The following is a 41,586-nucleotide window of genomic DNA, read 5'->3' as shown; positions in this document are numbered from 1 at the left end:
AGAAGGCGTTCTCTGGGGAGATACAGCAGTTCACTGGGGTCAGCGACCCCTACGAGCCGCCGGTTGCTCCGGAGCTGCACATAAGGACGGATGAGGAAGAGCCGGCCGGTTCCGCCCGGCGGGTGATCGAGAAGCTGGAGGAGCTCGGGTATCTCAAGCCGGCAAAGAGGCACGCGCGAAGATGACGCCGGAGATCCTGCCCCCGCTCTTCGGGCTGCTGACCGGATTCCTGGTCGGCCTCACCGGGGTAGGCGGCGGCTCGCTCATGACTCCTTTTCTGATGCTCGGGGCCGGGGTGCCCGCCCCGACCGCCATAGGGACGGACATGGTCTACGCCACGGTCACGAAGCTGACCGGCTCGTTCCAGCACTACCGGCAGAGTTCGGTGAATCTGGAGGTGGCGGGTTTTTTGGCTCTCGGGAGCATCCCGGCCAGCCTCTTCGGGGTGCAGACCCTGGAGTGGATCAAGGGTGCTTTCAACCCGGAAGCGGTGCGATCCATCATGATCACCGTGATCGCCGCGACCCTCGTCCTGGTCGGAGCTTCGCTTATCTTCCGCATCTTCATGCCGGAGAGATGGGTGGGTAGCAAGCAGACGGGTTGGGACGGCAAGACCGCCATGAGCCGCCGCCGGCGGCTGTTTACCATCGTCTTCGGGGCCTTCGGGGGGTACCTGGTGGGTCTCACCTCCATAGGCAGCGGGAGCGTGATGGCCGTCATACTGCTCCTGCTCTACCCTATAAGCCCGGGGGTGGTCGTGGGAACCGACATAGCCCACGCCACGGTCCTCTCGCTGGTGACCGGCATCGCGCACATGACCCACGGCAACGTGGACTTCGGCCTCGCCGCGACGCTGCTGATGGGCGGCGTTCCGGGAGTCCTCATCGGGAGCAAGCTGAGCTACGTGCTGCCGGGCCGACCGCTCAAGATAGCGCTCGCCGCCATGCTGGTCTTCGTCGGCTCCCGGTTGTTAATAGGCTAGGATGGGCAGAATAGGCCGGGTGGCGGATGTGCTGCACCAGGCGCTTAAGGATACTGGGTAGAGAATGATCCGTACAGAAGCGAAGCTCAACGGCCTCTCCACACCGGCCGGACGGAACGAAACCGGGCTCCTGCTCTGCTGCGCCAGGACCGCCAAAGATCCCGGAACGGCCGGACGCATCGCCGCCCTGCTCCGGGCAGACATCGACTGGGAATACCTGCTGCGCCTGGCGAACCGGCACGGGATGGTCCCGCTCCTGCACTGGCATCTGAACGGAGACCGCCCGGAGGCCGTACCGGACGAGGTTCTGGGCCGGCTCCGGAGTCACTTCAACGCCACCCACCTGCGAAACCTCTACCTGACCGGAGAGCTGCTCAAGCTCTTGCGGGAACTGGAAGCTCGCGGCATCCCCGCAATCCCCTACAAAGGCCCGGTACTGGCGGCCACCGCCTACGGGAACCTCGCGCTCCGTCAGTTCGGGGACCTGGACGTCCTGGTGCGCGAGCGGGACGTCCTGGAAGCCGGAGAGGCACTGGCCTCTTTAGGTTACCGGGCACAACACGGCCTCTCCCCCGGCCGGGAAGCTGCTTTCCTTCCGTACGCGCGCCAGTACCTCTTCAGGCGGGACGACGGGAGCGCCGTAGAACTGCACTGGAAGATCACCTCCAGGCACACCTCTTTCCCGCTTACACCGGAGTATCTTCTGGAGCACGCCGAAAGAGTGCCGCTCGGTGGCAGCTCGATTCCGGCCTTCCCGCGGGAGGACTTGATCCTGACGCTCTGTGTCCACGGTTCCCTGCACCGCTGGGAGCGGCTGAAGTGGATCTGCGACGTCGGCGAGCTGGTCCGCGCCTCCGGAAGTGTAGACTGGGACCGGATCGTGCGACGCGCCGGCGAATTGCGCAGCAATCGGATGCTCTTCCTCGGCCTCGCGCTGGTCAACGATCTGCTGGATACCGAACTCCCCGAAGACATAATGCGCGAAGTGAGATCCGACCCGGTTGTAGAGGAGCTCGCCGCGGAGGTGAGCGAGCAACTATTCTCCGGGAGCCTCGCAGACCGGGAAGGGATAGTCGAGCAGCTGCCCTACTGGCGCTTCCAGTTCCGGCTGCAGGAACGCCCGCGGGATAGATTCCGGTACTGTATCCACCGGGCAATGACCCCGGCCTTGCCGGACCGGCAGGCCATGCCGCTGCCGGGCGCGCTCTTCCCCCTCTACCGCCTTATCCGGCCGCTCCGGCTCGGCGGGAGGCTCTTACGGGAGCTAGCGGCTCGTCTCCCGCCGGTGAGAGCAACCGATACTCTGAGAAAGAAGACCGTCAGCAATGGTGAAGCTCGACTGCGAGCGGGAGGGAGTACACGATGACCGGCACGTTATCTTTGCGCTCGACCGTGGTAGCCGGTGAAGGGCAGGTCTCCAGCGACATCGGCGGAGAGGTGGCCATCCTCGACCTTAAGGCCGGCACGTACTACGGTCTGGAGGGGATCGGGGCCCGGGTGTGGGAGTTGATCCAGCAGCCGAGAAGGGTGTGCGAGATCCGGGACGCTCTGCTGGAAGAGTACGAGGTCGAACCCGGCCGCTGCGAACGAGACTTGCTCGCGCTGTTCCGGCGGATGTCCGACGAGGGACTCGTTGAGATCCGCAACTAAACGCCTGCGCAGGTTACTGCGCCGCCCGGCCGCCGAACGGCGGCTCCTCCTCAAGGCCGCGCTCCTGCTCACGGCTACCAGGCTCGGGCTCTGGCTGCTGCCGTTCCAGACCCTGCGGGACTGGCTGGCCCGGCTGGCGGAGACACCCTTCCGGAAGCGGGACGACCGGCTCTCCAGAGAGAGCGTCGTGTGGGCGGTAGAGACGGCCGGCCGCTACATATCTCCGGCAAATACCTGCCTCACACAGGCTCTGGCGACGCAGGTTCTGCTCGCCCGGCGAGGCTATCCGGCCTTGCTGCACATCGGGGTCGTCAGGGGCGAGGGAGGCCGGCTGGAGGCCCATGCCTGGGTGGAGAGCGAGGGGAGCGTGGTAATCGGCGGCTTCGAGCTCGAACGCTACACGCCGCTGGCAACCCTGGAAAGGGGAAATAGCTTGGGTTGCCGGTAAGGAGCAATATGTCTCGCAGGTACAGACTGCCGCTACCCTGCGTTGGTCTGGCACTGGCGGTTATCGTGGCGCTGGGAGTGGGCACGGCAGCCGCTCTCATGTGGCAGAGGGCCGACCGGTCCGGTGAAGCCGGCTCCGAAAGCGCTTCTGCCACCTCTACCGACGATGACGTGGGGTATCGGGACTTCTCTTTCAGCGCCGACGGCGTGACCCCGGCCGGCTACGGCCCGACCGGCGCCAAGCCCCAGAGCAAGCTCTGGTTCAACGATGGAGTCTGGTGGAGCGTCCTGTTCAACCGCGCCGCCGAGGAGTACCGCATCTACCGCTACAACAAGTATACCCGGACCTGGAGAGACACGGGAACGGTAGTAGACAGACGCAACCGGTCTATGGCGGACACGCTCTGGGATGGTGTGTATCTCTACGTGGTCAGCGCCACGCCGGACGTCGATGCCGGCTATGGAAGCGCGGAATTCTCGCGCTACAGTTACGATCGGTCATCCAGGAGCTACTCGCTCGATGCAGGCTTTCCGGTAACCATAACCGGCGGCGGCATGGAAGCGATAGTGCTCGCCAAAGACACAACCGGAAAAGTATGGGCTACCTACACCCGGCATGGTGAGGTCTACGTCACCCACACTCTGAACAGCGACCTGAGTTGGGCTAAACCGTTCGTCTTGCCGGTGGAGGGCTCCACCGCCGACCCCGAGGATATCTCGGCGATAATTGCCTTCGACGGCCGGATCGGGGTGATGTGGAGCAACCAGCTAGACGACGCCTTCTACTTCGCTATCCACAAGGATGGAGAGCCCGAAGACGCCTGGGAGGCGAGCACCGCCCTGCAAGGTCCGGGCATGGCCAACGACCACATCAACCTCAAAGCCGACTCCGACGGCCGGGTCTATGCCGCCGTCAAGACCCGGCGCGACCGTGTGGACCGCGCACCCGACGCGCCGGAGACCCTGCTGCTGGTACGGGACCCGGGCGGCGACTGGACCGGCCACACCTTCGGCCGGGTAAGCGACGACCATACGCGCCCCATCGTGCTCCTCGACGAGGAGCACCACTCCCTCTACGTATTCGCCACCGCCCCGAGGGTGACCAATGGCAAGCACGGCGGAAAAATCTTTTACAAAGTCACGAGCATGGACGGCATCTCCTTCGAAGAGGGGCCGGGGACCCCCTTCATCCGGAGATCCACCGACCCGAACGTCAACGACGCCACCTCCACCAAACAGAACCTCAGCGGCACGACGGGACTTATGGTGGCGGCCTCCGATAACGTCAGCGGCTACTACTTCCACAACTTCATGGATCTGAAGCCGGTGCCAGACGCGAGCGCAAACGGCAAATAGGCCGGGTGGCAGATGTATGGCCTCCGGCAAGATACTAGGGTAACTATCATGGGCAACCACCGCTGCGAGCGGTCCGAACTGTACGGGAAAGGGGGTGATAGACACTCGTAACAGGACAGCGAGCGCCTGGCGGTTCCTCTGGCTCACAAAACCCGAACCGCAGCATCAGGCTACAGTACGGGCCGCCGGCGTCTACAACGGAACACGTTTTTGTGCCGGCGGGCCTTTCTCCTTCAAACCCTCCGCGTTGCTACACCGCCACTCCGACGGCGTTCCCGTAGCCGGCGGTGTCGTAATGAACGAGATCAAACCCGCCTTCGGAGAGCTCGGAGGCGACTTCGTCGCGCGTGAGGTAGTGGACGTAGTTTGGGACCAGCCAGTCACCGACCTCGACGGGCTCCCGCCGGAGTGCGCGCCGGAACACGTTGGCCGTAAACGCGCACAGCTCGTAGACTCGGGACTTCTCGCCCGGACGCGCGAAGAAGGAGATTAGGACGGGTCCGCCCGGCCGGATCTGGGCTCTCAACCGCCGGAGCAGAGCGATCCGGTGCCTCCTCCCCTGCACCAGCATATAGGCTCCCCAGCCGATGATGATCCCGTCGTAAGTGTCCCCGGTGTCCGGAGCGGTGTCGCGGGGGAGCAAGCGCACGGTGGCCGGCTCTCCTTCCTCCCTCAGCAGTTCGTTTGCTGCGGCCACCAGATCTGGATGGCTCTCGAAGCCGTCCACCCGGAAGCCCCGTTTCTGCAGCGCCAGGATCTCTCTTCCCCCGCCCGCAGCGAGCACGAGCAACCGCCTGCAGCCCGAGAAATGATCGGCTAACGCCCGCTTCTCAAACTCCCACAGCCCCCGCCGGTTGTACTCTTTGCTGTGAAAGTTGGGCTCGCCGGGTATACCCTCTTTGCTCTTGGTGTAGTACGCCTCGTCGATGGCGTGAATATCTTCTCTTGTAAGCACGCCCAGCCAGAAGCCCACAAAGCACACCCTCGCCGCCGTGAGCGCCTTGTCGAGCGCGCTATGTACGAGAGAGAATGCCTGGAAGGCGAGCAGGTAGATACGGACTATGGACGGCACATCTTGCTCCTCTAGAGTAATAGACTGCTGGAAGATCCGGCCTGCAGGCTCCGGCGTGTCCAGCCGCCGGCCGGATATCGCGGTAACCTCTGAAGATCGGCGAAATGGCACACACCGGAAATATATCGCAACCCTGAGCCCGGCGGGCCGGCATCTTGCGCTCCCGCGCCGGCTGTGGGGCATCCGGACGGCATCGAGGGCTCCGGCAGCGGTCGTTGCATAAGCCAGCAACTGCCGCATCCACCGGTGTGGTAGAGTTGTAAAGCGATTCCACGCCGGCGAACCTGGAAGGAGCGGAACGATAAGCGCCATAGCCGGCCTCGTCTATTTCGACGGCCGCCCCGCAGAGCACCGGGCGCTGAAGCGGATGTTGGACAGGGTCGTCCACCGGGGTCCCGACGGGACCGGAGCGTGGAGCGAGGGCGGTGCCGGTCTGGGACACCGCATGCTCTTCACGACACCGGAATCACTGAACGAGAAGCTCCCCCTGGTGCACAGGAGCGGGAAGCTCATGCTCACAGCCGACGCCAGGATCGACAACCGGGAAGAGCTCATAGTGCAGCTGGGGCTCGCCGACCGCAAGGAGGTAAGCGACAGCGAGCTTATCCTCGCGGCTTACGAGAAGTGGGGCGAGCGTTGTCCGGAGAAGCTTGTGGGAGACTTCGCCTTCGCCATCTGGGACCGGAGCGAGCAGAAACTCTTCTGCGCCAGAGACCACATAGGGGTCAAGCCCTTCTACTACTATTACGGCTCCGGCCGCGCCTTCGTTTTCGGATCGGAGATAAAATCCCTCCTCTGCCTGCCGGAGGTGCCGAAGCGGCTCAACGAGGTGAGGGTGGCGGAGAACCTGGTGCCGGTCGTCGAAGACAAGACCATCACCTTCTACAAGGACATCCTGCGGCTGCCGCCGGGACACAGCATGACCGTGGACCGCAGAGGAGCCTCGACACGCCGCTACTGGGCTCTGGACCCTTACCGCGAGCTGCGCTACAGCTCGGATGAGGAGTACGCAGAAGCCTTCCGGGAGCACTTCACCGAAGCCGTTCGCTGCCGCCTGCGCAGCGCCTTCCCGGCGGGCTCCCTGCTCAGCGGCGGTCTGGACTCGTCTTCCATCGTCTGCGTGGCCCGAGAGCTCCTTGCCGGAAGCGGTGAGAGGCTGCACACGTTCTCGGCCTTATTTGACGGCTACAACTACCTGCCAGGGGCTGACGAGAGCTTCTACAGGAGAGCAGTCCTCGCCGGAGGCGGGACCGAGCCGCACGAGGTGCGGGCCGACCTTATCCGGCCCCTGGGAGATATAGACCGCATACTGTGGCACGAGGACGAGCCTTTCTGCAACACGCTCCACGACGCCTACGGCCTGTACGGCGCCGCCCGGCAGAACGGGGTCCGCGTGCTCTTGGACGGCCTGGACGGCGACGCTGTGGTGGGCCACGGCCTGCTCCACCTGTACGAGCTCGCGCGCGACCGGCGGTGGATTAAGCTCGCCTCGGAGATCAACGCGGTATCAAAGCGCTTCGGCCGGAGCCGCCGCCGGGTCCTCCGCACGCGGGTGATCAACCCCTGGCTCGCAGAGCTGAAGTACTCGGCCCCCGGGCCTCTGCGCCGTGCCTGGGAAGCTCTGCGCTTCCGGGGACAATCCGGCCCAGCGTTGGGCAAGATAATAAACCCCGGATTCGCCCGGGAGGTGGGTCTGGAGGACCGCCTGCAAGGATTGAGAGAAGAAACGGTCCTGTACGAACCGGCGCGTTTGTCGCGGCAGGCTCAGTGGCAGGGGCTGAATACGGGCGTGTACCCGTACACGATCGAGCTGCTCGACAGGATCGGTGCGGCGTTCGCCGTCGAGCCGCGCTACCCCTTCTTCGACCGGCGGTTGATGGAGTTCTGCCTGGCCCTGCCCCCCGGGCAGAAGCTCAAACAGGGGTGGACGCGAGCGATACTGCGCCACGCAATGGCCGGCATCCTACCCGAAGAGGTGCGCTGGAGAATGGACAAGGGCAACCTCAGCCAGCCCTTCGCCCGGACCATGCTCCTGTATCACCGCCCGGCCCTGGAGGAGGTGATCTTTAAAGATCCCCAGGTCCTCAAGCCGTACGTGAACATGGCCGCCCTGCGCCGGACGTACTACCGGTTTTTGGCCTACAGCACGCTAGATGACACCACCGCCGTCTACATAGCGGTGGTGCTGGCTCTGTGGCTGCGCCGGACGAACCTGAGCCCTTAAACCTCCGGACCTCCGCACAAATATGCCATCCGGCACAATACTCCCCCACACCGCGCTGATAGGCTTCACGATGAGTCAGAGCTGGCGGGTTGCGTCGCTCTCGCCAGGGGTGTAGCTGAACAAGCACGCGTAACCAAAGGAGGTGAGTCACAGTGAAGAAGGCCTACTCGTCGCCAGAGCTCAAGGTGCACGGCTCCGTGGAAGCAATAACGCTGCAAGGCCAGGGCGGCCCGCCAGGTGGCTTTAATGGGGTAGGAAACCCGCCCGTACAGTGTCCTCCCCCGGGCTCGTCGAAGCTCGTTTCGGGACCGGACTTCTGTAACCTCATGAGCCCGCCGGACGGCGCCATCTCGTAGGTAAGGCAGTCAGATAGACACTGTCAGCTACTTGCGGCAGGAAGCGGCTCTCCGGGTCGGGAGAGCCGCTTCTAACTGCCTCGCTTACGGTCTGGTCATCAGGTCTGCCATTCCTCTGCCGGAGCTCGCGTCCGCGGAGGGAGAGGCGGACGTGGAGATCCATTCGGGCAGAGTCGAGCTGCCGCCGGAGGCGGAGTCCGGGCCGGGCTGCGTATACGCCACGGCAGAGGAAGCGTACCTCTCCTTCGGACCGGCAGGCAGGTTCCTGATCCGGGGCGGGAGAGAGATCGTCGCAGACCCGGTCCCGGGCGCGGACGAGAGGGTACTCCGCACCGTCATCCTCGGCCCGGCCCTGGGGGCGCTACTCTACCAGCGAGGCCGGCTGCCGCTGCACGCCAGCGCGGTGGCCCTCCCCGGCGGTGTTGCGGCCTTCGTGGGAGAGAAGGGCGAGGGGAAATCCACCATGGCGGCGGCCATGTACAGCCGGGGGTATCCGCTGGTGGCGGACGACGTAACGGCCCTCGATCTCGACGGTGCGGGCCGTCCCACGGTATTCCCCGCCTACCCGCAACTCAGGCTGTGGCCGGGAGCGGCCGTCTCGCTGGGCGACGACCTCGCCCGGCTGCCCCGGCTAGACTCTCTCTCGGACAAACGGGGCCGGCAGGCTCTGCGCGAGTTCTCGCCGGTCCCCCGGCCGCTGCGGCGGGTGTACGTGCTCTGCAGAGGCGAGCACCCGGAGATAGAGCATCTCCGGCCGCAGGAGGCCCTCGTGGAGCTGGTACGCTACACCTACGGCCGGCGTCTGCTGCAGATGGTGAACAGTCCCCGGCACTTCCTCAAGTGCGCGGGCGTAGTCAACGGCGCGAGCGTGTGCAGGCTGCGGAGGCCTCATTCCTTCGCAACCCTGTCTGAGGTGGTGCGGCTGGTAGAGGAGGACTGCGCCGATGGACACGGGTAGAGATATCCGGAAGAGGCTGGCTGCGGCTCTCGCCCCTATAAACGACGGAACGGCCCGGACGTTTATAGCAACCATGGTCTCCATCACGTCGTGGAGATCTGCGGTAGCCCTGGTGCTGACGCTCTTCCGGAGCCTGACGCAGGGTGCACAACTGCTGTTGCTGGTGCCGCTGATGCAGATCATAGGCCTGGACGTCCAGCAGGGCTCTGTAGGGTGGCTCTCCGGGCTTGTCTCATCCGCATTCGCGGCCGTGGGCCTGCGGCCGACCTTGTCCGCCGTACTCGGAGCCTTCGTGGTCCTGGCTACCCTGCTTTCGGCAATAACCTGGTGGCAGACGATCTTCAACCTCCGGCTCGAACAGGAGTTCGTAGCCACCCTGCGGCGGCGGTTCTACCGGGCGGTGGCCGGGACCGAGTGGCTCGTGTTCTCGAAGATCCGGTCCTCCGACCTGACCCACGCGCTCACCACCGAGCTCAATCGAGTCGGCGGCGCTGCAAGCGTCCTTCTGAGCCTGGTCACCAACGCCGTCCTGCTCTCCGTCTACGTAGCGCTCGCGCTGAAGCTCTCGGCAACGATGACCGCCGTCGTCTTCCTCTCCGGCGCGGCTCTGCTGCTGGCGCTCGGGAAGAGGACGCGGGCGGCGCGCTGGACCGGCCAGGAGACCTCGCTCGCGACCAACGGCCTCTACTCGGCGGCCATAGAGCACCTCGGCGGCATGAAGACCACGAAGAGCTACGGCGCGGAGGACCGCACCACGCGCATCTTCTCAGACTTCACCGACAGGGTAGCGCAGATGTTCGTTAGGACGACGCGCGTCTACGCCGGGACGGCGTTCTGGTTCAGCACGGGCTCGGTGGCGATCCTGTGCGCCATCCTGTACGTCTCGATCGAGGTCCTGAACATGGCTTCGGCCGGCATTATCCTGCTGCTCTTCCTCTTCAACCGGATGATGCCGCTCTTCAGCAGTCTCCAGAACAACTGCCAGGCGTTCGCGAACGCGATGCCGGCGTTCGCCGGGGTGCTGAGCCTGCTGGAGCGCTGCGAAGCGGCGAGCGAGAAGAAAGGCGGCCGGCCGGGCAGGGAGATTGAGCTGCACCGGCATGTGCGCCTCGAAGAGGTCTCGTTCTCCTACGGAGCGGAAGAGAAGGCCCCTGCGATCCACGATCTGAGCCTGGAGATCGAGGCCGGAAAGACCACGGCCATCGTCGGCTCCTCGGGCGCGGGCAAGAGTACGGTCGCGGATTTGGTCATGGGCCTGATCAAGCCTACCGGCGGCAGGGTGCTGGTAGACGAAAGACCGCTGACGCCCGAATACATGGACTCCTGGCGGGACCGGATCGGCTACGTGACGCAGGACACCTTCCTCTTTAATGACACCATCCGGGCCAACCTCCTGTGGGCATCTCCCGCAGCGAGCGACGAGGAGATGGAGCGGGCGCTTAAGATGGCCGCCGCCACGGACTTCGTTTCCAGGCTTCCCCACGGAATAGAGACGGTGCTCGGAGACCGCGGCGTGCGGCTCTCCGGCGGCGAGAAGCAGCGCCTGGCGCTGGCGCGGGCCCTCCTGCGCCGACCCTCCCTGCTGATCCTGGACGAAGCCACGAGCGCCCTTGATTCGGAGAACGAGCGGCGCATCCAGAGGGCCATAGAAGAGCTCCGCGGGCGTATGACCATCCTGGTAATAACCCACCGGCTCTCCACCATCCAGAGCGCGGACGTCATCCACGTGCTGGAACACGGCCGCCTGGTCGAGTCCGGCGACTGGGAAGCCCTCGTTAGCCGGATGAACGGCCGGTTCAAAACCCTCTCGCAGGCACAGGGCTACGGAGAAGCGGACAACGGCAGGCGTCCTTCTCATGATCCCCGACCGGCACCGGAGGCAAACCTCTTAAGCGAGTGAGAGACACCCCTCCGGGTCTCTTCGAGCTCACCCGTTCGCCCGGCACCGGACCACCGGGGCCCGGCAGCCTTTTAGAGCGTCGCCGTTTAAAAAGTTGTCGCGGAAGGTTATGTTCTTAAGCTCGCCCCGGTGGTCCGAGACCGCCTCGAACCCGTACTTCACGTTACCGCCGAACCTGTTGTTGCGAGCGAGGAGATTCTCGGAAGCGACCACCAGGAGCCCGGTGTGCCTGTTCGCCCTCTCCCACCAGCCGTTGCGTTGGATAGTGTTGTTTACGACTATCGCGGGACCGCTGGAGATCTCGTAGTGGATGCCCGCCTTGCCGTTATCGGTTATGGTAGAGCCCCGGACCACGAACTGCGCGGTGCCGCTGGCTCCGCCGTCGCCGCACTCGATATCGCACCACACTCCGACCCACAGGTTGTTGTCTATCCGGCTGTTTATGACCTTGAACGAGTTGACCGACTTCACACCGGCCGCGCTCACCGCACCACCTTCAACTCGTGTGAAGGGCGGAGAGCCGTTGTGGTCCAGCCGGGAGTTCCGGATTACCAGACCCGGCCCCGCGCCGCCGACGCCCTGGTTGGCGTTCCCCGTGGCCCGCACGTTTATGATGTGCAGGTCTCTGCCGCCGCCGCCGATGCCGCGGCCGCAATCGGGCTTGCAGTAGTGCCCCCCAACCGCGCCCTTGACCGTAAGGTTCCTCACGGTAACGCCGTTCGCTCCCCGAGTGTAGATGATGTATTCGGCGCTGTCGGTCCTGATGATAGGACGCGTCGAGTCGGAGTAGACGCCCCAGAAGGTGTCCCCGGACTTCGCCTTTATCGGCTCTACGATATCGTAGCGTCCATCGTGGATGCAGTAGGTCGTCCCGGCAGGCATAGATGCGGCTATAGCCGCCAAATCCTGCCCCGGATACACATCCCTGCCCACGCACCCGGCAGCATTGGCCTTTTCCCTCGCACCGGCATCCCCGGAAGAGAATGCAGCCACACAGACAGCCACCACCGCAACCAGCACGCTGACAAACCCGCCCGACGAACGGGTAAGCGGACGTCTCATCGTCATCGTTTCCTTTCGGTGGCCAGATCGACTCCCATGCCCCCCTCCCGCGCGCTTCGCGGCAGGCCGGTCTTCTCATGTCAGAGGGATTATCGGGCCCCAGAAGTGGAAAACTTTAGCGGGGTGGCGAATGAAGGAACGACGCCCGGCCGAACTTGCGCAGCGGGCGGGCTTCAAGGAGCTCCGATCTCAGCCCGTTGGTTCGGGCTCCGGGCATAGCCGGAACGATAAATATGCCATGTGACAGATGTACGGGCACCCACTCGACCATACCATCGGAAGTATCAAACCCATACTTTGGAGAGGAAAACCACATATGAGCAATGACGATCCCGCGAGAGCAGCATCCGCAGCAGAGGCAGGGATGAGACAGAGCGGTTTTTCAAGGCCCGGTATCCTGATGGTCATCGGAATCCTCTTCACGAGCGCGTTCGGGCTCATTCTTGCCGCCGCTGCCGGAGCTCAGGCTCCCGGCACCACTTCCGCCGAGTTCCAGTACCCCGAGATCGCGGCCCCTTCAGGTCCCGCAGCCGGGCTGCCGTGCATAGAGATAGAGAGTGGCGGCAACGATCTCAAGGCGGGCGACACGCTTGTGTTTCCCGGGACTTTCTCCATCGCTTCCGGCGCTTCGGTGGTTCTAGAGGACGCCGATGGGACCCAGGGCACGATGATCGACGGGGAGAACGCCCGGATCACCGAGGGCGAAGGCGGCACCATACAGATACTCCTGACCGGAGCCCCGATGAACGTGATCGGCGGTGATGAGGTTCTGAGCAACGAAGTGTGCGAGTCGATAGTAGCCACTACGGGTATCTCCGGCCGGCCGGAGACCGGCAGCGGCGTGACGCCCGGCATCCTGCCCGACACGGGCGGCGTAGTAACCCTCCTGTATCTGGGGGCGCTCGTTCTGGCCGGGGCCGGGATCGCAGCTCTGCGCCGGCGCGCCGGCCGGCAGGACCGAACACGGTAGTCCGGCCGTTGTAGTATCGGTAGCGGGAGGCACCCTTGGGAGAATACCTGTCGAAGCGCTCCACGAAATGGCTCTCGGGTGACGGCGAGAGGTTCTTCCCCACTCTGGCCCTGATCTGCGTCGTACTTCTCGCCACCTGGATGGGCAGTGCGAACGGCGGCTACTTCACGGGCGAGTGGGCGCCGGCTGCTCTCATACTGGCCGTCCTCGTATCGTTCGTGTCGGTCGTGGGCTTCTTCGTGAGCGCCAGGCTCGGCTGGAGTATGCTCGCCCTCGGCCTGCTCGCCGCGTACACAGCGTGGACCTTCGCCTCCATACTGTGGTCTCCGAACCGGGGAGATGCGTGGCTCGGAGCAGGACAGACGCTCCTCTACCTGCTCGTTTTCTGGTCGGCGGTGGCGCTGGTGGCGCTGGGAGCTTCGCGCCGGTGGGCGCTGGCCGCCTCGGCACTGGGGCCCGCAGGAATAGCGGCGTTGACCTTGCAGAACCTCGGCCCGCAGATCGAGCACCTGTTCGAGGACAACCGGCTTGTAGGGACCGTCGGCTACTACAATGGGGAGGCCGCCTTTCTGCTGGTCTCCTTCTGGGTCGCCATCTACCTGGGCGGCTCGCGCAGGCTCAACCCGGTTCTCCGGGCCGCGGTGCTCGCGGGAGCCGTTCTGAGCGCCAACCTCGCCGTCCTGACCCAGTCGCGGGGAGCGATGGTGGCGCTTGCCGTCTCGCTGCCGGTGTTCTTCCTGCTCTCCGGCCAGCGGCTCCGGGGAATGATGGCTCTGACGCCGGTAGCCCTCGCGCTGGTCGCCGCCTTCCCCCACCTCAATGCGGTCTACCTGGAGTTCCTCAACGAAGGGAACCCGGAGGCGGCCCTGGATCTGGCCCTGCCGGCCGTGTGGCTCGGCGCATTGGGAGCGGGGATTTACGGGTTGGCCTGGGGGCTTATAGACCAGCAGTGGCAGCCGCCGAAGATCCTCGCACGCGCCGTCGGGACCCTTGCACTCGCCGGTGTGCTGGTCATCCTGGCCGCCGGCACCGCTACCTTGAACGAGCGCACCGGCGGGCTGGAGACCTTCGCCCAGCAGAAGTGGGAAGACTTCAAGGCCGGCGGCACCTCCGGGCAGGAACAGAGCCGCTACCTGAGCGCCTCCGGCACGGGCCGCTACGTGCTCTGGCAGGTGGCCTGGCAGAACTTCGCCGCGCATCCCGTGGCGGGAACGGGCACGCACAACTACGAGGCGAAGTACTACCAGTTGCGCGAGCGGCCCACCGGGACCGTCCGCCAGCCGCACATGCTGCAGCTCGAGATACTGAGCGAGCGCGGCATTATCGGGGGAGCGCTCTTCTTCGGGTTTCTGGCGGTCTGTCTGAGTGCGGGTTTCCGGGACAGGTTCAGGAGCCTCCAGACCGAAGGCAAGGCTCAAGTGGGCGCGCTGGCCGCCGCGGTAGCCTACTGGTTCGTCCATTCCGGCGCGGAGTGGTTCTGGCAGATGCCGGCCGTGACACTGCCCGCCTTCGTCTACCTGGCCCTGCTGGCCTCGACCTGGCGCAGGCACAGGATCTCACCGGAGTCCTTCCGGTGGCCGCTGTGCGCCGGGGGTCTCGCCGTGGCGGCGCTGGCGCTGACAGCCACAGTACCGCTCTACGCGGCCGACCGCTATCTTATGCAGAGCTATACGACAACAGATCCGGAGGCGGCGCTGGCCTTCGCAGAGCGGGCTCAGGAGTTCAACCCCTTCGATCCCCGGCTGGCTCAGCGGGAGGCCGAGCTGGCTATGGAGAGCGGGGACTGGAAGCGCGCGGAGAGCGCCTACATGCGGGCGATCCGGCTGAACCCCGAGCACTACGAGCCGCGCATGCTGCTGGCCGCGTTCTACGAGCGGCGGGGAGATCCGGAACTAGCCCTGCGCTACTACCGGCAGGCGGCGGCCCTCAACCCGCTCGATAGAGAGCTCCCGCAGAGGGTGGCCTACCTCCAAGGCGCGGTCAAGCAGCTGGACGGGATCACCGGAGCGGCCGAAAATATGCCGGGTGGCTGATGCACCCGGATTACCCTCCGCCTACCATCCCGGAAGACACAAACAGAGGCGCGGTCCGAACGAGAGCATTTTCAAACAGGTCCGAGAAACGAGGCGGATTCTCACGGCGGAGCGGATCTCGCCGTTAGGACGAGAGGTTTTGATGTGAGCAACCTGAGACTTAATGGCAGAAGGCTCGATGCCCGGTTTGATCCCCGAGCGGTCCCCTACGAGCTGCCCGAGGAGCCTTACGGTGAGCAGCCCGCTTTCTACCAAGGCTACGATCCCGTACAGATAATCCGGCGCCGGTTCTGGATCATCGTGCTGGTCCCCCTCTTGGTGGCCGGGCTCGCCGCCGCCTTCAGTTACACCCAAACACCGGTATACGAAGCTTCTATAAAGCTGCTAATCGAGCAGGGACCGGCAAGCGACGGTGCCGCCGCGCCCAGCAACCTCAGAGACGGAGTGCAGGGCGTCCAGGAGTTTACGGCGACCATGGCGGAGGCGATTAACACCCGCCCCGTGGCGGAAGGCGTAGTCCGGGAGCTGAATTTGCCGTGGCCTCCCGAGGCCGTTCAGGCCGGCCTGAGCGTACAACCCGTCGAAGGCACCCAGTTCATCCTCCTCTCTTACCGGGACTCCGATCCCGAGCGAGCTCAGCGGATAGCCAACGCTTACGGCGAGGTGTTCTCGGAGCAGATCTCCTCCGAGCTGAGCCCGGGCATCTACCCGGTGGTCGCCACGGTCTGGGAGCGGGCGGTTATGCCGTACTCGCCAATAAGCCCCAACATACCGCGCAATGTTCTTCTTGGGCTGGCAATGGGCCTGATGCTCGGCGTGGGTCTGGCATTCCTGCTGGACTACCTGGACGACGACTGGAAGTCGCGGGAAGAGGTGGAGCAGGTCTCCGGAGTCGCCGTTTTCGGCGCTATACCACCGTTCAAGATCCCCAGGGGAAGAAGGAAGAGGAAGGATGGCTGAAGTGGCGCACCCTCAGACCGAAATGCAGGACAAGGGAGAGGGAACGAATCTCGAAAACCTCTCGGGAGAGCTGGTAACCGTCTTCGAGCCCGACGGCGCCGCATCGGAGGCCTACCGCACCGTGCGCACCAACCTCCTCTACACCTTCGTGGACAGTCCCCCGAGGGTGGTCGTGGTTACCAGCCCCGGCTCGGCAGAGGGCAAGAGCACGACCTGCGCCAACCTCGGCGTGGCGCTGGCCCAGGCGGGCAAGAGAACCCTCATCATAGACTGCGACCTGCGCCGGCCCGTGATGCACAAGATCTTCGGGCTGAGCGGCAAGAAAGGGATAGTGAGCCTCCTGGCCGGCGAAAGCAGTCTGCACGAAGTCTGCCAGGAACCGCTACCGGGCTTGAAGGTACTGAGCGCCGGCACCAGGCCACCGAACCCGGCAGAGCTTCTGGGATCTCAGCGGCTGGCAGACTTTCTGGCCGGCGCTCAGGAAGAGTTCGACTATGTGCTGATCGACTCGCCGCCGGTGCGGCTGGTCTCGGACTCCATCGTCCTAGCCTCGCAGGGAGACGGCGTGCTGCTGGTTCTGGACGCTCAGAAGACCCGCAAAGGCGACCTGCGGCGTACCGTGCGCAGCCTGAAGGCGGTCGGAGCCGTCATCCTCGGCACGGTTATGAACAACGTCAAGGACAGCGGGGATAACCTGTATTAAGGCCCCCTGTGCGGGTAAATCAGAAGGTAGAGGGGACATGGGAGAGAGGACTCTTGAGGAGTTAAGCCCTTGCGTTCACGATAGCCACAGGGTCAAAGTTCTGTATATCGCCGGGTGGGGCAGGAGCGGCAGCACTATTCTGGGCAGGATCCTGGGACAGGTTGAAGGCTTCTCCCCGGTCGGCGAGCTGCGGTACATCTGGGAAAGAGGCGTTATCGAGGACCGGCTCTGCAGTTGCGGTGCGCTTTTTAGCGGCTGTCCCGTGTGGCAGGAGATCCTGGCCCGAACCTTCGGGAGCACCGGCAACGTCGACGCAGAGAGGCTCGCCGCAACCGCCGAGCGCGGACTCCGCACCCGGCACCTGGTTCTCTGGCCCGGCCAGAGACCGCTTCAAGCCAGGTTAGCCCGCCTGGGAGAGTACCTGAAGACCTTGGGGAGGCTGTACAGGAGCGTGCAGGAGGTGACCGGAAGCCGGGTGATCGTCGATACCTCGAAGTTCCCTTCGTACGCCTACCTGCTCCAGCACACGCCGGGCATCGAGCTCTACGTCCTCCACCTCGTGAGAGATCCCCGCGCGGTAGCTTACTCTTGGGAGACCCGGCGGAAGCACCGCGGAGAAGGTAGTGACGGCTTCATGACCCCCCACGGCTCCGTTGAGAGCTCGCTGGTGTGGAGCGAGTGGAACCTGGCCATAGAAAGCGTCTGGAAGCGCCGCCGGAAACGCTACATGCTGCTGCGCTACGAGGACTTCGTCGAGGCTCCGCAGAGCTCCTTGAGGGACATCCTGCGTTTTGCGGGCGAAGGGACCGCAGAGCTCTTCTTCGAAGACGAACGGAGGGCGTCGCTGGAGACGTCCCACATCTTCTCCGGGAACCCCGACCGCTTTCTGAGCGGCACCGTAACCATTAAACGCGACGACGGCTGGAAGCGGGATATGAAGGCTGCCAAACAGGCTATGGTCACCTCTCTCACCTGGCCCGGTCTGATCCATTACGGTTACTCGCTCCGGCCGCAACGCGACCTGTTGCGGCGATGACGCTCCCGAAGAATTACAGAGACTCTCTCACCACAACCGGAAAGCGGTGAAGCCATTAAAAGACGCTGGCTGAAAAAAGGGCTCTGGGCCGGGATGGACCAGGGGTTCTTCGCCGCCTCCAACTTCGCCGTGAACATTCTCCTGGCCCGCTGGCTCACGCCTTACGAGTACGGCGCGTTCGGTTTGGCCTTCGCCATCTTCCTGTTCGTCGGATGCGTACACCAGGCGACTCTTCTGGAACCGATGCTGGTCTTCGGTCCGGGGAAGTACAAGGAGCGCCTGCCGGAGTACCTAGGGGCTCTGGTCTACGGCCACTTCGCCCTTGTCGCTCTGGGGAGCATCGCCCTGCTGCTGGCCGGGCTGGGCTTTGCGCTGTGGGGCTCGACGGTGCTCTCCGCAACCCTGCTGGCTCTGGCGCTCACCGAGCCCTTCATCCTCCTCCTCTGGCTCATGCGCCGGGCGTGCTACGCGCGCTTCGAACCGCATCTAGCGGCCTCGGGCAGCGCCTGGTACATGGCGCTGATGCTCGCGGGCGCCTACGCTCTGTACCGGAGCGGCTGGCTCTCGGCGGTCTCCGCCCTCGGCGTGATGGGGATCAGCAGCCTGGCGGTCAGCATCTGGCTCGCTGTGCGCCTGCGCGTGAAGCTCCCGCCCCTGCGGGGCGGCGATCTGCTCCGCAGCTCCCTTCGGGAGCACTGGAGCTACGGCAGGTGGTCGGTGCCGAATAATGCCCTCAACTGGGTTCCCCAGAACATATTTTACGTAGTCCTTCCCCTCTATGGCGGGCTTGCGGCCGGCGCCTCCTTCAGGGCGCTGATGAACCTGATCCGGCCCGTGCTGCAGTTCGGCTGGGCTCTCTCGAACCTTCTCCTGCCGGCCCTCGTCCGGGCCAGAGACAGGGGTCACGACGCGTTCGGCTCCCGGGTACGCTCGGCCCTGATTCTCTACACGCTCGGGCTGTCGTCTTACTGGCTGCTGCTGGGAGCCTTCCACGAACCGCTGGTCACCTGGCTGTACGCAGGGCGGTACACGGAGTATGCCGGCCTGCTCTGGCTGCTGGGACTCTCCGTAGTGTTCGCCGGGGTAAAGCTGGTCGTAGGCTACTCCGTCAGGGCTCTGGAACGCCCCGACTGGCTGCTTCTCTCCTACGCGATCCCCGCGATAGCGGCGGCAACCCTGGGGACGGGCCTAATCTTCCTCTGGGGCGTCGCCGGTGCGGCGATAGGGCTCCTGGCATCCCAGATTCTCACGGCCGTGCTGGTGGCCGTCTTCTACCGGCGGCTGCGGTCCTCCCGGAAGCTGAGCGTCTCGCCGGAGCCGGGCCGGTGAGCATGGATTGGTCCTCCTTCTTCCCGCCCGGGACGCCGGTGCTGGCGCTGCCCGACTGGAGAAACCCGCGGCTGTATCTGCCCGCGCAGCGCCCCCTCCAGCGCTGGGAACAGAGCTCGCTCTACCCTGCCTCCCGGCCGGAGGCCCGGCTCTACCGGCTCCTGCTCCGGCTCGGGGCTGCCGCGAGGTTAAAAGAGGTGCGCACGGCCGCTGCGAGCGGCTGGCCGCTGGGAGAGTTCGTCCGGGGAACGCTGCCCCGACCGGCCTCCGTGGTCGTTCTGATGGGTACGCCCGGTCCGGCTCAGAAGATCACAGCGCAATTGCGTGACGGAAAAGGCCGGGTGCTGGGCTACCTGAAGTACGCCGGGACGGAGGCCGCTCGCAGGCGGTTGAGGCAGGAATGGCGCGTGCTATCCAACCTTCCCGGGGATATCGGGCCGGAACCGGTGAAGCTCGGTCCGCTGGGAGATGGTCTGGCCCTGCTGCAAAGCGCCGTGGGGGGCAGAGCCCTGCCCGCCGCTCTGCCCCCGCCGGAAGGCTCGACCCGCCTGCTGGACTCGCTCGTCCTCTCCCCTCCCATGCCTCTGGACGAACACCCGTGGGTATGTCGCATGCGCGGGTCCGGGCCGACCGAACCGGAGCCCTGGCTCCGAACCCTGGCCGAAAGGGAGTGGCCGGTCGTCATCCAGCACGGTGACTTCGCCCCGTGGAACCTGCTCAGGGGCACCGGCGGCGCGCTGCGGGCGATCGACTGGGAGTATGGCGCGCTGGAGGGGTTCCCATACCTGGATCTGGCCTTCTACATCCTCCAGACCTCGGCTCTCATCTACCGCCGGGCCCCTCTGGATGCGGCGCGCTACGCGGTAGAGCACCTCTCCGGGCAGCCGGATCTCGCGCTGAGCAGATCAGAGGCCCTGGCCCTGACCCGCCTCGCGGCTTATGACGCCTACCTGAAATCCGCAGAGGACGGACACGCTCCCGACACCAGGCTGCAAGCCTGGCGGCGGTCTGTCTGGAGGGGTTAGAGGTCGGTTCTGGACCTGAAAATAGGCTGCCTGGCCGATGTGCCGGGTGCTCCCGCTTCCTAAGATCACTCCGTAGAAACAACGCGGAAGCCGGCGTACCGGAAGGACACAAACATTGCTCTCGAACCTGACCGACGACATCGTGACCCTGGCTCTGCTGGTGTCGATGGTCCTGCTCTTCGGGCTGCCCGGCATCTTCCTGGTCGTGTGGAGGGCCACCCGCCCGCCGTTCGGGATCGCGTCCTTCCGTTGGCTGTACGTGGCGTGGGCCTGCCTGCTGGTGGCCGCCTCGGTGTGGAGTATCTCCCGGGTTCCGCGCTATTCGGTGGACCAGATGGGAACGGATAACCTGGTGCGCCTGGCCTTCCTGGCTCTCGGCGTATTCCTGATCCTGGCTCTCAGCTCCAGATACAGGTTCGCCCTGTCCTCGGAGCTGGGGGCGGGCGCACTGGGGGTGTTCTTCCTCTTCTCTCTCTGGGCAACGGCCACGACCTTATGGTCGGTATCGCCCGCCGGCACGCTCTACAAATCGGTCGAATACGGCGCGATGCTGGTGCTCATCGCTCTGGCAGCGTCGCTGATAAACCTGTCGCTGGAAGACCCGCACAAACGCTCAATGGCATTGAAGAAACTCTTCGACTTCAACTGGCTCCTCTTGTTCTTGCTGACAGCCAGCGTCTATCTGGGCATCCTCCTCTGGCCCGAGTACGCAATCATGCGAGACTACAGGAGCACGACGGGAATCCTGGGCTTCTCGATCCAGGGCGTCCTCCCGGGGATATCGGCGAACGGAGTGGGTCAGCTCGGGGCCCTCATGGGAGTCGTGGCGTTTGCGAGGCTCCTGCTCGGGTCGGGCTCCAGGCTGCTCTACGTACCGATCTTCGTCCTGTCCCTGATCACGATGGTGATCACCCAGAGCCGCTCGCCGATACTGGCCTTCGCAGTGGGCGTCATGGCCGTTCTCATCGTGAGCCGCCGGTTCGCGCTTCTGGCCGCGGCGGGCGCCCTGCTGGGCGCGGTCATGGCCACGCAGTACAGTGAGCTGGCGTACGAGTTCATGAGAAGGGGACAGAGCGACGAAAGCATCACCAACCTCACGGGGAGAGCCACGTACTGGGAGGTGAGCCTTCAGGCCGTGCAGGAGAGGCTGCTGGAGGGATATGGAGCTTATGCAGGAGGGAGGTACGTTCTAGCTTCGGCCTTGGGAGACAGCGTCTCCACCGTGCACAGCCTCTGGATAGAGATCCTGCTGGACACGGGGCTGGTAGGCCTCACTCTCTTCTCCACAGCTCTGGCCGTAACGTGGTTCTGGCTGTTTAAGCTCCGTTCACATGCCATGAGGACCCCGACCAACCGCCTGCTCTGGTTCGAGTGCCTGGGCGTGATGGCCGTGCTGAGCGTGCGCTCCGTGTTCTCCGTGTCCACGTTCGCATGGTCCTGGTACGTTGTCTTCTTCGGTGTAGTCCTTGTCTTTATCGGCGTTATGAGGAGGCAAATTGTCAAGCCGGAGTACGCCGGTGCTCTTCTTGCACAACCATTACCGGCAGCCCGGCGGCGAGGACCAGGTATTCGCCGCTGAGGGCGAGCTTCTGGAGGCGCGCGGCCACCGCGTGTCGCGATACGTCATGCACAACGACCGGGCAGCTAAGATGAGCCGGGCCGGCCTGCTCCGGACTACGATCTGGAACGGAGCGGTCTACCGGGAGCTGCGGGCTTTGATCCGCCGCGAACGGCCCCAGGTGGCCCACTTCCACAACACCTTCCCGCTCATCTCTCCCGCGGCTTACTACGCCGCGCGGGCGGAGGGGGTGCCGGTCGTCCAGACCCTGCACAATTACCGCCTGCTCTGCACCAACGCCCTCTTCTTTCGCGAGGGAAGAGTGTGTGAGGACTGCCTGGGCCGCAAGGCTACCTGGCCGGGGGTAGCGCATGCCTGCTACCGGGAGAGCAGGGCGTCGAGCGCAGCGGTCGCCGCAATGCTGGCCTCCCACCGCGCCGCAGGCACGTGGTCCCGGGCGGTAGATATGTACGTTGCCCTTACCGGGTTCGCCCGGCAGAAGTTCGTCCAGGGAGGGCTGCCGGCGGAGAAGATCGCGACCAAGCCCAACTTCATCGAACCCGACCCCGGAACGGGAGACGGGAGAGGTGGGTACGCCCTCTTCGTCGGCCGCCTCTCGCGGGAGAAGGGCGTGGAGACGATGCTCGCGGCCTGGGAGCGGCTCCGGACGAGGGTGCCCCTCAAGATCGTAGGAGACGGGCCGCTGGCAGCCCGTGTAGCGGAAGTCGCCGGACGGTTTCGGGAGGTAGCGTGGCTGGGCAGGCAGCCCAAAGACCGGGTGCTCGATCTGATGAAAGAGGCCCGGGCCCTGATCTTCCCCTCGGTGTGGTACGAGGGGTTCCCCATGGTAATCGCGGAGGCTTACGCCGTCGGGCTCCCGGTTGTCGCCAGCGACCTGGGCAGCATGTCCTCGCTGATCGACCACGGCCGAACCGGCCTCCGCTTCAGGCCCGGCGACCCGGAAGACCTGGCCGTTCAGATAGAGCGCATCTCGAAGCGTCCGGAGGAACTGGCCCGGATGCGCCGGGAGGCCAGGGCCGAGTTCGAAGCCAACTACACCGCAGAGCGTAACTACGAGATGCTGCTGGAGATCTACCAGGCGGCCGCCGGCCAGGCAGAAGCGCGAACCTGAAATGTGCCGGTTGGCCGATGTGTCCTTCCCGCCGCCTTTCTAACATCCGACTGAGAGCGTGATGTTATCCCCGGGCTTGCTGGGAGCAGTCTATGGCGGAACGGATACTGGAAAACGGGAAGGGTGATCTTGCCGAACGCACCCCGGCGGGTTCTAAAGGCGAGAGCGAGGCCTTAGCTTCGCGAAGCGTGCTCGGGATGCGCGTGGATGCCACCTCTTACGAGGATGCCTCCCGCCGGGTGGTAAGGTGGGCGAAGGAGGGAAGGTCCGCTTACGTGTGCGTCTCGACCGTGCACATGTGCATGGAGACGTTCGACTGCGCGGAGTTCCGGAAGACGGTAAACGGCGCGGATCTGGTCACCCCGGACGGGCAGCCCCTGGTCTGGGCGCTGCGGAGCCTGGGGGTGGGCGACGCAACCCAGGTGCGGGGGGCCGACCTGATCACCTGCGTAATAGAGCGGGCAGAGCGCGAGCGCGTGCCGATCGGCCTGTACGGCGGAACACCGGAGCTGCTGGACACCTTCGACCGCAAGCTGCGGTCGCGCTACCCTCGCCTCCGGGTGGCCTGCCGGATCGCGCCGCCGTTCCGGCCGCTGACTCCCGGAGAAGACGAAGCGGTGACCCGGGAGATCGCGGCCTCGGGAGCGCGCATCCTGTTCGTGGGCATAGGATGCCCCAAGCAGGAGCGGTGGATGGCCGCCCACAAGGGACGCATCCCCGCGGTCATGCTCGGGGTCGGAGCGGCCTTCGACTTTCACACGGGCCGGGTGCGCCAGGCGCCGCGCTGGATGCAGCGGGCGGGTCTGGAGTGGGCGTTCAGGCTGGCGATGGACCCCCGGCGGCTGTGGAAGCGCTATGCCAAACACAACCCAAGGTTCGTAGCCCTGTTCCTGCTCCAGTTGCTGGGCCTGCGACACCCGGTTGCTCATCCGCCACAGACCGGGTGTCCGAACGGAGCGGCCCGATGACGCTGCCCAACTTCTTCATAATCGGGGCGCAGAAGGCCGGGACTACCTCCCTCTATCACTATCTGGCGCAGCACCCGGACATCTACATGAGCCCCGTCAAAGAGCCGGGCTTCTTCAATTACGAGATTACCCCCGGCGGCGAGGTCATCCCCGGGGAGTTCGGCGACCCGCATCACCGCAGAGCTCCGAGATTCTCCAACCTCGATGAGTACCGGGCTCTCTTTCGGGGAGCCACCGGCGAGGCGGCCATAGGCGAGGCATCTCCCCTGTACATCTACGTCCCCGGAACCGCCCGGCGCATAAAGAGGTACGTGCCGGAGGCGAAGATAGTAGCTCTTTTGCGCAATCCGGCCGACAGGGCCTACTCGGCCTTCCTGAACGCCGTCCGGTACGGAGGAGAGCCGCTCACCGACTTCGCCCGGGCGCTCCGGGAAGAGGAGGAGCGGATACGGAACGACTGGCACTACGTCTTCCACTACCGCAGCCGGGGGTTCTACCACGCCCAGCTCGAACGCTATTACGAGCTATTCGGCCGGGAGAGGGTGGGCGTCTGGCTCTACGAGGAGCTGAGAAGCGACCCCGTCGGCGTAACCCGGAGCGTACTCCGCTTTCTCGGGGTGGGCGACTCGTTCGTGCCGGATACCTCTCTAAAGCACAATCCGTCCGCCCTGCCCGGTGGCAGGGTCTCCCGCGCCGCGATCAGAGCGATGGACAGGATGGCCTCAACCTTCCTGGAGAACTTCACGGCGAACTCCAGAGTCTATCCCCTCGCCTCCAGGATGCGCCAGCGCATCCAGAGCCGGCTCCTCGCCCGGCCGCCGCGCCTCGATCCGGCGATCCGCAGCGAACTGCTTGAGGGGTACCGGGAGGAGATCCTGAGGCTTCAAAACCTCATAGGACGAGATCTCTCGGTCTGGCTGGAGGACGAGTCCCGGCCGGATACCGCGCATCAAGCCGCCTACAAGGGAGTTTGAATGACCAAGAGAGCGCTCATCACGGGCATAACAGGCCAGGACGGCTCTTATCTGGCGGAGCTGCTTCTGAGCAAGGGCTATGAGGTGCATGGCATAGTCCGCCGGGCCTCGGTGTTCAACACAGACAGGATAGACCACCTCTACCGGGACCCCCACGACCCCGAGGCTCGCATGTTCCTTCACTACGGAGATCTCGCCGACGGCGCGGGTCTCCGGCGGGTTCTGCAGCGGGTAATGCCCGAAGAGGTATATAACCTGGGCGCCCAGTCGCACGTGAAGGTCTCCTTCGAGCAGCCCGAGTACACGGCCGACGCCGACGCCCTGGGAACGCTCAGGCTCCTTGAGGCTATCCGGGACACGCAAGAGGCCTCGGGCCAGACCATAAAGTTCTACCAGGCCGGAACCTCGGAGATGTTCGGAGCCGCCCCGCCTCCCCAGTCGGAATCAACACCCTTCTACCCGAGGAGCCCCTATGCCGCAGCCAAGGTATATGCCTACTGGGCAACCGTGAACTACCGGGAAGCCTACGGCCTTTTCGCCGCCAACGGGATACTCTTCAACCACGAGTCCGAGAGGCGCGGCGAAACGTTCGTCACGCGCAAGATCACCCGCGCAGCGACCCGCATAAAGCTAGGCCTCCAGGAGAAGCTCTACCTCGGCAACCTCGATGCCCGGCGCGACTGGGGACACGCCGAAGACTACGTCGAGGCCATGTGGCTGATGCTTCAGAGAGACGAGCCGGAAGACTTCGTCATAGCCACGGGCAAGAGCTACACCGTCCGGGAGTTCGCGGAGAAGGTCTTCTCTTACCTGGACCTCGAATGGGAACGGCACGTCGAGATAGACCCCCGCTACTTCCGCCCCACGGAGGTCGAGGCGCTGCAGGGCGACTCCCTCAAGGCCAGAGAGAAGCTGGGCTGGGAGCCGCGGGTAGACATCGACGAGCTGGTCAGGAGGATGGTGGAGTGCGACCTCGAGCTGGCGCGCCAGGAGAAGACCCTGACCGAGGCCGGACACATAGTCGCGTTCAGAGGTGCGGCGGCGCTGTGAACCGGGGGAGCAGGATCTACGTCGCCGGACACCGGGGCCTCGTCGGCTCGGCGATCTTGCGGCGGCTGCGCGCGGCAGGTTACGAGAACCTTGTGACCCGTAGCCGGGATGAACTCGACCTCACGGACGCCCGGGAGGTGGACGGGTTCTTCGCGTCGGAGAGACCCGAGTACGTCTTTCTCGCGGCGGCCAGAGTCGGAGGCATTCTGGCCAACAGCACCTATCCGGCGGATTTCCTGCGGGACAACCTGGCCATAGAGCTCAACACGATAGAAGCCGCATACCGGCACGGCGCGAGGAAGCTCCTGTTCCTGGGCAGCTCCTGCATCTACCCCAAGTTCGCACCCCAGCCCATAAAGGAAGAATACCTCCTCACCGGCCCCCTGGAACCCACGAACGAACCATACGCCGTGGCCAAGATAGCCGGGATCAAGCTCTGCCAGGCCTACCGCCGGCAGCACGGCGCGGACTTCATAAGCGCCATGCCGACCAACCTCTACGGCCCGGGGGACGACTTCGACCTTGAGACCAGCCACGTGCTGCCGGCCCTGATCCGAAAGTTCCACGAGGCAAAGGTGCGGGATGCACCGAGCGTAACCGTCTGGGGGACCGGCACTCCTCGCCGGGAGTTCCTGCACGTTGACGACCTGGCAGACGCCTGCGTCTACCTGATGGAGGTCTACTCCGGCAACGAGCCCGTGAACGTCGGGGTCGGCAAAGACATAAGCATCCGGGAGCTCGCGGAGCTGGTCTGTGAGGTGGTCGGTTACGAAGGCGAGATCGCCTACGATACCACCAGACCCGACGGGACCCCGCGCAAGCTGCTGGACGTGAGCAAGCTCCGCAGCCTGGGATGGGAGGCGAGCATCCCCCTGAGGGAAGGCCTGGAGCGTACCTACGCCTGGTTCCTCGAGACGAAACCGGCGGGCTCCCCGCCGCTCCGGACGAACCAGGCCACCCGGCGGATGCGCAGGAGCATCCCGGACGCTAGCCTCAGGATAAACCCGACCAATAGAAGGAACAGGAAATGAGCCATAGCACGAGCGACAGACGGGCCGCGACCGTCGGCACCCCGGTAAAGACACCCAACTTCCTCGTCATAGGCGCAGCGAAGTGCGGAACGACCTCGCTCTACCACTACCTGAACCAGCACCCGGAAATCTACATGAGTCCCAGGAAGCACACGCGGTTCTTCGCCTTCGAGGTTGAAGAGCCGGGCTTCCGCGGGCCGGGTCCCAGAAAACCGGCCGTCCCCTACGCCATCACCGACACCGGAGCCTACCACGCGCTGTTCGGGGGAGCCACGAACGAAACGGCCGTCGGGGAAGCTTCTCACTCCTACCTCTACCAGGCGCGGGCCGCCCGGCGCATAAAGGAGTATGCGCCGGACATGAAGCTTATCGCCATACTCCGCAACCCGGCCGACAGAGCCTACTCGCACTACAGGCAGATGATCCGGGACGGCCGCGAGCCGATCCCCGACTTCTCGCGGGCGCTCGAAGCGGAAGGGGAGCGTATCCGCGAGAACTGGTGGCCGGACTTCCACTACGTGCAGATAGGACTCTACCACGCTCAGCTGAAAAGGTACTTCGACCTGTTCGAGCGGGACCAGATCCGGGTGTACCTCTACGAAGAGCTCAACTCCGATCCTTCCGGCGTGCTGCAGGACACCTTTCGATTCCTGGGCGTAGATGACACGTTCGTTCCGGAAGCAACCGTGAGGTACAACGCATCCGGGGTGCCAAAGAGCAGGAGCCTGCACCTGCTCCTTCAAGAGTTGAGGCGGCTGCGGCCCGTCGTCGAACGGCATCTCTCCCGGACCTGGTATCAGCAGCTGCTGCGCCTCGGCAGCGCGCTTCACAACCGGAACCTCACCAGGCCCGGCCTCGCGCCGGAGATGCGCCGCCGGGTGATAGATGTGTATTTCCGCGAAGACATTCTGAACCTTCAAGAACTCCTGAGGCGAGATCTCTCGGCCTGGCTGCGGTGACGGCCGGCTAACATGTGCCATCCGGCCCATGCACCGAGATCTTCCGGAGGCTAAGGTCTCCCTGAAGCTACCGAAAGGTTTTCGATGAGCGGAATTTATAAGGCGCGGATACTCCGCCACACTCTGGAGCACAACCTCACCACCTTCCTGCGGATTACGGCGTTTCTGGCAATAGCAGCGGCAGCACTCCTTGCTCTGGCATCTCCGGCCGCGGCTCAGGTGAGCGACGTGCCGGACAAGACGCCCCAGACCAACGGCATAGTCTGGGCCGTGCTGCCGCTCGGGAACCGCATCTACATAGGCGGCGAATTCACAGCCGTAGACGGCGTCCCCCGCAACAACCTCGCCGCCATAGACCGCACGACCGGCGCCCTTACCTCCTGGAACCCCGGAGCGAACAGGCGGGTTGCGGCTCTGGCCGCCTCTCCGGACGGCAGCCGCATCTACGCCGGAGGGGACTTCACCGAGATCGGAGGGATCACCCGCAACCGCCTGGCCGCCCTCGACCCGCTCACCGGAGCGGTTCACACGCAGTGGCGGTCGGGAACCGGTTCCACCGTACGTGCCATCGCCGTTTCGGGCAACGGCGTCTACATCGGGGGCAACTTCCAGCGAGTTCAAGGACAAGAGCGCCTGCGGCTGGCGCTGCTCGACGGTACCACGGGTGAGCTGGACCCCGACTGGAGACCTGCCGCCAACAACCAGGTGTGGACCATGCAGTTCTCTCCGGACGGGAGTCGTCTCTACGTGGGAGGCACCTTCACCTCCATCTCCGGGCAGACGAGGAGCCGGCTCGCGGCGTTGAACCCTCTCACCGGCGCCGTGGACCCCTGGCGCACCGCCGTCAACACAAACGGCCGTGTTATGGAGCTCTGGGTGACGACTTCGCGCGTCTGCACCGCCGAGGGCGGGCCCGGAGGGGAAGCGCGGGCCTACGACACTACGACCGGCAACCGTGTCTGGAGGCTCAGGGGCGACGGCGACGCCCAGGCCATCACCGTCCTGGACGGCATAACCTACATCGGCGGGCACTACATCAATCTGGCCGGTCAGCCCCGCCGCTTCTTCGCCGCCGCCGACGCCTCGACGGGGGCGTTGAACCAGAACTGGGCCCCCAGCGGGGGCGGGGGTACACTCACGGACGCCTACGCCACCGGCGTCTGGACGCTGAAGCCGGACAGCTCGTTCACGAGAATCTACGCGGGGACCAACTTCCGCACGGTAAACGGACAGCCGCAGGCCGGGTTCGTCCAGTTCTCCGACCGCAACATCACCGTAGAGGACATCGACTCCACGCCCCCCCGGGTCGACAGCACATCCCCCGTCGCCGGAGAGCAGAATGTGCGGCTCGACACCAGAGTAGAAGCCGACTTCACGGAGGCGCTAGACGCAGACACCCTCAACGAAAACACCTTTATCCTCACGCGGGAGGGTGACTCAGCCCCGATCGCTTCTACCGTCAGCTACGATCCGACCGCCAACAGGGCTACCCTGACCCCGAACTCGAATCTCGAGGCGGGCAGGACCTATACGGCCAGGCTTACGACCGGCGTCAAGGACATCGCGGGCAACTCGCTGGCTGCGGATACGACGTGGTCCTTTACGACCACTCCGTGGACCGATACCGCGGCACCTACCATCGACCAGCTACCCGAAGGAAGTTTCGTGCCGAACTCCCAGCTGGCAACTTCCGGTATCCCCGTGGACATAACCTGGGCAGGCACCGACGACGACAGCGGAATATCCGGCTACGAGCTGCAGCGCAGCATCAACGGCGGAGCCTATACCAACGTAAGACTTTCGTCTTCCACGGCAACCAGCAAGAGACTTCGGCTCTCCCCCGGCAACGACTACCAGTTCCGGGTGAGGGCCACCGATGCGGCGGGCAACCAGAGCGAGTGGGTCGCCGGCCCCCGCTTTACCGTCGATGGGCATCAGGAGACTAGCCCTGCCATCGCTTACGCCGGCACCTGGACCCAGCAGAGCTTGAGCACCGCCTACGGTGGCACGCTCAGATATGCTGAAGGTGCAGCAGGAGAGCGCGCCGCCTTCACCTTCACGGGCAGCGAGGTGGCCTGGATCGCGCCCAAGGGACCGGATCGTGGCCGGGCCGAGGTATACATCGACGGTGTGAGGGTAGGCACCGTCGATCTGTACAGAAACTCCGACACCAGACCCCAGATGGCAGTCTTCACAGCGGCGGTCGAACCGGGTGTTCACACCCTGGAGATCCGGGTTTTAGGCACCAAGAGGTCAGCCTCCGGCGGCACCCGGGTAGATGTGGACGCCTTCTTCGTCCTGCGCTAGGGCTTGGCGGGCTACTGTGGCGGCGCACTTTTGATACGCCGCCACAGTAATTTCCAGTCTCCGGAGCGGGCACCGGAGAAGACGGCCGACCGGCCAAGCAGGTGGCCATCCCGATGAAGTTTCTTCAGAGATTCCTGAGCATTTCGGTCGTCTGCTCCCTTCTGGCAGCGGGCTGCCAGGAAGGCTCCCCAACACCTGAAGAGAAACCCTCCAAGAGGATCTCTTTATCCGGGCAAACTTCCGCGGGAGAAACCTGCACCGAATCTCTGCAGGCCAGAATAGATGCTGCTGCGCCGGGAGACACCGTGCAGGCCAAACCCTGCATCTACCGCGAGCAGGTAGTTATCGATAAGCCGCTTACGCTCCGGGGCCGGCCGGGCTCCGAGATACGAGGTTCCGAAGTGTGGATCGATTGGGAAGAACGCAGCAATCTCTGGCGAAGCGAAGAGAGGCTTCCCGAGTTTCCGCAGACGGCCGTTGAGTGTATGCCGGGCACCGACCGCTGCCTGTGGCCGGAACAGGTATTCTTCGATGGCGAGCCGCTGCTCCAGGTAGCGCATAACCCAGGACCCGAAGAGTTCGCCGTGGATGACGACCGGAGGGTCGTTCTCGGCCAGGACCCAGGTGGGCATCTCGTAGAAGTCACCGTGCGCCGGCATTGGGTTCTGGGCGCGGCGGAGGGCGTAACCATCACCGGATTTACGATGCGGCACGCGGCCAACGAGGGCAGGAGCGGAGCCATCATGAACCGCATGAAGCGGCTGGATGGCGGGTATGCCAACTGGACTGTGCAGAACAACCGGCTCTCGGACGCGCATGGGGGCGTGATCAGCCTCAGCAACGCCCCGGGGCTCAGGATACTGAACAACGAGATCTACCGGGGTGGACAACTCGGCATCAAGAGCACGGGGTGCGGGCAAATAGTTCGGGGCAACAGGATCCACCACAACAACACGGAAGATTTTAACTGGCGGTGGGAGGCCGGTGGGCTGAAGACCTCCCACGCCGAAGGAGTGCGGGTAGACTCCAACGAGTTCTACGCGAACCGGGGCAACGCTATCTGGTTTGACATAGACAGCTCCAATAACACCATCTCCAACAACCGCATTCACCACAACTCCCGCCGCGGCATCCATTACGAGATATCTGAGTACGGCAAGATTTTTGACAACGTGCTGTGGGAGAACGGGTGGGGGACTCCCGAACGGGGGCTCGGCGCCGCCATATCCCTGGGAAACTCGAGGAACACGGAGATCCACGGCAACGTAATGGCCTGGAACGCCGGCGGCATCTCGGTGATCGGCATAGACCGTGAAGGAACCTACTGGGACAGCGTCCACGGCATCCACGTCCACGACAACGTCATCCTGGCCGAAGACTACCCGGAGGATCCGGTCGAACACTTCGCCCTGGCCTGGCTTCAAGGGTGGTCCACCCAAATGTTCGACCCGGCAAACGACAACCGGGGCGAGAACAACGCCTACTGGTATCCCACCCCCGAAGGGGATGCGACTCGTTACGAGTGGGCAAAGACCGCCTACAGCAGACTGGCGGACTTCAATGCCACTCCGGGAGAAGAGAACGGGCGCTACCTCACACGAGACGAAAAGGACGCGCTGGTAGCCGAAAAGGGAATACCAGCCGCTCCCGAACGGCACGGAGCACGTAGATGGAGCGGGCAGTTCCGTTAACCCCGCGTTAAATGTGCCACCTAGCCGATGTGCGCGGCCGCTGGCATCTCTAAGCTTCCTCATACAGAGGCAAAAGAGAGTTCGCGAGGCGGGCAGGGATAGAATGGGTCTTCGGAGCATCGCCAGTACCAGAACCGAACACGCCGCCGGCAGCCTCCCGGGAACCAGTTTCTACCCGGTAACACCATTCTCCGGACGCCGGGTGGAAGTCTGGAGGCAGCGGCTGGTGAGTTTCTTGCTGATCTCTTCAGACGTCTTGCTTGCGCTCCTCGTCTGTGAGGCGGCATTCGCGCTACAGGGCATCTGGGGCCGCGGGCAGCTCTCGGAAGCCACGATCGCCGGTATAGTGCCCGGTATTGCGGCCTGGGTCGCGATCCGGGCGCTGATGGGCCTCTACCCGGGCTACGGCCTGGACCAGGTAGAAGAGCTGCGCCGCCAGACCTACGCCCTGCTGGCGACCCTGGCTACGACCGCGGTCTTCGCCATCGTCGCGCAGGTGGGGTACCTGATCTCCCGTCTGTCGCTCTTCCTGGGGTTCTTGGGCCTCCTGATTCTAGCGCCTCCGACCCGTTGCCTCGTCAAATGGCTGCTTATGAAGTCCGGACTGTGGGGCAAGCCGGTCGTGATCTTCGGTTCCGGAGAGTTCGGGGGGCGGGTGGCGGCCTTACTGACCGGCGAATGGACGCTGGGGTACAGACCGGTCGCCGTCTTCGAGAGCTCTCCGGCAAGGGGCAACAGGTACGAGGAGATACCCGACGAGAAGAGCCTGGATGAAGCCATGCTCCTGGTCCGGCACCGGGGAGTGGACACGGTCATCCTCGCCATGCCCCATACCCGCCGCCGGTCTCTGGCCAGGCTGGTCGGCTGGGCGAGCCGCGGCTTCCGGCACGTTACGGTAATCCCCAATTTGGAGGGGATCACCAACTCGGTGGTGGTGGCCCGCAACTTCGCCGGGATCTTCGGGGTGGAGATCCGGCACAACCTCCTGAACCCCTCGGTCCTGCGCGTAAAGCGGGCGATGGACCTGGCAGCCACCTTATTCGGGGGCATCCTGGTCCTCCCGCTCATACTGGTTCTGGCCCTGCTCGTGTGGCTGGAGTCGGGGCGGCCGGTCTTCTACAGCGCCGAGCGCATCGGTCGGAACGGCAAGCTCTTCTCATGCGTCAAGTTCCGCACCATGGTGCCCGACGCAGAGGCGGCACTCCAGAGGATTCTCGAATCGGACCCGGAGCGGAGGGCTGAGTACTCGAAATACCACAAGCTGCGCAACGACCCCCGGGTAACCCGCATCGGCCGCTTCCTGCGCGCCACCAGCCTGGACGAGCTCCCGCAGATCTGGAACGTACTGCGCGGGGAGATGAGCTTGGTCGGTCCCCGCCCCTACCTGCCCCGGGAGTCGGAGGACATCGGTGTTATGCAGAGCGAGATATTGCGGGTCTACCCAGGGATGACCGGCCCCTGGCAGGTAGGCGGCCGCAGCGACACCTCCTTCAGCGAGCGGGTAGATATAGACGCCTATTACGTGCGCAACTGGTCCATCTGGCTGGACCTGGTGCTCCTGGCCCGCACCGGCCGGGTCCTGCTCTCCGGCCGGGGGGCTTGCTGAGGGCCGCGGTGAGCCCTCCGGGCAGCGGTCTTGCGCGGCTCGCGGGCTCCCGCAGGCTGCGCGCCCTGCTGCTCCTGGGCCCCGCGCTCCTCGCTCCGGCGCTGAGGCACCTGGCCCGGCTAACCGTCCAGCGGGATACGGCCGCCCTCTGCCGGGCTCTGGTGGAGAGCTCGCCGGATATACTGATCGTCCTGAACCCCGATTCCACCGTGCACTACGTCAGTCCGGCCGTCGAGAGAACGCTGGGCTACGGGCCCGGAGACCTCACCGGGACCGGATTCTTCGAGCGCGTGGAGCGGGAGAGTTACACCACGCCGCCGGGCGCTCCCGGCACGTCCTCACGGGTACTCCCGATACGACACGCCGACGGTTCATTCCGCTACTTCGAGGCCGTCGCCGCGCCCCTGCCGGGCGGCAGCAGAGCTTACTACCTCCGGGACGTAACCGGCCGGCGGTCGTTCGAGGAAGACCTCGCCCGCCAGGCCTCCCACGATCCCCTCACGGGCCTCGCCAACCGGACGCTGTTCATGGAACGTCTCGGGCAAGCTCTGTCTCGCACCCGCCGGGGAGCGCGGCTTGTAGCGGTGCTCTTCATCGACCTGGACGACTTCAAGGCCATCAACGACACCTTGGGGCACGCGGTCGGAGATCAGGTCCTCGTCACGGCGGCCCGCCGCCTGCGGGGCCGCATGAGAACCATGAACACGATCGCCCGGCTCGGCGGCGACGAGTTCACCATCCTCATCGAGGACGTCGCAGCCCCGGAAGGGGCCGTCAGGGTGGCAGAACGGGTTCTGGAAGCATTCCGCTCTCCGATCACGCTCGGAGAGCGCACGCTACATCTGACAGCCAGCGTGGGAGTGGCCGCGGGCGAGCCGGGCCGGCACCGGCCCGGGGATCTGATGCGCGCCGCCGACGCGGCGATGTACCGGGCCAAGGCGGCCGGGAAGGCCGGCTACAGAGTATACGAGGGCGACCCCGGCGCGGCCCGCACGGGGTGTCCGCAGGACACCGGCCCCAACCCTCCGGGCCGGAAGGCCACAGCAAGATCGGATCCCCTCTAGGGTCTCTCGTTCCCGCGCTCCGAGAGATCCTCAAGCAGGGTCAGCAGCGCCGAGTGATCCCATCCCGCACGCCCCTTCGCCGCCAGCGCACAGAACAGCTGCTGCACGAGCGCCGCACCCGGCAGCACGGCCCCGTGCTCCCGCGCAGCCTCCAGAGCGATCCCGAGATCCTTGCGGTGGAACTCCACCTTGCCGCCGGGCTCGAAGGAGCGGCCGAGGAGCTTCTCGCGCTTGACCTCCAGGACCTTGTTCGAGGCAAGCCCTCCTTCCAGCACCTCGAAGATCTTCTCCGGCCCGACGCCACCCCTCGTGCCGAGCACCAGCGCCTCGGAGACGGCCTGGATCACCAGCGCGACCACCACCTGGTTTGCGGCCTTCGTAATCTGTCCGGCTCCCGCCGGTCCGGCGTGCACGATCGTCTCCCCCAGTACCTCGAAGAGCGGCCGGGCGCGCCGGAAATCCTCCTCTTCCCCGCCGACCATGATGGAGAGCCTCCCCTCTACGGCCCCCACGTCTCCACCACTCACCGGAGCGTCCAGCAGACCCACTCCCCGCTCGCGGCCCGCTTCCCACAGCTTTCGGGCCAGTTCGGGAGAGCTGGTGCTCATGTCTATAAGGAGGGTGCCGGGGCGGGCGTTCTCCATCGCCTCGGTCGCCACCGCCTCCACCTCCGGCGGGCCGGGGAGCATGGTGATGATGGCGTCGCAGCGCCCGGCGGTCTCTGCGGGGCTCGAAGCTATCGCGGCCCCGGTCTCTCCGGCGAGCTTCTCGGCCTTGCGGGGCGAGCGGTTGTGCACGGTGAGCCGGTAGCCGGCCTCTGCGAGGTTCCTCGCCATGGGAGCGCCCATGATCCCGAGCCCGATGAAGCCGACGCGCATCAGAGGACACCGCGCAGCAGCGCTTCGAGGATGAGGCCGCAGAGGAAGAGGACCCCGAAGCGGCGGTTGTGCACGAAGGCGAAGTTCACGAACCACAGCGGCCAGAGCGCGGCGAGCCGGGGATCTTGCGGGACCTCCTCCGGCCTGGGCTTCAGGTAGACCTTGAGCACGTCGCGGAACATGGGCAGGGCGAGCAGCACCAGGAGCATCACCGGCGTGAAGAAGCCGGTCAGGACGAGGTAGAGGACGAATGCGTACTGGAGCGCCATCATCGAGATCGCCGCGCCGCGCGAGAGGCGCTCACCGAGCAGGACGGGGAGGGTGTAGATGCCCTTCTCCCGGTCGGCGGGGATCTTGTCTATGTGCTTGCCGAAGATCACGGTCGTCACCCCGAGCGCATACGGCAGACTGGCCAGGACCACGTTCCAGCTCCATGCGCCGGCGATCACGTAGTAGCCGCCCCCGACCATGAGCGGGCCCCAGACCACGAGCACCGCCGGCTCGCCGAGGCCGACGTACTCGAGCGGGAAGGTGTAGAAGAGCACGAAGAACGCGCCCAGAGCCAGAAGCAGCAGCGTCGGCCAGCCGGTCGCCCAGACGAGATAGATCCCGGCCGCCAGCGCTGCGAGACCGGTGATAGCAGCGTAGACGAGCATCTCGCGCATCGTCAGCAGACCGTGCTCTATGGGCTGCGGGCCGTACCGGGAACGGAAGTAGTTGCCCCGGTCCACGCCCCGGAGCGAGTCGGTCACGTCGTTCAGGAGGTTGTTGGTGGCGTGGGCCATGACGAGCCCCAACGTCACCAGCAGCCACAGCCGGAGGTCGAACAGCCCGGCGGCGAAGGCCAGAATGCCCGCGATGGCCGCCGAGATGAAGGTCATAACCAGCACCGCGGAGCGGCTCGCGATCAGCCAGCGGGAGATCACGTCCAGCCGGTCCCACTCGGCCTTGCTCACGCGCGGGATGGTCCGCAGCGCCTGCGCCCACATCGCGAAGTTCACTTCTCGTTCTCCTCTCGGGTTACGGACGGCAACCCGGATTATAGGGGGAGGCGGCCCGGGAGTCCGTCTTCGCGTTCACCTCCCGGCGGCCTGGAGTATACTCGGGTTATGGACGAGCGGGCACGCATCCGGCTCACGAAATACTCCACGAAGGCGGGTTGAGCGTCCAAGTTCGCTCCGGGGGACCTGGAGCAGGTACTTGAGGGGCTCGCGGCGGAGGGCCTCGCCGGCGGGATAGAGACCCGGGACGATGCCGGGTACCTCCCGTTCGGCGGCGGTCTGATGCTGCAGTCGGTGGACTTCTTCACCCCCATCGTGGACGACCCATACCGGTTCGGCCAGATCGCAGCCGCCAACGCCCTCTCAGACATCTACGCGATGGCGGGTAAGCCGCTGACGGCGATGAACCTGGTAGCTTTCCCGTGCTCGCTGGACCTCGGGATCCTGCGCGAGATCCTGGCCGGCGGGCGCTCCAAGATAGAGGAGGCAGGAGCGAAGCTGCTCGGCGGCCACTCCGTGCAGGACGAGGAGCCCAAGTACGGCCTCTCGGTCACCGGCTGGGTCGAGGAGGGCAGGCTCGTGCGCAACGCCGGAGCGCGGGCGGGAGACGCGCTGGTGCTCACCAAGCCGCTCGGGCTCGGGATCCTCACCACCGCCCTCAAGCGCGACCTGCTCTCCGGGGCGGAGATAGAGGAGGCTGTAGAGGCGGCGGCGCATCTGAACCGGCGGTCGGCGGAGGCCATGTCGGAGACCGGGGTCTCGGCGGCGACCGACGTGACGGGCTACGGCCTTCTGGGCCACCTCGCGGAGATGCTGCGGGCTAGCGGGGCCGGGGCCGCCGTCCGGCGCGGCAGCGTCCCGGTCTGGGAGCGGGCAGACGAGCTGGCCGCCGGAGGCTGCTACCCCGGCGGGCTGAAGAGCAACCGGGAGTACCTGAACGACTACGTCCTGGCGGACGGGGTGAGCCCGGAGGAGCTGCTGCCGCTCTACGACCCGCAGACGAGCGGGGGGCTCCTGATCTCGGTCCCGGAAGAGAGGCGTAACGCCCTCGTCCGGGCGCTGGAGAGCCGGGGCGAGCTCGCCGCGGTCATCGGCTGGGTGACCGCCGAGCCCGGCATCCGGGTTATCCCCTAGAAGGACCCGCTGCTCCTCCACGCTCGCCCCGGCGCCGTCCCGGGCAGGTGCCGGCCGGACCCCCCAGATGCGAGGTGCAGACCCGCAGCATCCCCAGCCCGGGCGTCATCTCCGAGACGGTGTTCGCTCACTCCTGGGGCAGCTCCTGCGGGCGCACGCTCAGGGTGAGCTCGCGGCCGCCGCGCAGCACGCGCAGCCCGGCGTCGCGCCCGACGGCGGCGGCGTCCAGCAGGCTGAGCAGATCGTCGGAGCTGCGCACCTCTTTGCCATTGAAGCCAACTATCACGTCTCCGGGCCTCACCCCGGCTACGTCCGCCGGGCCGTTCGGAGCAACGTTCTCGACCCCCGCGCCGCCGCCGGGCCGGGTCTGCACCATCACGCCCAGGTATGCCCGCCGGACGCGCCCCTCGGTGACGAGGGAGAAGATCACGCGCCGGAACGCCGCCGAGACCGGGACCGCGAACCCGATCCCCTGCGCCCCGCCGATCATGGCCGTGTTGATGCCGACGACCCGGCCGGTGGCATCGGCCAGCGGCCCGCCGGAGTTGCCGGGGTTGATGGCAGCGTCCGTCTGGATGACGTTCTCTATGGTCCGGCCGCCCCGCGGCCCTCTCAGGGACCGCCCCAGCGCGCTCACCACGCCCGCGGTGACGCTCTGCTGGAAGCCCAGCGGCGCCCCGATGGCGACCACGAGCTGCCCGACCTTGAGCCCGGACGCCTCCCCGAGCGGCGCGACCGGCACCTCGCCCTCCGCCTCAAAGCGCACCACGGCCAGATCGCTCGGCGGATCGTCGCCCAGCACCTCGGCGCTCGCGCTCCGGCCGTCAGAGAGCGCAACCTCCAGGCTCCCGCCACCCCGCTGGCGCAGGCCCCGGACCACGTGGCTGTTGGTTACGACCGTGCCGTCGGATCCGATAATGACCCCGCTCCCGCCGGCCCGCCGCCTCCGGCCGCTCACGGCCACTACGGCCGGACCGAGCTTCCCGGCCACCCCGGAGATGACCCGCGAGTAGGCGTCCAGCGGCTCCTCCGGAAGCCGGGAGCTGGCAGACAGGTTTTCGAACACTTCCATGATCACCTTTTTACCACCGGAGAGCGAAGATCTCTCAGTCTCGACACCGTTCATCTTCCACCTCTTACCAATCACCCAGACCTACAGCGAGACCAGCCCGTAGCGCGCGCCCCGGCTCACGGCCTCGGTGCGGCTCCGGGCTCCCAGCTTGGCGTAGATAGAGGACACGTGAAACTTCACCGTGTGCTCGCTCAGGTGCAGCTCCTCCGCTATGGCCCGGTTGGAGAGCCCCCGGCTCAACAGGTCCAGCACCTCCAGCTCCCGGGCGGTCAGCGGCTCGTCCAGCTCCTCGGCCGCTACCGACCGGGAATCTGCAACCACACCGGCCAGCTCCCGCGAGACCGCCACCAGCCCCCGCGCCGCCGCGGCCACCGCCGCCCGCAGCTCCTCCGCGGGAGCGTCCGGGGAGACGAGGGCCCAGCCGCCGGAGGACAGCTCCTGCAGCACCGCTGCCGCCGATCCGTCGTCGGAGAGGAGCGCCGGAGCGACCTCCTCCGGTATCTCCGGCTCCTCCGGCAGCTCTCCGGCCAGCAGCACCACATCCGCCTCCGGCAGTCCGGCCAACTCCGCCGACTCGCCGACCACCCGGATCTCTCCTCCCGCCAGCATCGCGCGCAGCCCGGCGCCCAGCGCGGGGGTCCGCGCCACTATGAACACGCGCGTCGGAGCGGGGGCTTCCAAAGCTAGCCGCGTTCGCCGATCGCCACCCGCACCGTCTGCCGCTCGCCCCCGCGCAAGAGCTCGACGGAGGCCTCGCTCCCGGCCCGGCCGAACATCAGGCCCTGGAGGTCGTCGGTGTCGCGCAGCGGGCTGCCGTCGAAGGTGAGCAGGATGTCCCCGACCACCAGCCCGCTCCGGGCGGCGGGACTGCCTTCCTCTACCCCCACGACGAGCAACCCGCCGCGCTGCCGGAGCTCCGGCAGATACACCGGCTGGCTCAAGATGCCGAGGTACCCGCGCCCGGCCGCCCCCTCGCCCGCCGCCAGCCCGGAGGCCACGCGCCAGGCCACGCCGGCCGGGACGGCGATCGAGACGCCCCGGAACCCGGCCACGACGACGCCGAGCACCGCGCCCGAAGCGTCCACCAGCGGGCCGCCGGAGAGCCCCGGGAAGGGAGCCGTGTCCGCCCCCAGATACCGCTCCAGCCGCCGACCCCGGCCGGTCCGCAACGACTCGCCGGTCGCGCTGATGATCCCGAGCCGCGCCCGCACCCCGTCGGAAGCCGGCCGGCCGATCGCCAGCGCGAGCTGCCCGATCCGGGCGGGCTCCTCCGAGGGCCGGGCCGCCTCCAGCCCGAGCTCCCCGGCCCTCAGCAGGGCGAGGTCCGCCGCAGGGTTCCGGCCGACGACCTCCGCCGGGAGCTTCCGGCCGTCCGGCGTCCCGAGCGTGATGTCCTCCTCGCGCTCCAGCGCGTGGTCCGCCACGAGGACCAGATCCTCGCCGTAGACGATCCCGCTCGCCGCCCGCCGGCGCCGGCTGTCCACCATCACTACCTTCGCGGCCGCGCTCTCTACCGCCGCGGCCAGAGCCTCCGAGAGGCCCATCAGCTCTCTGCTCTCCACAGCCTGCTCCTCTTGCCGTTCCGATATTGCAGAGAATTTACTCCCGCGCGCCGCCCCTGCCATCGGATATTCGACCGGTTTTCGTCCCGGAAGAACGGCCAGGCCGCCGGTTTCAGAGCGGTCGCGGACGGGTGGGGTGGGCCGCTTCCCAACCCGCAGCACGGCCTCGCCGGCAAACCGCCGCGCCACCTCTCCGAACCGGGTTCCCCGGCGGTTACGGACCGCCTCCAAGAGCCGGAGCGACTTCTTCCGAGATCCAGGCCAGCACCTCCCGGTTCACCGGGGCCGCGGAGAGCATCAGCAGATCCACCCCTGCCTCCGCGAAGCAGCGGGCGGCCCCGACCATGGCCTCCGCCGAATCTCCCGGCCTGAAGCGGTGGATGGTGCCGATCTCCAGCTCCCCGGCGTCCCGGCCCAGCTCTTCACCCAAGCGCTCCAGCCGCCCGCGCACCCCGGCGATCCCCTCCGGGTCCAGTCCGACCCCGATCCAGCCACGCCCCGCCGGAGGGCAGGAAGATTCCCAGCCTCATACCCTACCGGCCTCCCGTTTGCCAGGGTCTACGTTCTCGAGCGGGCGCGTCGGTCGTCTATCCCTCCCCGTCCCCACCGATCCTTGCGGAGAGCCACTTGCGGGCGGCCCCGATCTCGGAGATCTCCAGCCCGTGTCCGCCGTCGTGCCAGTTCAGAACGACCTCGGCTCCGGCCCGGCGCAAGATGTTTGCCAGCTGCTCGGCGCTGGCCGGAGGCACGAGGGGGTCACGGCGGCCGGAGGACATGAAGATGGCGGTACCCCGGAGATCGGGTGCCGCTTCGGGCTCCAGCGGCACCATCGCCCGGAAGAGGACCGCACCGCGCAGGAGCCCGGGATGCAGCAGCAACAGACTCGCCGCTATGTTCGCTCCGTTGGAATACCCGACGGCGTACAGCCTCTCCGGATCGAATCCGTACTCGGCGGCAGCGGACCGCACGAAGTCCGCGAGCTCGTGCGTGCGGAACACCAGATCTTCCATGTCGAAGACGCCCTCGGCCAGCCGCCGGAAGTACCGGGGCATCCCGTTCTCCAGCACCTTCCCACGCGGGCTCAGGAGGGCCGCTCCGGGCCCGATCTCGCGGCCGAGCGGGATCAGATCGTCCTCGTTGCCCCCCGTGCCGTGAAGCAGCAGGAGCGTCGCCCCGCTCTCGCCCGGCAGGAAGCGGTGCTCGAAGTCCAGCCTCTCAGTCAAGATCCCTCCTCTCCGGCCGCCCGGCTCTGCGGAAGGCCAGAACATGGCGCGACCCGCTAACCCGGACCTCTCTGCACGGGATTTACCCCCTCAGTGTACCAACCACGCCTCCCTGCGAGCGCAAACCTCCACCCGAGGCTTGAAACGCCGGGGAGGGTGCAATAGGGTGATAGGATCTTCCGGGAAGACGGCGACCCGAGAAAGGATCCTCTTTCCATGCTCGGAGATCATCTCAGGCGGCACACCAACCCGCCGGTGTTTTTGATCAGCGGGGCGGTCATCCTGGCCTTCGTTGTGGCGGGAACGGTCTTCA

At 65.8% G+C, this 41,586-nt stretch carries 37 protein-coding genes; 28 read left to right on the top strand and 9 right to left on the bottom strand.

Annotated elements, in window-relative coordinates; translation table 11 throughout:
• From E0L93_RS12920 to E0L93_RS12895, 6 genes are all read left to right on the top strand, one after another.
• On the top strand, positions 1-185 hold a 185-nt coding region (locus E0L93_RS12920; protein ID WP_132692496.1), incomplete at its 5' end, for an adenylyl-sulfate kinase.
• A complete protein-coding gene (locus E0L93_RS12915) occupies positions 182-982 on the top strand; it encodes a sulfite exporter TauE/SafE family protein (RefSeq protein ID WP_132692495.1) in 801 nt (266 codons plus the stop codon). The genes E0L93_RS12920 and E0L93_RS12915, both read left to right, overlap by 4 nt.
• A gap of 64 nt (positions 983-1,046) precedes the next feature.
• Positions 1,047-2,348 (top strand): nucleotidyltransferase domain-containing protein, encoded by a 1,302-nt coding sequence (locus E0L93_RS12910; protein ID WP_132692494.1) that lies wholly within the window; start codon positions 1,047-1,049, stop codon positions 2,346-2,348.
• Positions 2,345-2,632: a PqqD family peptide modification chaperone gene (locus tag E0L93_RS12905; protein WP_132692493.1), complete on the top strand. Its 288-nt coding sequence runs from the start codon at positions 2,345-2,347 to the stop codon at positions 2,630-2,632. The genes E0L93_RS12910 and E0L93_RS12905 overlap by 4 nt, the downstream gene beginning before the upstream one ends.
• Positions 2,616-3,080, top strand: a complete 465-nt coding sequence (locus E0L93_RS12900; protein WP_132692492.1) for a lasso peptide biosynthesis B2 protein — start codon at positions 2,616-2,618, stop codon at positions 3,078-3,080. Before E0L93_RS12905 ends, E0L93_RS12900 begins: the two co-directional genes overlap by 17 nt.
• A gap of 8 nt (positions 3,081-3,088) precedes the next feature.
• Positions 3,089-4,435, top strand: a complete 1,347-nt coding sequence (locus tag E0L93_RS12895; RefSeq protein ID WP_132692491.1) for a hypothetical protein — start codon at positions 3,089-3,091, stop codon at positions 4,433-4,435.
• A gap of 250 nt (positions 4,436-4,685) precedes the next feature.
• On the opposite strand, the gene E0L93_RS12890 is transcribed toward E0L93_RS12895, so the two are convergent.
• Positions 4,686-5,507, bottom strand: a complete 822-nt coding sequence (locus E0L93_RS12890) for a class I SAM-dependent methyltransferase (RefSeq protein ID WP_132692490.1) — start codon at positions 5,505-5,507, stop codon at positions 4,686-4,688.
• Between the two features lie 238 nt (positions 5,508-5,745).
• Between E0L93_RS12890 and E0L93_RS12885 the strand changes: the two genes are divergently transcribed.
• The 3 genes from E0L93_RS12885 to E0L93_RS12875 all read left to right on the top strand — a co-directional run bounded on the left by E0L93_RS12885 (position 5,746) and on the right by E0L93_RS12875 (position 10,945).
• Positions 5,746-7,731 carry a lasso peptide isopeptide bond-forming cyclase gene (locus E0L93_RS12885; protein ID WP_207890488.1) on the top strand — a complete coding sequence of 662 codons (1,986 nt, stop codon included), beginning with the start codon at positions 5,746-5,748 and terminating at the stop codon, positions 7,729-7,731.
• 507 nt (positions 7,732-8,238) lie between these two features.
• The gene (locus E0L93_RS12880) at positions 8,239-9,045 is read left to right on the top strand and encodes a phosphoenolpyruvate carboxykinase (ATP) (protein ID WP_132692488.1); all 807 of its coding nucleotides are present in this window, start codon (positions 8,239-8,241) and stop codon (positions 9,043-9,045) included.
• A complete protein-coding gene (locus E0L93_RS12875; RefSeq protein WP_132692487.1) occupies positions 9,032-10,945 on the top strand; it encodes an ABC transporter ATP-binding protein in 1,914 nt (637 codons plus the stop codon). Before E0L93_RS12880 ends, E0L93_RS12875 begins: the two co-directional genes overlap by 14 nt.
• Positions 10,946-10,972: 27 nt before the next feature.
• Here E0L93_RS12875 and E0L93_RS12870 read toward each other — a convergent pair whose 3' ends face one another.
• On the bottom strand, positions 10,973-12,007 hold the full coding sequence (locus E0L93_RS12870) for a right-handed parallel beta-helix repeat-containing protein (protein ID WP_165874366.1): 1,035 nt from the start codon (positions 12,005-12,007) through the stop codon (positions 10,973-10,975).
• Between the two features lie 400 nt (positions 12,008-12,407).
• Between E0L93_RS12870 and E0L93_RS12865 the strand changes: the two genes are divergently transcribed.
• The 18 genes from E0L93_RS12865 to E0L93_RS12780 all read left to right on the top strand — a co-directional run bounded on the left by E0L93_RS12865 (position 12,408) and on the right by E0L93_RS12780 (position 34,403).
• Positions 12,408-12,977, top strand: a complete 570-nt coding sequence (locus tag E0L93_RS12865) for an LPXTG cell wall anchor domain-containing protein (RefSeq protein WP_165874365.1) — start codon at positions 12,408-12,410, stop codon at positions 12,975-12,977.
• 35 nt (positions 12,978-13,012) lie between these two features.
• Entirely contained in the window at positions 13,013-15,010 is a 1,998-nt protein-coding gene (locus tag E0L93_RS12860; RefSeq protein ID WP_243638230.1) for an O-antigen ligase family protein, read from the top strand.
• A 144-nt stretch (positions 15,011-15,154) separates the two neighbouring features.
• The gene (locus E0L93_RS12855; protein ID WP_165874364.1) at positions 15,155-15,970 is read left to right on the top strand and encodes a YveK family protein; all 816 of its coding nucleotides are present in this window, start codon (positions 15,155-15,157) and stop codon (positions 15,968-15,970) included.
• Complete coding sequence (locus E0L93_RS12850; RefSeq protein ID WP_132692483.1) at positions 15,963-16,673, top strand: CpsD/CapB family tyrosine-protein kinase; 711 nt, start codon at positions 15,963-15,965, stop codon at positions 16,671-16,673. Before E0L93_RS12855 ends, E0L93_RS12850 begins: the two co-directional genes overlap by 8 nt.
• A gap of 37 nt (positions 16,674-16,710) precedes the next feature.
• Positions 16,711-17,709, top strand: a complete 999-nt coding sequence (locus E0L93_RS12845) for a sulfotransferase (RefSeq protein ID WP_132692482.1) — start codon at positions 16,711-16,713, stop codon at positions 17,707-17,709.
• A gap of 93 nt (positions 17,710-17,802) precedes the next feature.
• Positions 17,803-19,038, top strand: a complete 1,236-nt coding sequence (locus E0L93_RS12840; protein WP_132692481.1) for an MATE family efflux transporter — start codon at positions 17,803-17,805, stop codon at positions 19,036-19,038.
• Positions 19,035-20,063, top strand: a complete 1,029-nt coding sequence (locus E0L93_RS12835; RefSeq protein WP_132692480.1) for a phosphotransferase — start codon at positions 19,035-19,037, stop codon at positions 20,061-20,063. The genes E0L93_RS12840 and E0L93_RS12835 overlap by 4 nt, the downstream gene beginning before the upstream one ends.
• A gap of 142 nt (positions 20,064-20,205) precedes the next feature.
• Entirely contained in the window at positions 20,206-21,642 is a 1,437-nt protein-coding gene (locus E0L93_RS12830; RefSeq protein WP_132692479.1) for an O-antigen ligase family protein, read from the top strand.
• The gene (locus tag E0L93_RS12825) at positions 21,581-22,753 is read left to right on the top strand and encodes a glycosyltransferase (RefSeq protein ID WP_132692478.1); all 1,173 of its coding nucleotides are present in this window, start codon (positions 21,581-21,583) and stop codon (positions 22,751-22,753) included. Before E0L93_RS12830 ends, E0L93_RS12825 begins: the two co-directional genes overlap by 62 nt.
• A 197-nt stretch (positions 22,754-22,950) precedes the next feature.
• A complete protein-coding gene (locus tag E0L93_RS12820; protein WP_132692499.1) occupies positions 22,951-23,721 on the top strand; it encodes a WecB/TagA/CpsF family glycosyltransferase in 771 nt (256 codons plus the stop codon).
• Positions 23,718-24,695, top strand: a complete 978-nt coding sequence (locus E0L93_RS12815) for a sulfotransferase family protein (RefSeq protein ID WP_132692477.1) — start codon at positions 23,718-23,720, stop codon at positions 24,693-24,695. The genes E0L93_RS12820 and E0L93_RS12815 overlap by 4 nt, the downstream gene beginning before the upstream one ends.
• Positions 24,696-25,745 carry a GDP-mannose 4,6-dehydratase gene (gene gmd / locus E0L93_RS12810; protein ID WP_132692476.1) on the top strand — a complete coding sequence of 350 codons (1,050 nt, stop codon included), beginning with the start codon at positions 24,696-24,698 and terminating at the stop codon, positions 25,743-25,745.
• On the top strand, positions 25,742-26,776 hold the full coding sequence (gene fcl / locus E0L93_RS12805) for a GDP-L-fucose synthase (RefSeq protein WP_132692475.1): 1,035 nt from the start codon (positions 25,742-25,744) through the stop codon (positions 26,774-26,776). Before gmd ends, fcl begins: the two co-directional genes overlap by 4 nt.
• Positions 26,773-27,735 carry a sulfotransferase family protein gene (locus E0L93_RS12800; RefSeq protein ID WP_132692474.1) on the top strand — a complete coding sequence of 321 codons (963 nt, stop codon included), beginning with the start codon at positions 26,773-26,775 and terminating at the stop codon, positions 27,733-27,735. Before fcl ends, E0L93_RS12800 begins: the two co-directional genes overlap by 4 nt.
• An 84-nt stretch (positions 27,736-27,819) precedes the next feature.
• Positions 27,820-30,042 carry an Ig-like domain-containing protein gene (locus E0L93_RS12795; protein WP_132692473.1) on the top strand — a complete coding sequence of 741 codons (2,223 nt, stop codon included), beginning with the start codon at positions 27,820-27,822 and terminating at the stop codon, positions 30,040-30,042.
• 485 nt (positions 30,043-30,527) lie between these two features.
• Positions 30,528-31,733, top strand: a complete 1,206-nt coding sequence (locus E0L93_RS12790; RefSeq protein ID WP_165874362.1) for a right-handed parallel beta-helix repeat-containing protein — start codon at positions 30,528-30,530, stop codon at positions 31,731-31,733.
• A 226-nt stretch (positions 31,734-31,959) separates the two neighbouring features.
• Positions 31,960-33,339, top strand: a complete 1,380-nt coding sequence (gene wbaP, locus E0L93_RS12785) for an undecaprenyl-phosphate galactose phosphotransferase WbaP (RefSeq protein ID WP_165874361.1) — start codon at positions 31,960-31,962, stop codon at positions 33,337-33,339.
• Between the two features lie 8 nt (positions 33,340-33,347).
• Positions 33,348-34,403: a sensor domain-containing diguanylate cyclase gene (locus E0L93_RS12780; RefSeq protein WP_165874360.1), complete on the top strand. Its 1,056-nt coding sequence runs from the start codon at positions 33,348-33,350 to the stop codon at positions 34,401-34,403.
• Here E0L93_RS12780 and E0L93_RS12775 read toward each other — a convergent pair.
• The gene (locus tag E0L93_RS12775; protein WP_132692469.1) at positions 34,400-35,281 is read right to left on the bottom strand and encodes an NAD(P)-dependent oxidoreductase; all 882 of its coding nucleotides are present in this window, start codon (positions 35,279-35,281) and stop codon (positions 34,400-34,402) included. The genes E0L93_RS12780 and E0L93_RS12775 overlap by 4 nt on opposite strands.
• A complete protein-coding gene (locus tag E0L93_RS12770) occupies positions 35,281-36,282 on the bottom strand; it encodes a prenyltransferase (protein ID WP_207890485.1) in 1,002 nt (333 codons plus the stop codon). Before E0L93_RS12770 ends, E0L93_RS12775 begins: the two co-directional genes overlap by 1 nt.
• A gap of 108 nt (positions 36,283-36,390) precedes the next feature.
• On the opposite strand from E0L93_RS12770, the gene selD reads away from it, so the two are divergent.
• Positions 36,391-37,416 carry a selenide, water dikinase SelD gene (gene selD / locus E0L93_RS12765; RefSeq protein WP_132692468.1) on the top strand — a complete coding sequence of 342 codons (1,026 nt, stop codon included), beginning with the start codon at positions 36,391-36,393 and terminating at the stop codon, positions 37,414-37,416.
• Between the two features lie 127 nt (positions 37,417-37,543).
• Here the strand turns inward: selD and E0L93_RS12760 are convergent, their stop codons facing one another.
• The 5 genes from E0L93_RS12760 to E0L93_RS12740 all read right to left on the bottom strand — a co-directional run bounded on the left by E0L93_RS12760 (position 37,544) and on the right by E0L93_RS12740 (position 41,273).
• Positions 37,544-38,488, bottom strand: coding sequence for a S1C family serine protease (locus E0L93_RS12760; RefSeq protein ID WP_132692467.1), 945 nt, complete (start codon positions 38,486-38,488; stop codon positions 37,544-37,546).
• Between the two features lie 81 nt (positions 38,489-38,569).
• Positions 38,570-39,169: a response regulator transcription factor gene (locus tag E0L93_RS12755; protein ID WP_243638229.1), complete on the bottom strand. Its 600-nt coding sequence runs from the start codon at positions 39,167-39,169 to the stop codon at positions 38,570-38,572.
• 2 nt (positions 39,170-39,171) lie between these two features.
• Positions 39,172-40,050, bottom strand: coding sequence for a S1C family serine protease (locus E0L93_RS12750; RefSeq protein ID WP_165874359.1), 879 nt, complete (start codon positions 40,048-40,050; stop codon positions 39,172-39,174).
• Between the two features lie 214 nt (positions 40,051-40,264).
• On the bottom strand, positions 40,265-40,501 hold the full coding sequence (locus E0L93_RS12745) for a hypothetical protein (protein WP_132692465.1): 237 nt from the start codon (positions 40,499-40,501) through the stop codon (positions 40,265-40,267).
• 136 nt (positions 40,502-40,637) lie between these two features.
• Positions 40,638-41,273, bottom strand: a complete 636-nt coding sequence (locus tag E0L93_RS12740; protein WP_243638228.1) for an alpha/beta hydrolase — start codon at positions 41,271-41,273, stop codon at positions 40,638-40,640.
• Between the last annotated feature and the right edge of the window lie 313 nt (positions 41,274-41,586).

This window comes from Rubrobacter taiwanensis, from assembly GCF_004337705.1.
Classification (GTDB): Bacteria; Actinomycetota; Rubrobacteria; order Rubrobacterales; family Rubrobacteraceae; genus Rubrobacter_C; species Rubrobacter_C taiwanensis.
This window is presented reverse-complemented; position numbering and strand designations above follow the sequence as displayed.

Coding starts and splice junctions, on each gene's coding strand:
- E0L93_RS12840 (WP_132692481.1), top strand. CDS start 17,803: ATGGACCAGGGGTTCTTCGCCGCCTCCAACTTCGCCGTGAACATTCTC.
- E0L93_RS12775 (WP_132692469.1), bottom strand. CDS start 35,281: ATGCGCGTCGGCTTCATCGGGCTCGGGATCATGGGCGCTCCCATGGCG.
- E0L93_RS12845 (WP_132692482.1), top strand. CDS start 16,711: ATGGGAGAGAGGACTCTTGAGGAGTTAAGCCCTTGCGTTCACGATAGC.
- E0L93_RS12790 (WP_165874362.1), top strand. CDS start 30,528: ATGCCGGGCACCGACCGCTGCCTGTGGCCGGAACAGGTATTCTTCGAT.
- E0L93_RS12795 (WP_132692473.1), top strand. CDS start 27,820: ATGAGCGGAATTTATAAGGCGCGGATACTCCGCCACACTCTGGAGCAC.
- E0L93_RS12800 (WP_132692474.1), top strand. CDS start 26,773: ATGAGCCATAGCACGAGCGACAGACGGGCCGCGACCGTCGGCACCCCG.
- E0L93_RS12910 (WP_132692494.1), top strand. CDS start 1,047: ATGATCCGTACAGAAGCGAAGCTCAACGGCCTCTCCACACCGGCCGGA.
- gmd (WP_132692476.1), top strand. CDS start 24,696: ATGACCAAGAGAGCGCTCATCACGGGCATAACAGGCCAGGACGGCTCT.
- E0L93_RS12815 (WP_132692477.1), top strand. CDS start 23,718: ATGACGCTGCCCAACTTCTTCATAATCGGGGCGCAGAAGGCCGGGACT.
- E0L93_RS12760 (WP_132692467.1), bottom strand. CDS start 38,488: ATGGAAGTGTTCGAAAACCTGTCTGCCAGCTCCCGGCTTCCGGAGGAG.
- E0L93_RS12820 (WP_132692499.1), top strand. CDS start 22,951: ATGCGCGTGGATGCCACCTCTTACGAGGATGCCTCCCGCCGGGTGGTA.
- E0L93_RS12870 (WP_165874366.1), bottom strand. CDS start 12,007: ATGAGACGTCCGCTTACCCGTTCGTCGGGCGGGTTTGTCAGCGTGCTG.
- E0L93_RS12895 (WP_132692491.1), top strand. CDS start 3,089: ATGTCTCGCAGGTACAGACTGCCGCTACCCTGCGTTGGTCTGGCACTG.
- E0L93_RS12875 (WP_132692487.1), top strand. CDS start 9,032: ATGGACACGGGTAGAGATATCCGGAAGAGGCTGGCTGCGGCTCTCGCC.
- E0L93_RS12850 (WP_132692483.1), top strand. CDS start 15,963: ATGGCTGAAGTGGCGCACCCTCAGACCGAAATGCAGGACAAGGGAGAG.
- E0L93_RS12915 (WP_132692495.1), top strand. CDS start 182: ATGACGCCGGAGATCCTGCCCCCGCTCTTCGGGCTGCTGACCGGATTC.
- E0L93_RS12865 (WP_165874365.1), top strand. CDS start 12,408: ATGGTCATCGGAATCCTCTTCACGAGCGCGTTCGGGCTCATTCTTGCC.
- E0L93_RS12905 (WP_132692493.1), top strand. CDS start 2,345: ATGACCGGCACGTTATCTTTGCGCTCGACCGTGGTAGCCGGTGAAGGG.